The sequence below is a fragment of the Aurantimonas sp. Leaf443 genome (assembly GCF_001425575.1).
Taxonomy (GTDB): Bacteria; Pseudomonadota; Alphaproteobacteria; order Rhizobiales; family Rhizobiaceae; genus Leaf443.
The window spans coordinates 115,344-173,014 of record NZ_LMRD01000001.1 but is presented as its reverse complement, the minus strand read 5'-3'; the positions used below and the strand labels follow the sequence as shown (position 1 = coordinate 173,014).

The following is a 57,671-nucleotide window of genomic DNA, read 5'->3' as shown; positions in this document are numbered from 1 at the left end:
ACCGTCCGGAAACGCTCCGCCGTCGCCGAGCGGTAGCCGGTCGAGACGGTGCGGCGCCGGCGCGGGAAGCGCACCTCGTAGGCGGGCCAGCGATGGGCGACGAGCGGCTCGACAAGTGGGCCGTCGGCGGGGTCGAGATCGTGCTCGTGGAAGGACCAGGTGTGGTTTCCGCCGGGCGCCTCGCCCGCCTCGTAGAGGCGGATGTCGAGATCGGGCCGGCGCTCGGCGAGCCTCAGCGCGATCAGGCCGTTGGCAAGGCCGGCGCCGACGAGGGCGACGTCGCAGATGCGCGCTTTGCTCATGCGAAGGCCATGGCCCGCCTGTCGGCTCCCACCATGCTGCGCTCGATCAGGTCCGCCGCCACATCCGCTCCACCGCCGCTCGCGACCGCGCGTCCGATCCGGCGCGCCGCGTCGAGGAAGCTAGCCTCGTGGAGCAGGGACTCAAGGGCGCTCTCGATCCGGGCGCCGGACGAAAGGACGCGGGGCAGCCTGAGGCCGGCCCCGTGATGGACGAGACGGGCCGCGACGCCCGGCTGGTCGAAGGCGATGGGAATGGCGAGCATGGGCACACCCGCCTCCAGCGCATCGAGCGCCGTGTTCAACCCGGCATGGGTGACGCAGAGGCGCGATCGCGCCAGCATGGCGCGCTGCGGCACGAAGTCGGTGACGATGTCGGCTCCCACGCGGGCCGCCTCGTCCGGCGACAGCGCGCCGCAATGGGCGACGACGCTGAAGACGCCGAGTCGCCGGCAGGCTCTGGCGATTCGGGCGAACAGAGCCGAGCGGTGGCCCTGCAGCGTGCCGAGGGACACGAAGGCGACCGGCCGGTCGGCGGGAAGAGCGAAGGGCAAGGGCGCCTCGACGCCGCGCGCCCGGATGGGGCCGACGCCGACGAGGTTCGGCTCGGGCGCCGCGGGAAAGTCGAAGTCCTCGACGGTCTGCGCCAGGCGCAGCGTGCGCGACAGGCAGTCCTGCGGCCGTTCGCGGTGGGGCAGGCCGAATCGCGCCGCCCAGTCCGCGATCGTGCGGCGCTGCGCGGACAGGAGGATGCGGGCGACCGAGACGCCGCCGCGATTGCGCTTCAGCCCGGCCTCGCCGGCATCGTAGGGCCAGGACAGGAAGGGCAGCGGCACGGCCGGGTCGGTGCGCGCCGGCAGGGCGCAGGCGAGCGAGACGAGCGGCAGGCGCAGATGCTCGGCGAGAAGGCCGGCGGCCGGCTCCATCTCGTCGCCGACGATGCAGTCCGCGCCGATGCGCTTCAGGAGGGCGGGCCCGCCCGCGCAGAACTCGTCCGTCAGGGACGAGACGTCGGAGACGGTGCGCAGGATGCCGAGGACGCCGCTCGGGCGCGCGGCGCGCGCCACGATCGCGGCGAGCCCGCCCGCCGGGCGCATGCCCTCGACCTCGCGGACGGCGATCGACGGGCCGGCGCCCTCCCGGCCCGCACAGGCGCCGCCGCCTGCATTGAGCACGAGCGTGACGCGGTGGCCGCGCGCCTGCAGCGCCGCGCCGAGCGCCTCGAAGACGCGCAGATGACTGTAGAAGGGCGGAGAGATCAGGGCGAAATGGACCATGGACCCCCCGCCTATAGCACGCCCGCCCGCCGGCGCGTCATGGCTTGCGTCCTTGCCCGGCAAAGCTGCACCGGCCAAACGCCGCAGCGCTCGTCCGGACCCTTCGCCGCGGCCGCGCACCCGCCGCAACCCGGCGCGCCCCTCGCGCGTTCAACCGCCGCATGACCAGCCCGACCGCCCCCGCGCCGAACGACCGCTCCAGCCCCTTCGTGCGCGACACGGCCGGGCGGCTGGCGACGGCGCTCCTCATCGTCGCCGGCCTCGCCGCGACGCTCTATCTCATGGGCCACGACGTGGTGTGCCCCTGCGGGCGCGTTTCGCTGTTCCAGACGAGCCTTTCGCCGGAGGAGAACTCGCAGCAGTTCGCCGACTGGTACTCGCTCCTCCACGTCGTGTTCGGCATGGCGCTCTTCGCCTTCGTGGCGTGGATGCGGCCGCGCTGGTCGGTGGCGGCGGGCCTCATGGCGGTCCTCTTCGGCCACACGATCTGGGAGATCGCGGAGAACACGCCCTTCGTCATCCACCTCTTCACCTCGAACCCGGCGGCCCATTCCTATTCGGGCGACAGCATCCTGAACTCGATGGGCGACACGGTCTTCGCCATGGCCGGCGCCTTCGCCATGTCGCGCCTGTCGATGGGCATGGCCGTGGCGGTGACGCTGGCGGTGGAGGTGATCGTGACGATCGCGGTCGGCGACGGGTTCGTGGTCGGCACGCTGCGCGTCCTGGGCGTCTCGATCTGAGACCGCCGCGCGGTCGAAACGGCCCATCTTCGCCGATCCCGCGCGGCGTCCGGGCGCCTGCGGACAGCGCATGGCGGGGCCCGAAGCGTCAGTCCCGAAACAAGCCGGTCCGAAGCGTCAGCTGCGCGTCAGCCGCGCGGCGCGGCGGGCGCGCGCCTCGTCCAGCGGCTCCAGCTTCACCTGCGGCAGCGCGGTGCGCCACTCCGTGCCGGGGATGCGCACGATGCGGTTGCCGCGGAAATCCTGGTCGGCGAAGACGAGGCCGCGATCGGCCATGTAGCCGATGAGGAAACGCCCGCGGGACGGGGAATGGCTGCCATAGGCGCGCGCGAGCACCGCGTCCGAGGGACAGGGCGCGCCGTCGCGGGCGGCCCGCGCCAGGAGCAGGAACACGCCCTGCATCTCCTCGGGCAGGTCGCCGGCCCGGGCCGCGACGAGATCCCATTCCTCGTCCTCGCCCTCTCCCTTCACGCCGGCGCGCGCCAGGGAGAGGCGGCGGCGGAAGGCGGCCATGTCGGTCTCGGCGCCGCGCAGGCGCTTCAGCCGGCAATGGGTGAGGAAGTCCTGGTAGAGGACGGGCACGGGCCGGAAGGCGGCTTCGGGATCCTCCAGCATCTGCGCGAAGATGGCATCGACGGCCGCCGCCCGCTCCTCGGCCGAGCGCGGATCCTCCTCGGCGGGCTCGGCGCGGCGGGCCGCCTCGCCGACGCGCTCCAGGATCTCGCCGGTCGGCACGGCGGCGGGCGCGCGGGGCGCGCTCGGGCGGGCGAAGGCCTGCCGCTCGGCCTGACGCTCGGCCTCGCCGACGGTGAAGATCAGGTCCTCCATCGCCTCGCGCGGGGTCTCGGGCAGCGGCATGAGCGAGGGGCGGCCGGAGCGGCCGGCGGTCTCGACGGGGCCGATCTTCACCGCCATCGGCCGGTTGGAGAGGGCCGGCCCGAGGGCGACGAAATGGCCCGTCTTCAGGTCGCGGAACTGCTCGGCGGCGCGCCGGTCCATGCCGAGGAGATCGGCCGCGCGCGCCATGTCGATGTCGAGGAAGGTGCGGCCCATCAGGAAGTTCGAGGCCTCGGCCGCGACGTTCTTGGCGAGCTTGGCGAGCCGCTGCGTGGCGATGACGCCGGCCAGCCCGCGCTTGCGGCCGCGGCACATGAGGTTGGTCATGGCGCCGAGCGAGGCGCGGCGGGCGTCCTCGGAATGCTCGCCGGCCATGGCGGGGGCGAAGAGATGCGCCTCGTCGACCGCGATCAGCATCGGGAACCAGTGCGCGCGGTCGGCGTCGAAGAGCCCGTTCAGGAAGGCGGCGGCGCACATCATCTGCGCCTCGGCGTCGAGCCCCTCCAGGTCGAGGACGACGGAGGCGCGGTGCTGGCGGATGCGGTTGGCGATGCGCGTGAGCTCGGCCGGCGTGCGGTTGGCGTCCACCACGACATGGCCGTAGCGATCGGCGAGGGTCACGAAGTCGCCCTCGGGATCGACGATGGCCTGCTGCACGTGGCCGGCGCTGCGCTCCAGGAGGCGGCGCAGGAGATGCGACTTGCCCGAGCCCGAATTGCCCTGGACGAGAAGACGCGTCGAGATCAGCTCCTCGAGGTCGATCGTCGCCGGCGCGCCGGCCTGGTTCGTCCCGAGATCGACGGCGACCGTCATTTGCAACGCTCCTTGGGCCTCAAGCCCTCCTTGCTAGCACGGGCGGGGCCGCGGGAGTCGCGGGCGCCCCCGCGTTCTCCACAGCTTGTGCCGGACCGTGCCGCATGGGTGCGAGGTCAGGGCGTCTTCGGAGTCTCCTCGTCCGGCCAGCGCGAATCGACGAAGCGCAGCGCGTCGACGACCGAGCTGCGCCAGACGTCCCAGCTGTGGTCGCCGTCGGTGACGCGGAACTCCACGGCGCGCGCGTCGGCCTGCATGGTCTGGTAGAGCGCGATGGCGCCGCGCCACAGGTCGTGGCTGTCATCGTCGCCGACCGAGACGAAGGTGGAGGGAAGCGGCGTCGCCGCCGCGATGGCCGCGGCGAGATGGGTGAAGACGTTGGCGGCGTTGAAGCGCTTGGGGTCGAAGGGCGTGCCGAAGGCGCTCTCGAAATGCGTGCCCTCGGGCGGGCGGTTGATGCCGCCGGCGACCGTCGCCTCGTCGTAGCGGTGGAAGTAGCCGCTCTGGCGCACCGCGGCGAGTTCGGCCGCCGGCCAGTTGAACTCGCGCGCCGGCACGTTGTGCCAGACGGCCGGCGAGAGCGCGGCGATGGAGCGGAAGCGATCGGGGAACTGGAAGCCCATGGAGAGCGCGCCGTAGCCGCCCATGGACAGGCCGGCGATGGCCCGCCAGCGCCCGCTCGTGGCGGCGGGGAAGGCCTTCTCCACCGCGTCCGGCAGGTCGAAGAGGATGGAGGTGCGGTAGTTGCCGGGGCCGCCGACGGAGGCCGAATCGGTGTACCAGGAATTGCCCGCCGCCGGCATGACGACGAGGAGCGGCTCGATCTCGCCGGCCGCGATCATGCGGTCGAGCGTCGAGCCGACGCGCCCGAGCCCTTCCCAGTCCCGCTCGTTGCCGCCGAGGCCGTGCAGGAGATAGAGGACGGGCCAGCCGTCCTTCGGCGCCGGGCCGGAGGGCACGTAGACCCGCGCGACGCCGGCCTTGCCGAGCGCCGGCGAGGGATAGGCGAAGGAGCGGATCTCCCCGGCCCTCGCGGAGGCGCCGGCGCCGACGAGGGCGAGGAGAAGCGCCAGAAGGGCGGCGAGCGCGAGCGGGAGCCTCGAAAGCCCCCTCGCCCGGTCGATGGCGGAAACGGCCGCGCCTAGCGCAGCCACTTGTCGTAATCGGCGACGAGAAGGTGCCAGGGCTCTTCGTCCTCTTCGATCTCGGCGAAACGGCCGATGGGTTCACGGAAGATGTTGTCGGTCAGATCGTCGTTCACGGTCGAGACCTCGCCGATCAGGACGTCGCCGCCCTCGCCCCAGAAGGCGTGCCAGTTGCCGGGCAGGAGCGTGACGCTCTCGCCGGGCATAAGCTTCAGGATGCCGCCGGCGGCAAGGGTGCGCGTGACCCCGTCCACCTGCACGCGGACCGGCGCGCCCTCGTCGATCGAGCCGTCCGGCGCGCTCTCGAAGAGCTCGAGCGCCAGGGTGGCGCCGCCGCGATTGATGATGTCCTCGGCCTTCACGACATGGCGGTGCATCGGCGAGATCTGGTCGTGGCGCGAGATCATGATCTTCTCAGCGTAGAGCATGCCCGTGCCCTTCGAAAGATCGGAGGCGTCGCCATTACGAGTCGTGAAGAGGAAGAGGCCGAGCCGGTCGAAATCCTCCTTGCCGTAGTCGGTGACGTCCCAGCCCATGCGCCGTTCGACGACGAGCGAGAGCTCGTCGCGCCGGGCGCGCATCTCGGCGGGCGTCAGATAGGCGAAGGGCGGCATGACATAGCCGAAGGACCGGATGAACGCGTCGCCCGCCTTCAGGATCTCGTTGACGCGCGAGCGTTTCATGGACGTGGCCTTTCGTGCGTGGCGTTCATCCGACCAGGATGACGCGGCAGTCGTTGACATTGGTATGGGTGGGACCGGGCACGAAGAGGCCGCCGACGGATTCGAAGAAGCCGGTGGAATCGTTGTCGGCCAGACGGGCGGCGGGGTCGATGCCGGCCGCGCGCGCGCGTTCGAGCGTCGCCGGGGAGACGAAGGCGCCGGCGGGGTCGCTGGCCAGCCCGCCGCCGCCGTCCGTGCCGTCCGTGTCGGCGGAAAGGGCGGCGATGCCGGGCGCGCCGGCCAGGCCGATGGCGAGCGCCAGCGCGTATTCCTGGTTCGGGCCGCCGCGCCCCTCGCCGCGGATCGTGACGGTGAGTTCGCCGCCCGACAGGATCGCGACGCGCCGGCCCGCCCGCGCGGCGTCGAGCGCCATGCGCGCGTGCTCGGCGCCGACCTCGCGCGCCTCGCCTTCGAGGTCCGCGCCCAGGCTGAGCACCTCGTAGCCGAAGCCCTCGGCCGTCCGTGCCGCGGCCTCGAGGCTCGCCCGGGGCGTCGAGACGATGTGGAAGGGCCGGTCCGCGAAGGCGGGATCGCCGGGCTTGGGACTCTCGTTCGCCGGATCGTTCAGCGCGGCGACGCAGGAGGGCGGCAGCGCGATGGCGCGGCGCTCCACCACGGCGCGGGCCTCGGCGAGCGTCGTGGCGTCGGGCACGGTCGGCCCGGAGGCGATGACGCCCGGATCGTCGCCGGGAACGTCGGAAATGGCGAGCGTCAGGAGGGCGACGCCCTCTGCGACGGCGCGGGCGAGCCGGCCGCCCTTGATCTGCGACAGGTGCTTTCGCACGCAGTTGATCTCGCCGATCCCCGCGCCCGAGCGCAGGAGCGCCTTCGTCACGGCCTGCTTGTCGGCGAGCGAGACGCCTTGCGCGGGCATCAGCCAGTTCGCCGAGCCGCCGCCCGAGATCAGCGCCAGAACGAGATCGCCCGGGCGCGCCGAACGGGCCAGATCCACGATGCGGGCGCTCGCCTCGAGGCCCTGCGCGTTCGGCAGCGGATGGCCGCCCTCCACGACCGGCACGAGGCCGGCGTCCATGGCATAGCCGTCGCGCGTGACGGCAAGGCCCGACAGGCGCTCGGGGCCGAGCCCGCGCTCCCGGTAGAAGGCCTCGGCGACGGCGGCCATGGACGCGGCGGCCTTGCCGGCGGCGAGCACGATGACCCGGCCGGTTGGCGGCTCGGGCAGGTGCTGCGCCAGAACCTGCCGCGGATGCGCGGACGCGACGGCGCTCTCGAAGATCCTCCGCAGTTCCGCTTCTCTCGCCTGGCTTTCCACGATCCCTCCCATGGCTCGCCTGCAATCGGCGCCTCTATAGCAGGGGCGCGGGGTGCCACAACAGGCGGGGCGGCGAACGCGGGCGCGCCCGAGGCGCCGTGCCGCCACGGGCCGGCAAAATGGTCGCAACGGCCTGTCTTCACCGCGCCGGCGGGCTATCTCAAGGATGGACGAGAGCCCAGGAATCCTGCATTCCGCAAGGGAGCGCAGTCCGCGGCCCGATCGTTCCGCGGCGCAGTGCCTGCGCCCACCCGCATCCTGTCAGGGCATGGCCATGTTCGAAGGCTTCGATCCCGTGGTGCTGGCGCGACTCCAGTTCGCCTTCACCGTCTCGTTCCACATCATCTTTCCCGCCTTCTCCATCGGCCTCGCGTCCTATCTCGCGGTGCTGGAAGGGCTGTTCCTGGCGACGGGCAAGGCCGTCTACATGGACGTGTTCCGCTACTGGGTGAAGATCTTCGCCGTCGTCTTCGGCATGGGCGTCGTCTCCGGCATCGTGATGAGCTACCAGTTCGGCACGAACTGGTCGGTCTTCTCCGACAAGACCGGCCCCGTGCTCGGGCCGCTGATGGCCTACGAGGTGCTCTCGGCCTTCTTCCTGGAGGCGGGCTTCCTCGGCATCATGCTGTTCGGGCAGAAGAAGGTCGGCCTGGTGCTGCACTTCCTCGCCACCGCCATCGTGGCGCTCGGCACGTTCTTCTCGGCCTTCTGGATCCTCTCGGTCAATTCCTGGATGCACACGCCCGCGGGCTACGGCATCAACGAGGTCGGCCAGTTCATCCCGCTCGACTGGTGGGCCATCGTCTTCAACCCCTCCTTCCCCTACCGCCTCGTGCACATGGTGCTGGCGGCCTATCTCACCACGGCCTTCATCGTGGGCGCGGTCGGCGCCTTCCATCTCCTGCGCAACCGCCACAACGGTCAGGCGCGGATCATGTTCTCCATGGCGCTGTGGATGGCGACCGTGGTGGCGCCGCTGCAGATCGTGGCGGGCGACATGCACGGCGTGAACACGCTGGAGCACCAGCCCGCCAAGATCGCCGCGATGGAGGGCCATTTCGAGACGAACACCGAGGGGCCGATGCCGCTCACCCTCTTCGGCATTCCCAACATGGCGGAGGGGCGCACCGACTACGCGGTGGAGGTGCCCTATCTCGGCTCGCTCATCCTCACCCATTCGCTCGACGGGCAGGTGAAGGGCCTGAAGGACTTCCCGCGCGAGGACTGGCCGAACGCGACCATCGTCTTCTGGACCTTCCGCCTCATGGTCGGCATCGGCTTCGCCATGCTCGGCATCGGCGTCTGGTCGCTGGTCAAGCGGGTGCGCGGCACGCTCTACGAGAGCCCCTGGCTGAAGCGGGCGATGATCGCCATGGGCCCGATGGGCTTCGTGGCGGTGCTCGCCGGCTGGATCACGACCGAGATCGGGCGCCAGCCCTTCACGGTCTACGGGCTCCTGCGCACGGCCGAGAGCCATTCGCCGATCGCGGCGGCGGCCGTCGGAACGTCGCTCCTGGCCTTCATCGTGGTCTATTTCCTGCTCTTCGGCGCCGGCACGTTCTACATCCTGCGCCTGATGAGCCGCGAGCCGACGCCCTTCGAGGAGCACCGGCCGCCGCACCACCCGATCCGCAGCGCCGGCATCACGCCCGCGCCCGCGCTCAAGCTGTCCGGCCTGCCGGACCCGGCGGAATAGGAGAGACGCGATGGACCTGCCTCTCCTCTGGGCCTTCATCATCGCCTTCGCCGTCATGGCCTATGTGGTGCTCGACGGGTTCGACCTCGGCGTCGGCATCCTCTTCCCGTTCCTCGGCGCGCACGGCCATCGCGACACGGCGATGAACTCCGTCGCGCCGATCTGGGACGGCAACGAGACCTGGCTGATCCTGGGCGGCGGCGGGCTGTTCGCCGTCTTCCCCCTCGCCTACGCGGTCATCATGCCGGCGGTCTACGCGCCCATCATCGCCATGCTCCTGGCGCTGATCTTCCGGGGCGTCGCCTTCGAGTACCGGTTCAAGACGGTGCGCGGGCGCTGGCTGTGGGACGTGTCCTTCTCCTTCGGCTCGATCGTCGCGGCCTTCGCGCAGGGGCTCTGCCTCGGCACGCTGGTGCAGGGGATCGAGGTCTCGAACCGCGCCTATGCCGGCGGCTGGTTCGACTGGCTGACGCCCTTCTCCGCGATGACGGGCGCGGCCCTCGTCGTCGGCTACGCGCTGCTCGGGGCGACCTGGCTGGTGATGAAGACCGAAGGGCCCGTCCAGGAGATCGCGAGGCGGCACGCCTTCGTGGCGGGGGTCGGCACGCTTCTCCTGATGGCGGCGGTCTCGGCCTGGATGCCCTTCCTGCAGCCGGACTTCTACTGGCGCTGGCTGTCCTTCCCGCAGATCCTCCTCGTCGCGCCCGTGCCGCTCGTCACGCTGTTTGCGGCCTACGCGCTTTTCCGGGCGCTGGCGGCCGGACGGCACGTGCGGCCCTTCCTCTGCGCGCAGTCGCTCTTCCTCCTCGCCTATGTCGGGCTCGGCATCACCTTCTTTCCCAACATCATCCCGCCGAGCGTGACGATCTGGGACGCGGCCGCGCCCGACGAGAGCCTGCGCTTCCTGCTCGTGGGCGCCTCGGTGCTGATCCCGGCCATCCTCGTCTATACCGGCTTCGCCTACTGGGTGTTCCGGGGCAAGGTCGCGGACGAGGGCTATCACCATTGAGCCCTGAGGAGACGCCACGCGCGCAGGACCGGGCCGCGCGCGAGGCGCGGGCGAAATCGACGCTCGCCTCGCGGCTCCTGTGGTTCGTCGCCTTCTGGGTGCTCGGCGTCGCCGCGCTCGGCGCCGTCGCCTTCCTCATCCGCAGCGCCATCCTCTGAGGTCGGCGCCCGCGCGGGGCCGCCTCAGGCGGCCGCCTTCAGCTCGGGCAGGAAATCGAGGACGAGGCCCATATCGGCGTTGAAGGCCGCCGTCTCGCGCCGCTGCGCCTCGGGATCGGGCAAGCGCAGGATATAGGCGGGGTGCACGGTGACGAGGAGCTTGGTCGTCTCGTCGAGATCGATAAGCTTCGAGCGCGTGTCGCGGATCGTCACGCTCTTGCCGAGAATGGCGGCGGCGGCCGTGGCGCCCAGCGCCACGAGGAGCTTCGGGCGGATCAGGTCGCGCTCGATCTCGAGCCAGCCGTGACAGGCGCGCACCTCGCCGATATTAGGCTTCATGTGGATGCGCCGCTTGCCGCGCGGCGTGAACTTGAAGTGCTTGACCGAATTGGTGACGTAAGCCCGCTCGCGGTCGACGCCCGCCGCCGCCAGCGCCTGGTCGAAGACCTTGCCGGCCGGGCCGATGAAGGGCTCGCCGGCGATATCCTCCTGGTCGCCCGGCTGCTCGCCGACGAAGATCACCGGCGCGTCCGGCGGGCCCTTGCCGAAGACGGTCTGCGTCGCCGGCTCCCAGAGATCGCAGGCCTTGCAGTGCCGGGCCTGCTCGCGCGCCTCCTCGATCGTCTCGGGGCGCTTGTTGAAGCCGGCGAAGGCCTCGCTCGTTCCGGACCCTGCCCGCACCCGTTCCTCCCCGCGCTCGACCTGCCTCACATGGCGCAAACTCGGCAGGGTGGGCGCGGTTTCCAGCATGCGGCGCGAGGCCGCTTCGGCGCCCGCCACGAGCCCGCCGATGAGCGCGGTCTCGGGCATGTTGTGCCAGTATTTCTTCGGCATCTCCGCCTGCATCGCCTTCACCTTGAGGCGGGCGGGGTTGAAGATCGAGGCGTAGTAGGTGAGCCAGAGCGCCTCCATGTCGTCGTCCTTCGGGCGCATCTCCTTCGAGGCGCCGGGCAGGAAGGTGAGCTCCGCGCCATCCCAATGGGCGGTGCGCTCGGGCGTCATGATCGTCCAGACCATGCCGGGAAAGCGGCGCATGAAGAAGGGCGCGGTGCGCTCGACGATATGGTGGAAGGGCTCGAACCACGCGACGTAGTGCCGGGCGCCGTCCTCGGTCTCCACCTCGCGGAAGCGCACGAAGGCCTTCATCTTGTGGGCGTCGCGCCGCACCGCCTTCTCCATCTCGGCGGCGCGCAGGACATCCGTGTCGGAGGCAACCTGCAGCAGCGACTTCTGCCCCTGCAGGCGCCACAGGAGCTTGTAGGCGAAGGTGAAGCGATCCGCGTCGGCATGGCAGACGAGGCGGGCGGCCAGTTCCATGAAGCTCTTGGGCACGCTCGGCTGCGGCGCCTCGGAAGGGGGCTCCGGCAAGGGCTCGGCGAAGAGGCCGGGCGTCTCGTCGCCGACGGTGAAGGCCATGTCCTGCGGCCTGACGCCCGAGAGGAGCGCCCGCCGCGCGGCGGCGCGCCATCCGTCGAAATCGGCCGGGAAGGACAGGGCGGCGGTGAACATCGTGGCGGATCCCGGCAGTGGCGCGGCCCCTTGGAGGGGTCGGGAGAGAAACGGGCGACGGCCCGGGCGGGTTCGCCCCCGCGCGCGAAAAGGCCGGGATGCCGGGGCAAGGCGACGGGGAGATGCGCGCCGCCGCGCGATCGTGTAGGCTGCGGCCTGCCAGGGAGGCGCGCCATGTCACGGACCGGCGAGAGGACGATCACCGTCCCGGACCTCGAACGAAACGTCCCGGCCGCGCTTCTCAGCGTCTCGGCCGGGCCCCTTCTGGTGACGGAGCACGGCCGGCCGGCTTTCGTGCTCCTCAGCCACGCGGCCTATGTCGCGCTTTGCGGACCCGCCTTCGCCCCGCCCGGCGACGATCTGACGGACGACGCCCTCACCGACAACGGGCGGGCCGAACCCTTCACCCCCGCGCGGTGATGCAAGCCCGGCGGCGGATCAGAACAGCTCCATCTGCGCCGACGCGGCCCTGGTCTTCGGCAGGAAGCGCTGGCGCAGGGCCTCCTCGTCGGTCGTGCCGCCGGGAGACCAGTCGAGGGCGGTGACGAAGGGGCGGACCTTGTCAACCGACTGGCAGAGACGCGCCACGTCGTCGAGCCGAAGCGTGCGGTGGCGCCGCGTCGAGAGGATGCGGTTCACCGCCCGCGTGCCGAAGCCCGGCACGCGCAGGAGCGCCTCGCGGTCGGCGCGATTGACGTCCACGGGAAAGCGGTCGCGGTTCTTAAGCGCCCAGGCGAGCTTGGGATCGATCGCCAGATCCAGCATCCCGTCCGTCCCGCCCGAGACGATCTCGCCGCGCTCGAAACCGTAGAAGCGCATCAGCCAGTCGGCCTGGTAGAGCCGGTGCTCGCGCATCAGCGGGGGCTTTGCGAGGGGCAGGCGCGAGGAGCCGTCGGGGATCGGCGAGAAGGCCGAATAGTAGACCCGCTTCAAGTGGAAGTTGCCGTAGAGGTTCTCCGAGCGCATCAGCACCGCCGCGTCGTCGCTGTCGTCGGCGCCCACGATCATCTGCGTCGACTGGCCGCCCGGCGAGAAGCGGCGCGGCTTGCGGCGGTCCTTCGCCTCGCCCTTGTGCTCCTCGATCTTGGCGCGCAGGTGCCCCATGGAGCGGCGGATGTCGCGCGGGTTCTTCTCGGGGGCGAGCGCCTCCAGCGTCAGGTCGGTCGGCAGTTCGATGTTGATGGACAGGCGGTCGGCGAAGAGGCCGGCCTCCTCGATCAGGGCCGGCGAGGCATCGGGGATGGTCTTCAGATGGATGTAGCCGGCAAAGTTCTCCTCCAGCCGCAGCTTGCGGGCGATGCGCACCATCTCCTCCATCGTGTAGTCGGAGGAGCGGATGATGCCGGAGGAGAGGAACAGGCCCTCGATATAGTTGCGCTTGTAGAACTCCATCGTCAGCGTCACGACCTCCTCCACCGAGAAGCGCGCGCGGGGCACGTTCGAGGAGGAGCGGTTCACGCAGTAGACGCAGTCGTAGACGCAGAAATTCGTCATCAGGATCTTGAGAAGCGAGATGCATCGCCCGTCCGGCGCATAGGCGTGGCAGATGCCCGAACCCTCCGTCGAGCCGATGCCCTTCGTCGCCATGCTGTCGCGCCGCGTGGATCCGGAGGATGCGCAGGACGCGTCGTATTTCGCCGCGTCCGAGAGAATCGCGAGCTTGTCGATGAGCGTGGTCTTGGCCATACGGCCCTTATAGCGTTCACGCCTTGTTCCGGCCAGAGGCATGGTCCGTCGCGACAGCGCCCTGCCTGCGCCCGAGCGCCGCAGGCAGGGCGCCTCGAAGGGGCCGAACGGGAAACGCCGCGACCCTTTCGGGCCGCGGCGTCGATCACGCGGAGAGGATGCGGCCCGGCGGCTCAGTCCTCCTCGACGAAGACCTCGTTGCGCTTGGCGCGGATCGAGGGAAGCGCGGCGGCGACGACGGCGGCAAGGCCCAGCGCCAGGAGCGTGGCGGAGATCGGCCGCGAGACGAAGATCGTCGGATCGCCGCGCGAGATGATCATCGCCCGCCGCAGATGCTCCTCGAGGAGCGGGCCGAGCACGAAGCCGAGAAGCAGCGGCGCCGGCTCGCAGCCGAGGCGGATCAGCACGTAGCCGAGCACGCCGAAGACCGCGATCGCATAGACGTCGAAGGCGTTGTTGTTGATCGAGTAGCAGCCGATGGCGGCGAAGAGCACGATCGCGGGGAAGAGCACGCGGTAGGGGATCGTCAGCATCTTCACCCAGAGCCCGATGAGCGGCAGGTTGAGGATGACGAGGAGCACGTTGCCGATCCACATGGAGGCGATGATGCCCCAGAAGAGCGCCGGCTGCGTGTTGATGACGTTCGGCCCCGGCGTGATGCCCTGCAGGATGAAGGCGCCGACGATGAGCGCCATCACCGGATGGGCGGGGATGCCGAGGGTGAGGAGCGGGATGAAGGAGGTCTGCGCCGCCGCGTTGTTGGCGCTTTCGGGCCCCGCCACGCCCTCGATGGCGCCGTGGCCGAACTCCTTCGGGTTCTTGGAGAGGTTCTTCTCCATCGAATAGGAGGCGAAGGAGGAGAGGACGTGGCCGCCGCCCGGCAGGATGCCGAGCACGGAGCCGAGGCCCGTGCCGCGCAGGACCGGGCCGACGATGCGCTTGAAGTCCGCCTTGGTCAGCCAGAGATTGGTGACCTTCTTGACCATGACCTCGCGGGTCGATTCGTTCTCGAGATTGCGGAAGATCTCGGCCACGCCGAAGACGCCGACGGCGATCGAGACGAAGTTGACGCCCTGGTAGAGCTCGAGCTGGCCCATCGTGAAGCGCGGGGTGCCCGTGTAGATGTCCTGCCCGACGGTGCCCAGCAGCAGGCCGAGCACGATCATCGCCAGCGCCTTCACCACCGAGCCGTGGGCGAGCGAGATGGAGACGAGAAGGCCGAGGACGATCAGCGCGAAATATTCGGGCGCGCCGAACTGCAGCGCGACGCGCGAGAGCGGCGGGGCGGCGACGGCCAGGAGGAGCGTGGCGACGGAGCCGGCGAAGAACGAGCCGAGCGCGGCGGTGGCGAGGGCGGCGCCCGCCCTGCCCTTCTTGGCCATCTGGTAGCCGTCGATGGCCGTCACCGCCGAGGAGCTCTCGCCCGGCAGATTGATGAGGATGGCCGTCGTCGAGCCGCCGTATTGCGCGCCGTAATAGATGCCCGAGAGCATGATGAGCGCGGTGACGGGGGCGAAGGTGAAGGTGATCGGCAGGAGCATGGCGATCGTGGCCGTCGGCCCGATGCCGGGCAGGACGCCGACCAGCGTGCCGAGCAGCACGCCGACGAAGCACCAGAAGAGGTTGGTGACCGTGAAGGCCGTCTCGAAGCCGAGCGCGAGATTGGAGAGAAGGTCCATGACGCCCGCCTAGAAGGAGAAGAGGGGGCCGAAGCTCGGCAGCGTGATGCCGAGACCCAGCTTGAAGACGAGCCAGCACAGGACCGACATGGCGAGCGCGATCATCAGCGCGTCGACGATCCGGTTGTGGACCGAGGCGAGCGAGACGATGGCGGTGCACAGGAAGACGGTCGGCAGAAGGCCGAGGACGCGGCCGAACTCGCCGAAGATCAGGATGGCGAGGCAGACGAGGCCGATGCCCTTCCAGGGAATGGGGGTCGGCTCGATGCGCTCGTGGCTCTTCAGGCCCGAGAGAAGCACGAGGCCGCCGAACAGGGCCAGGAAGACCGCCAGGACCAGCGGCCAGAAGCCCGGCCCCATGCGGAAGGCCGTGCCGATCTGGTAGCGCGACGCCTCGAGCCCGAAGGCGAGCGCCACGAGAATGAAGATCGCGCCGGCGATCATGTCGCGCCGGCTTCGAACGCCGACTTCCGCCGTGCCGTTCGCTATGGGTCCGCTCATTGCACCCCTCCCCTGATGTCGAAAGTCCGGTTGCGGCAGGCGCAACGCCGGCCCGATGGGCCGGCGCTCTGCGTGTCCGCGACGATTCGCGACCGATCGCGATGGGCCCGGAGCGCCCCGTCGATCCCGCAAGGGGCGGCGGGCGCGCTCCGTCTCGTCCGGTGCCGGGGCACCGAAGCGACCGGGCGCAGCCGCCCGGTCGCCGGACGCCTCAGTCGGCGTAGGTGCCGGCGGCCTGGATGATCGGGCGCCAGAGCTCGATCTGCGAGGTCAGTTCGCTCGTGAGGGCTGCCGGGGTCACCTGGTCGGCGGCGACGGGCGTGGTGCCGAGTTCGGCGAAGCGCGCCTTCACGGTCTCGTCGGCAAGCGCCTTCTGCAGCGCGCCCTCGAGCTTGGAGACGACGGCCGCGTCCATGCCGGCCGGGCCGTAGAGGCCGTGCCAGACGCCGATGTCGAGCTTCTCGAGGCCGACTTCCTTGGTGGTCGGCAGATCGGGCAGCGCGGCGACGCGCTCGGGCGTGGTGACGGCATAGGCCTTCACTTCGCCGGCCTTGATCTGGTTCGTCGTGTTGGTCGTCTGGTCGCAGAGGAGATCGACCTGGCCGCCGACGACGTCGGTCATGGCGGGGGCGGCGCCCTGGTAGGGCACGGTGATCATCTGCACGCCGACCGCTTCCTGCAGGAGCATGCCGCACAGATGCGAGGCCGAGCCGATGCCGGCATTGGCGTAGGTGACCTCGGAGCCCTTGGTCTTCAGATACTCGACCAGCGACTTGGCGTCGGTCGGCTCGAAGTCCTTGCGGGCGACGATGGTCATCGGCACCGCGGTGATGAGGCCGATGGGCGAGAAGGCCTTGAGCGGGTCGAAGGCGAGGTTGCGGTAGAGGGTCGGCGCGGTGGACATGCCGATATGGTGCAGGAGCAGCGTGTAGCCGTCCGGATTGGCCTGCGCGACCTGACCGGCGCCCAGCGTGCCGCCGGCGCCGCCGACATTCTGCACGAGCACCTGCTGGCCGAGATCCTTCGACATGACCTGCGCGACGAGGCGGGCGACCGTGTCGGTCGGGCCGCCGGCCGAGAAGGGCACGATCATGGTGATGGGCTGGGTCGGGTAGTCCTGCGCGAGGGCTCCGCCCATCGACATGGCGATGCCGAGCGCTGCAAGGGTCATACGTTTGAGCATGGGTGGCCTCCTCCCGAGGAACGGCATAGCCGTCGATAAAGCGGTCGGCCGGTGGCAGGGCGCTGGAGGGGACAGGAGGAAAGGGGGAGCGGGTCCGTCATGCGGGGGCCGCCGGTCGTCCGGCATCTGCGCCCGCCTTCGCGGCCTCGAACCGAAGCCGCAGCGTCCCACTCGTCCTCCCGGACCGCTTGCAGCGCCTTACGGGTCTCCCAACCCACCGGCACTGCGGGCAGATTGCCCGTCTCGCGGCGGCTCGCGCAATGGGCGCCTTCAGGTCTCCTTCACATTTTCGGCCGACCGAGAGGCGGCTTGAGTGGAAACCGACCCATCCGCCCGTCGCGATGGGCATGTTTCCACCCATCGCTCACGCGTCGGGCGCCCCGCCCTCCTCGCCCGCCTCGTCCTCGCCGAAATCGCGCTTGTCGAGGCCGAACTTCTGCATCTTCTCGTAGAGCGTCTTGCGGGAGATGCCGAGCTGTTCGTAGACCGCCTTGAGGCTGCCGCCGGAGGTGGCGAGCGCGCCGGCGATGAGGGAGCGCTCGTAGTCGGCGACCCTCTCGGCGAGGCGCCGGCCGCTGGCGCCGGCCTCGCGCGTCTCGGCGAGGCCGGCGAAGCCGAGCCCGAGGACGTAGCGCTCGGCCGCGTTGCGCAGCTCGCGCACATTGCCGGGCCAGGGCCGGTTGGCGACGTCGACAAGGACGGACGGGGGCACCGCGACCTCCTCGCGTCCGAGCCGCGCGAAGGCTTCGGAGACGAGCTGCAGGAAGAGGAGCGGCACGTCCTCGCGGCGCTCGGCGAGCGTGGGCACGCGCAGCGTCACCACGTTCAGGCGGTAGAAGAGGTCGGCGCGCAGGCGCCCGGCCGCCACCTCCTGCTGCGGATCGCCCCGGCCCGTCGCCACGAAGCGCAGGTCGACGGGCACGGGACTGTGCGAGCCGACGCGGGTCACCGTGCGGTCCTCGATGACGCGGGCGAGCCGCGCCTGCAGCTCGGACGGCAGCTGCGCCACCTCGTCGAGGAGCACCGTGCCGCCATGGGCCTGCTCGAAGCGCCCGAAGCGGGCGCGCGCGGCGCCCGAGACCGCCCCCGCCTCGTGGCCGAAGAGCTCGCTCTCGGCAAGCCCGGTCGGCAGGGCGGCGCAGTCGACCACCACGAAGGGGCGTGCGGCGCGCGCGCCGATATCGTGGAGGGCGCGGGCCACAACCTCCTTGCCGGTGCCCGTCTCGCCGACGACGAAGACGTCGGCGTCGGCGTCGGCGAGCGCCCGGATGCGGTAGCGCAGATCGACCATGGCCGGGGTGCGCCCCTGCAGCCGCGCCTCGATACTGTCGCGCCGCCCGTCCGCCAGCGTGCGCAGGCGGCGGTTCTCCAGGACGAGCCGGCGCCGGTCGAGCGCGCGCGAGACGACCTCGGCCAGGAGCCGGGGCGGACACGGCTTTTCGATGAAGTCGTAGGCCCCCTCGCGCATGGCCGAGACGGCCAGCGGCGTGTCGGAATGGCCGGTGACGAGGACGACGGGAATGTCGGGATCGATGGCGCGCACGCGGCTCAGGAGCGTCATCCCGTCCATGCCGCCGAGGCGTATGTCGGAGACGACGACGCCGGGAAAGGCGTAGCCGACGAGATCGAGCACGCCCTCGGCGCCGGCGAAGGCGCGCACGGCGAAGCCGGCGAGATCGAGCGCCTGCGTGTAGGACAGGCGCACTTCCTTTTCGTCCTCCACGAGGAGGACCATCGCATCGCTCATTCGGCCGCGCTCCGCATCGGCTCGCGCGCGTTCGTCAGGATGACCGCGAATCGCGCGCCGCCGTCCGGCCCCTTCTCGCACAGGAGCGCGCCGCCGAAATCGCGCGCGATATTGTAGGAGATGGAGAGGCCGAGGCCGAGCCCCTTGCCGACGCCCTTGGTGGTGAAGAAGGGATCGAAGATGCGCGCCGCGATCGCGTCCGGCACGCCCGGGCCGCTGTCGGACACGCAAAGGCGCGTGCGCCCCTCGGCCTCGCGCGCGGCGGTGATGGCGATCGTGCGCCGCGGCGTGCCCTCCACCGCGTCGGCGGCGTTGGAGACGAGATTGACGAGGATCTGCTGCAGGCGCACCGAGACGGCCAGGACCGGCCCGACATCGGGGTCCACATCGACCGCGACCGCAGCGTCCGCCGCCTTCAGGCGCCAGTCGACGATCTCGAGGGCATCCGCGATGACCGTCTCCAGCCGCACCTCCACGAGCTGTTCGTCCGGCCGCCGCGCGAAGGTGCGCAGGTGACGCGAGATCGAGGAGAGGCGGTCGACGAGGCTGGCGATGCGAAGGACGTTCTCGCGCGCCTCGGCGACGCGGCCGCGGTCGAGCAGCACGGCGGCGCTGTCGGCATAGGCGCTGGCGGCGGCGAGCGGCTGGTTGAACTCGTGGCTGAGCGCGGCCGACATCTGCCCGAGCGCGGCGAGCTTGCCGGCCTCCACGAGGTCGGACTGGGTGCGGCGCAGCGTCTCCTCGGTCGCCCGGCGTTCGGCGACCTCCTCGCCGAGCCGGTGGTTGACGACGGCCAGATCCGCCGTGCGCTGGAGCACGCGCCGCTCCAGCTCCTCGTGCGCCTCCGCCCGGATCCGGTCGCGCTCGGCGAGCCGGCGCCTCCTCTGGTGCACGGAGGCGAAGGCGAGCGCGCCGATGCCCGACAGGAACAGCGCCGCCGAGCCGAAGGCGATACCCTGGAGCGCGGCGGGGCGCGTGTCGATGAGGACCTTCACCGTCCAGCCCGCCTCGGGCATGGCCTCGGAAAGGGCGACATAGTCGCGGCTCTCCCCGCTCGTCGGGATGCGCACCCGTTCCAGCCCGTCGCCGTCGCGGCCGAGGCGCATGTCGAGGGGCGCGATGGCGCGCTCGTCGTAGCGGCGCATCTCGCGCGTGCGGGCGAGCGCGGCGGGATGGAGCGGGCCGAAGCCGGAAAAGCGCCATTGCGGATTGCCCGCCATGAAGACGATCCCTTCGGGATCGACGACGAGGATCTCGAACTCGCCGCTCGCCCAGGAGGCCTCCAGCGGATCGAGATCGACCTTGACGACGACGATGCCCTCGATCGCGCCCGCGACGAGGACGGGGGCGGAGAAGTAGTAGCCGCGCTTTCCCGACGTCGTCCCCAGCCCGTAGAACCGCCCGCGTCGTCCTTGCGCCGCCGCCTCGAAATAGGGCCGGTAGCGGAAGTTCTGTCCGACGAAGCTCCAGGCCTCGCCGGCATTGCTGGCGGCCACCGTCTCGCCGGAGGGCAGCATCACGTAGACGTCGGAGGAGGAGAGGAGCGCGTTGACGCGCTTCAGATAGTCGTCGGCCCGCCCGCGCGCCGCCCTGTCGCCGGGATCTGCGAGAAGCGCGTGGACGACGGACTGTTCGGAGATCAGCGTCGGCAGCGAATGGTAGCGCGCGAGCTGGCCGTCGAGCGCGGCCACGGCGAGGCGCAAGGTGCCCTCGCCCGTCGCGACCGACTTCTCGAGCGAGCGCGAGGAGGCGTAGAGGCCGGCGAAGGCCGCCAGCCCGAGCGCCAGGCACAAGGCGAGCGCGGCCAGAAGCGGCAAGGACGGGCGGGCGATGCGGCGCATGCCGGTGCGGGGCCTTTCGAAGGCGTGGAACTCGCCTCCTCTTCTAGACCATGCGGCCACGAAAAAAGAGGGCCGCGCCCGCGCGCGACCCTCGATTTCGTCCGGTGCCCGGCGGGTGAGCCCGCCGCGTCGATGGTCTCAGTGCGACAGCGCCTTGCGCACGGCGCGCTGCGTGACGACGCGGACGAGATTGGCGCGATAGGCCGACGAGCCATGGAGGTCGGAGATCATGTCGCCCTCCCCGATCGACACGTCCTTCAGCGCGTCGGCGCTGAAGTTCGAGGACAAAGCCGCCTCGCCGTCGCTCCAGCGGAAGGCACCGTTGGAGCCGGCGCCGGTGACGCCGACCTTGGCGGTGCCGCCGTCGCGGGCGACGAAGACGCCGCACATGGCGTAGCGCGAGGCCGGATTGCGGAACTTCTCGTAGCCGCAGGCCTCCGGCGCCTCGAAGGACACGCCGGTGACGATCTCGCCCTCCTCCAGCGCGGTCTCGAAGAGGCCGAGGAAGAACTCGTCGGCCGGCACCTGCCGCTTGTCGGTGTGGATCGTGGCGCCGAGCGCAAGGAGCGCCGTCGGATAGTCGGCGGCGGGATCGAAATTGGCGACGGAGCCGCCGATCGTGCCGAGCGTGCGCACGGCCGGGTCGCCGATCACGCTGGCCAGATAATGGAAGCCGGGGCACACGGCGGCGATGCCCTCGTGCGCGGCGATCTCGCCATGGGTCGTGCCGCCCTTGATGGTGATGGAGCGGCCGTTCACCTCGATGCCCTTCATGCCCTCCACGTGGCGCAGGTCCACCAGCATGGTCGGGGCCGCGAGGCGCTGCTTCATGGTCGGGATCAGCGTCATGCCGCCCGCCAGATACTTGGCGTCGCCGTCGCCGCCGGCCACGAAGCCCGCCGCCTCCGAGAGGCTGGTCGGGCGCTTGTACTGGGTCTCGTACATGGGATCGTCCTTCTTGGCGTCTGCCGGGTCGCCCGGGGGGACCGCGCGGCAGGAGGAAGCGTCAGATTCGAAAGAGGCCGGCGCGCCGCGGGAGGCGGCGCGCCGGCGGTCGGACTCAGGCGACCGCGTTGAGCGCGCGCCAGACCTTCTCGGGCGTGGCGGGCATCGACAGGTCGTTGTTGCCGATCGCGTCCGTGATGGCGTTGATGACCGCCGGCGGCGAGCCGATGGCCCCCGCCTCGCCGCAACCCTTCATGCCCAGCGGGTTGGAGGGCGAGAGCGTCTCGGTCGTCGACACCGTGAACATCGGCAGGTTGCCGGCGCGCGGCATGGCGTAGTCCATGTAGGAGGCGGTGACGAGCTGGCCGCTCTCGTCGTAATGGGTGCCTTCCAGGAGCGCCTGGCCGATGCCCTGCGCGAGCCCGCCATGGACCTGGCCGTGCACGATCATCGGGTTGATGACGCGGCCGAAATCGTCCGCCGCCACGAACTGCACCACTTCCACCATGCCGTCGTTGGGGTCGACCTCGACCTCGCAGATGTAGCAGCCGGCCGGGAAGGTGAAGTTCTGCGGATCGTAGAAGGCGCCTTCCTTCAGGCCCGGCTCCATGCCGTCCGGCAGGTTGTGGCCGGTATAGGCGTTGAGGGCCACCTCGTGCCAGAGCAGCTTCTTGTCGGTGCCCGCGACCTTCACCTCGCCGTTCTCGATGACGATGTCGCCCTCGGCGGCCTCCAGGAGATGGGCGGCGATCTTCTTGGCCTTGGCCTCCACCTTGTCGAGCGCCTTGACGATGGCCGACATGCCGACCGCGCCCGAGCGCGAGCCGTAGGTGCCCATGCCGAACTGCACCTTGTCGGTGTCGCCGTGGATCACCTGGACGTTCTCGATCGGCAGACCGAAACGCTCGGCGATGAGCTGGGAGAAGGTCGTCTCGTGGCCCTGGCCGTGGCTGTGCGAGCCGGTGAGGATCTCGATCGTGCCGACCGGATTGACGCGCACCTCTGCCGATTCCCAGAGGCCGACGCCCGCGCCGAGCGAGCCGACCGCCTTGGAGGGCGCGATGCCGCAGGCCTCGATGTAGCAGCTCATGCCCAGACCGCGCAGCTTGCCGCGGCCCTTGGCCTCGGCGCGCCGCGCCTCGAAGCCCTCCACGTCGGCGGCCTTCATGCCGGCCTCGAGACAGGCGTCGAAGTCGCCGGCGTCGTAGCACATGATGACGGGCGTCTGGTGCGGGAAGGAGCGGATGAAGTTCTTGCGGCGCAGGTCGGCCGGCGAGACGCCGAGCTCGCGCGCCGCCGTCTCGATCGTGCGCTCCACGACATAGGTCGCCTCCGGGCGCCCGGCGCCGCGATAGGCGTCCACAGCGACCGTGTTGGTGTAGACGGCCTTCACGTTGGCGTGGATGGCCGGGATATCGTACTGGCCCGAGAGGAGCGTGGCGTAGAGATAGGTCGGGGTCGCCGAGGAGAAGAGCGACATATAGGCGCCGAGATTGGCGACGGTCGCGACCTTCAGGCCGAGGATCTTGTGGTCGGCGTCGAAGGCCATCTCCACCTCGGTCTCATGGTCGCGGCCATGGGCGTCGGTGAGGAAGGCCTCGGTGCGGTCGGACGTCCACTTCACCGGCACGCCGGTCTTCTTGGAGGCCCAGAGGCAGACGATCTCTTCGGGATAGATGTAGATCTTGGAGCCGAAGCCGCCGCCGACGTCGGGGGCGATGATGCGCAGCTTGTGCTCGGGCGCCACGTTGTAGAAGGCGCTCATCACGAGGCGGGCGACATGCGGGTTCTGCGACGTCGTCCAGCAGGTGTAGTGATCCTCGGCCGGATCGTAGTGGCCGAGCGCGGCGCGCGGCTCCATGGCGTTCGGCACGAGGCGGTTGTTGACGATCTTCATCTTCGTCACGTGCGCGGCGCCCTCGAAGGCGGCGTTCGTGGCGGCCTCGTCGCCGAGGTCCCAGTCGAAGATGAGATTGCCCGGCGCTTCCGGATGGAGTTGGGGCGCGCCCTCCTTGAGGGCGTCGACGCCGCGCACCACCGCCGGCAGGACGTCGTAGGAGACCTCGACCGCCTCGGCCGCGTCGCGCGCCTGCGCCTTGGTGTCGGCGACCACGACGGCGACCGCCTGCCCGACATGGCGCACGGTCTCGACCGCGAGCGCCGGCCAGGCGCCCATCTTCATGGGCGTGCCGTCCTTGGAGCTGACCGCCCAGCCGCAGATGAGGTTGCCGATGCCGTCGGCGCGAAGGGCCGCGCCCTCCAGCACGTCGATGACGCCCGGCATGGCCTTGGCCGCCGAGGCGTCGATCCCGGAGATCGTCGCATGGGCGTGCGGCGAGCGCACGAAGGCGGCGTATTTCATGCCCGGCACGGACATGTCGTCGACATAGCGGCCGCGGCCCGTGATGAACCGACGGTCCTCCTTGCGCAGGACGCTCGCCCCGATCCCTTCGACACCCATCTTCAATCCTCCCGAAATCTCGTGAAGCCGGCCGGCGCCCCTCTCCCGGGGGCAGCGCGGCGGCGCTGGAACGAACGCGCCGGACCCGGCGCTATTCGGCGGCGATCCGCTGCGGGGCGCTGGCCGCCGCCGCCGAGAGGATCGCCTTGACGATGTTGTGGTAGCCCGTGCAGCGGCAGATATTGCCGTCGAGCTCGTCGCGCACCGTGTGCTCGTCGAGCGAGGGGCCGTGGCGCTCGATCATCGCGACCGCCGTCATGATCATGCCGGGCGTGCAGTAGCCGCACTGCAGGCCGTGATGCTCGCGGAAGGCCGCCTGCACGGGATGCAGCTCCTGGCCGTTCGCGAGCCCCTCGATCGTCGTGACGCTGGAGCCCGAGGCCTGGACGGCGAGCATGGTGCAGGACTTCACCGGCTGGCCGTCGACATGGACCACGCAGGCGCCGCACTGCGAGGTGTCGCAGCCCACATGCGTGCCCGTCAGGCCGAGATTGTCGCGCAGGAACTGCACCAGAAGCGTGCGGTCCTCGACCGACCCCTTCATCTCGCGCCCGTTCACGGTGATGGTCACGTCGCTCATCAAAGTCCTCCCGACTTCATGCGCCCGTCGCGCCGGTCGGCGTCGCGGAGCGTCCTCGATTCTTGCAACCGCCGTCCCGGCCGGTCGTTGCGGCGGAGACTGCCCGTTGCGCCGCCGGGCTTCAAGGCCTTTCTGGAACGGTTCTCAACACCGCCGCGAAAGGCCCCGGCCGACGGCGCCCCGCCCCCGCGCGGCATCCGGCGGCATATTGGAAGCGTTCCAGGACGCACGGTATTCGACCTTCGGTCGCCCCGCGCGCGTCGATGCGCCGCGCCGGAGGGCGCCAAGCCTTAAGACCCCCGGGCGGCAATCGTTAAAATGTGTGTCCAGCCTGGCACAAGGTCGGCGAGAAGCGCAGCGCGGGCGCCCCGATCGCAGCGGTCGGCGGCATTGGGCGTTGCCAAGGCGGGGAGAAGCGGCAACCTTGCCTCTCCATCGCAGGACCTGAAGCCAAGTCCTTGCGATGGAGAGGCATTCCATGGACAGGCAAGGGCCGAGAAGGCCTTCTCGGTCCGGCCGTCGCCTCGCATCGCAACTGGTTGAGAGTGGCGCGTCTTGCACGATACCGACCGATCCGGAGCGAAGCTCCCGCTGGCTCTCTGCCTCGCCCTGGCGCTGTCGGGGCCGATCGGCGCGAGCCCCGCGGGCGCGTTCGAGATCTTCGGCTTCAAGATCTTCGAGAGCGCGGAGGAGGAGGGCGAGGACGTCGTCGATCCCCTCTCCTACCAGGTCTCCCTCACCGTGCAGCCCGGCCCCGGCGACGTCGCCGGGCTCCAGGAGGAGCTGAACAAGGCCTCGACGCTCGTCTCCGACGCCGACGCGCCCGTCTCCGGCTCGCTCGGGCTGCTGTCCAAGGCGCGCAACGACCGCAAGCGCCTCGTGGCGGCCCTCTTCGAGAACGCCCGCTACGACGGCATCGCGCGCATCTTCATCGAGGGGCGGGACATCGAGACGCTGGCGCCCGACGCCACGTTCGACCGCTCGCGCCCGGTGCCCGTCTCGATCCGCGTCGAGCCGGGCCCGGTCTACGCGCTCGGCCAGGTGCGCGTCTCGGCCGGCGGCCTGCCGGTCGATCCCGCGCAGTACGACCTCACGACCGGCGGCTCGGCCGCCTCGGTCGACGTGCTCGACGGCGAGGCCAAGATGCTGCGGGCGCTGCGCGACGACGGACGGCCCTTCGTGGCCGTGACGCGGCGCGACGTGATCGCGGACGCCGCGCGCGACCGTCTGGACTATACGATCGACCTCTCGCCCGGCCCGCGCGTGCCCTTCGGCGCGACCTATGTGGACGGGGCGGAGGCGGTGGATCCGGGCTTCGTCGCCTACATGGCGGGCGTGGAGGCGGGCAAGGTCTTCTCGCCCGAGGAACTCGACATCGCGCGCGACCGCCTCCTCAAGCTCGGCGTCTTCTCCTCCGTCACCGTCAAGGAGGCCAAGGCCCAGGAGGCCGACGGCACGCTGCCGGTGCAGGTGGAGGTGGGCGAGCGCAAGTTCGGCTTCTACGGCGCGGGCGCGACCTATTCGAACACGGAAGGCGCGGGCGCCTCCGGCTATATCGGCCATCGCAACCTCTTCGGACGCGCCGAATCGCTGCGCTTCGACGCCGCCGTCAGCCGCATCGGGGCGACGGCCGTGAGCGAGCAGGCGCGCGAGACGACCGAGCCGGACTTCTCCGCCTCGCTCGTGTTCAAGAAGCCCGGCGTGCTCGGGCCCGACTCCGTCTATATCGGCTCGCTCGAGCTGAAGCGCGAGCAGCCGCTGGCCTACGACCGTCTCTCCTACGCCGCCACGAGCGGCGTCGAGTACGAGATCGACAAGACGCAGAAGGCCTCGGCCATCGTGCGGGCCGAGTACGAGGAGATCACCGACTATACCGGCACCAAGGGCTACACGCTCCTCTCCGTGCCCCTGACCTACACGTTCGACAACCGCGACAACGCGCTGAACCCGACCGAGGGCTTCCTCGCCAAGGCCCTGTTCGAGCCGACGGCGACGCTCGACGGCGAAGCCTATTTCGCCAAGACCCGGCTCGACGGCTCGGCCTATCTCTCGCTCACCGACAGCGACCGGCTGATCCTGGCCGGCCGGCTCGGCTACGGCACGATCTTCGGCGCGGACCTCGAGGACATCCCCAACGACCGGCGCTTCTATGCCGGCGGCGGCGGCTCGGTGCGCGGCTACGAGTTCCAGTCGATCGGCCCCTACTTCCCGGACTTCGTGCCGGAAGGCTCGGGCTTCAACGAGGACTTCACCGACACGCCGACCGGCGGGCTCACCGTGTTCGAGGGCTCGGTGGAAGCGCGCATCGGCGTGACCGAGACGATCCAGATCGTGCCCTTCCTCGACTTCGGCACGGTGTCGGACGACTACGTGCCGAGCTTCTCGGACCTGAAGATGGGCGCGGGGCTCGGCGCCCGCTACCTCACGAGCTTCGGCCCCATCCGGCTCGACGTCGGCATCCCGCTCGATCCGGGTCCGCGCGACGCCTCCTACCAGATCTATGCCGGTATCGGGCAGGCCTTCTGATGATGCTGCGTTCCCTCGCCCTCGCTTTCCTCGCCCTCCTGTTCGCCGCAGCCGGGCCCGGTGCCCGGCCGGCCGCCGCGCAGGGCTTCGTCGCCGACCAGATCGAGAAGCTGCTCTCGTCCGACACGATGACGGTGGAGATCGAGGGCCTGTCGGGCGCCCTCACCGGCAACCTGCGCATCGAGAGCGTCACCGCCTCCGATCCGCAGGGCGTGTTCCTGACGGCGCGCGATCTCGCGATGGACTGGTCGCCGCTCGCCCTCGTGCGCTCGAACGTCTCGATCGAGAGCCTCACCGCCGGCCAGATCGTGCTGGAGCGGCTGCCGACCGGGCAGCCGGAGAGCCCGGACAGCGAGGGCTCGGGCTTCTCGCTGCCCTCGATCACCGCCGACATCCGCAAGCTGACGATCGGCGAGTTCGTGCTCGGCGAGGCCATCGCCGGCACGCGGGCGCGGCTGCGCGCCGACGCGGCCCTGCGTCTCGCCGCCGACCCGACGAACCTGACGCTGCGCGCCACGATCGACCGGCTGGACCAGCCCGGCCGCATCGCGCTGAACGTCGCCTTCGCGCCCGACGAGAACCAGCTGACGCTCGACATCGCCGCCAGCGAGCCGCAGGGCGGGCTCGTGGCGACGCTGCTCGACCTCGCGGACCGGCCGGCCGTCGACCTGTCGATCAAGGGCGCGGGCCCCCTGTCCGACTTCATGGCGAACGGCGCGCTCTCGGTGGGCGCGACCGAGGCCGCGACGCTGACGGCGCGCGCCACCCAGGGCGCCGAAGGGCGGCGCGTGTCTCTGTCCCTGAACGTGGCGGCCGAGCGCTTCGTGCCGCAGAGCGTGAAGCCCTATCTCGCCGGCTCCACCGCGCTCGATGCGACCGTCCTCCTCGCCGCCGACGGCACCTATCGCATCGAGACCGGCCGCCTTGCCTCCGACGCGCTCGCGCTCGACGCCGCCGGCACGCTCGACCTCTCGGGCGCCGGCAACGATCTGACGCTGGCGCTGGCGGCGCCGGGCGGCGGCGCCATCCCGCTCGCATTCGGCGCCGAGCCGAACCGCACGACGCTCTCGCTCGCCGGCATGGACGCGCGCCTCTCCGGCGCGCTCACCGCCGCCAACGTGGATCTCTCCGCCCGTCTTGGCGCCTTCGCCTCCGGCGAATACGGCGCGCAGACCGTGAACGCGCGCGCGACGAGCCGGAGCTTCGACCTGCGCGCGCTGCGCGGGCCCCTGTCGCTGACGGCGGAGGCGGCGACCTTCCGCGCGCCCGAAGGGCTCCAGCAGCGCTTCCTGACGGGCCCGGTGCGGATCGCGCTGAACGGCGCGCTGACGCCGGCCGGCCTGACGCTGGAGCCGAGCGAGGCCGTGACGGAGACGGCCCGGCTCGGCGTCAACGGCACGGCGGCGCTCGACTTCTCGGTCTTCGACCTGACGCTCGACAGCCGCTTCCAGACCTCCGCGCTCTCCGCCGCCCTCGTGCCCATCGCCGGCGACGAGACGAGCGTCGGCGGGCGCGTCGCGCGCGCAGCGGACGGCGCGCTTTCGGCGACGACGCTCTCCGTCGCGAGCGAAGGCCTGACCGTGACGGGACAGGCGCAGCTCGCACAGGACCAGGTGAGCGCCGATATCGCCGGCCGCATCGCCAACAGCGGCGCGGTGACCTCGGCGCTCTCGGGCGCGGCCGACTTCCGCCTCACCGCCAGCGGGCCGAGCGACCAGCCCGATGTCGATCTCGCGCTTTCGGGCAACGGCCTGTCGATCAACGGGCGCGAGCTCGCCGACCTCGAGGTCGAGGCGCGCGGCACGCTGGCGAGCGCCGCCCCGACCGGGTCTCTGCGCATCTCCGGCACGCTGGACGGCCAGCCGCTGACCGGCGAGGCCGATCTCGAGACGCTTGCGAACGGCGAGCGTCGGATTTCCGACATCGCCATCCGCCAGGGCCCGAACGCCATCACCGGGGCGCTGCAGCTGACGCAAGCCTTCGCGCCCGTCGGCACCCTGACCGTCGCGGTTGAGGACATCGGCCCGCTCGCGGCGCTCGGCGGCCTCGCCGCCTCCGGCGACGTCAACGGCACGGTGGACCTTCGCGTCGAGGCCGACGCGACGCCCGTCGCCGCCGTGGATCTGACGACGCGCGCCCTTTCGGTTTCCGGCGCCGATCTCGCCGATGCCCGTATCGATCTCGCCGTGTCGGACTATCTGGGCATCCCGACCGCCGACGGCACGGTGACGGCCGCCTCGCTCGCGGCCGGAACGGTGACGGCCGCCGATCTCGACCTGCGCCTCTCGACGACCGGCGCGGGCGAGACGAAGGCGAACGCCTTCGAGGCGGATGCCGCGCTGAACGGCATCCCCGTGGCGCTCGCCGGCACGGCGCGCGTCGCGCCGGGCGAGACGGTGCTCGACCTGTCGACGCTCAATGCCGCCATTCCCGACGCGCCGCTGCGCCTCGCCGCGCCCGCCAGCATCCGCATCGCGGACGGGACGACGACTCTGGGCACGATCCGCCTCGATGCAGGCGACGGCTCGGCGAGCGTCTCGGGCACGAGCGGCGAGACGCTGGATCTGGCGCTTGTCCTGGACCGCCTGCCCGCGGCCATCGCCGCCCCCTTCGTGGCCGGCATCGACGCCCGCGGCACGCTGACGGGCACGGCGAGCGTGACCGGTGCCGCCGACGCGCCGCAGGCGAGCTTCGCCCTCGAAGGCCGCGACCTCTCCACCGGCCAGACGCGCGGCGCCGGGCTTCCGGCCATCGCGCTCGACGCCAGGGGAAGTTACCGAGACGCCGTCCTCGCCCTGGACACCGCCCGCGCGACGATCGGCGAGGGGCGGCTGGAGGCGAGCGGCACGGTGGGCGAGACCTTCGACCTCGACATCCGCCTCGCGGACCTGCCCGCCGCCCTCGCCAACGACTTCGTGTCGGGTCTCGAGGCCTCCGGCACGCTGTCGGGCGAGGCCGACGTGACGGGGCCGCGCGCGGCGCCCGTCGCGACTTTCCGCCTCGCCGGCGACGCGATCACCGCCCGCGAGATCGCCGAGGCCGGCATCGCTCCCCTGACACTGCGCGTCGCCGGCGGCTACGACGCCGGCACCGTGCGGCTCGACGAGGGCCGGGTAAATGTCGGCGACGGCTCGCTGACGGCGACCGGCACGATCGGCGACACGCTCGATCTCGACCTCGCCATGACCGACCTGCCGATGGGTCTTGCCAACGGCTTCGTGCCGGGGCTCGACGCCTCCGGCACCCTTTCGGGCACGGCGAGGGCCACAGGCCCGCGCACCGCGCCGGACGGGGCGTTCGACATCACCGGCACGCGCATCACGACGGCGGCGATCGAGCGTTCGGGCACGCCGCCCCTGTCGCTGCGCCTCACCGGCACCGCGACCGACGGCACGGCGAGCCTCCAGACGGCCGTCGTCAATGTCGGCGAGGGCTCGCTCCAGGCGAGCGGCACGGTCGGACGCACGCTCGATCTCGATCTCGCGCTGAACGCCTTCCCCGTCGCGCTCGCCAACGGCTTCGTGCCCGACCTGAACGCTCGCGGCACGCTCTCGGGCACAGCCGACCTACAAGGCACGCTCGCCGCGCCCGCCGGGCGGTTCCAGCTCGGCGGCAGCGGCATCACCGCGCGCGACATCGCAGAGAAGGGCGTGCCGCCGCTCGACCTCACGGCGTCCGGCACGCTCGCCGACGGCACGCTGACGCTCGGCGACACGCGCGTGAGCGTCGGCGACGGCTCGCTGACGGCGCAAGGCACGGTCGGGCGCCGGCTCGACCTTTCGCTTGCCCTCGAACGCCTGCCCGTGGCGCTCGCCAACGGCTTCGTCGAAGGGCTCGGCGCGGAAGGCACGCTGACCGGCACGGGCACCGCGACGGGCTCGCTGTCCGACCCCTCCGCCGTCTTCGCCCTGCAGGGCGCCGGGCTGACGACGGCCGACATCAAGCGCTCGGGCATAGCGCCGCTGACGCTCGACGTCGCCGGCCGCTACGGCGCGGCGAGCGCCACGATCGAGCGGGCCAATGTCACGGTCGGCGAAGGCTCGCTGAGCGCCACCGGCACGATCGGCGACAGGCTCGACCTCGACCTCACGGTCGACCGCCTCCCCGTCGGCCTCGCCAACGGTTTCGTGGAGGGGCTCGAGGCGCGCGGCGCGCTCACCGGCAGCGCCAGGGCGAGCGGAACGCTCGGCGCCCCGGTGGCACGGTTCGACGTCTCGGGCAGCGGCATCACCACGCGCAAGATCGCCGAGTCCGGCGTCGCGCCGCTGAGCCTCAACGTCGCCGGCACCTACGAGAACGGCAGCGCGGACCTGTCGAACGCGCGCGTCGACATCGGCCGCGGGTCCATCGTCGCGACGGGCCGCGTCGGGCGCACGCTCGACATCGCCGTGACGCTCGACACGGTGCCGGTCGGCCTCGCCAACGGTTTCGTGGACGGGCTCGGCGCGCAGGGGACGGTCTCGGGCACGGCCGCGGCGACCGGGCAGCTGTCCAACCCCGATGCCCGCTTCGACCTTCGCGCCGACGCCATCTCGGTGGCGCAGGGACGGGCCGCCGGCGCGCCGGCGGTCAACGCCAATGCGGCCGGCACCTATCGCGCCGGCACGGTCCAGCTGTCGGCCGCGCAGGTTCGCGTCGGCGGCGGCACGATCAGCGCCACGGGCTCGGCCGGGGCGCAGGCGCTCGACCTCGACATCGCCATCGCCGACCTTCCCGCCTCCATCGCCGGCTCCTTCGCCCCGGGCATCGCCCCGCAGGGCACGATCTCGGGCACGGCGAACGTGTCGGGCTCGCCTTCCAACCCGGTCGCCGCCTACGACATCCGCGCGAGCGGCGTCTCGATCCAGCAGACGCGGGACGCGGGCGTCGGCGCGCTCGCCATCACCACGACCGGGCGCTTCGCCGACCGCCGGCTCACGACCGACACGCGCCTTTCGGGCAGCGGGCTGGCGCTCACGGCCGCGGGCTCTGTGACCCTGGCCGGCGCCCCGCAGCTCGATCTGGCGGTGAACGGCACGGCGCCGCTCGCCCTCGCCAACCGGATCCTTGCGGAAGGCGGCCGCTCCATCGAGGGCACGGTGCGCATCGACGCGCGGATCGCGGGACCGGCGACGCAGCCGAACGTCACCGGCACCGTCTCCACGGCGGGCGCCCGCTTCGTGGACACCGGCACCAATCTCGCCATCAACAACATTTCCACGACCATCTCGCTGAACGGCGACCGCGCGACGATCGGGGCCTTCTCGGCCAATCTCGCCTCGGGCGGGCGCATCGCCGTCGGCGGCTCGGTGGCGCTGCGCCCGCCCTTCGAGGCGGACATCCGGGTCCAGATCGTCGACGGGCGCTATGCGGACGGCGATCTCCTGTCGATCCAGCTCTCGGCCGATCTGGCGCTGACGGGCCCCCTCACCGGCACGCCGCGCCTGTCGGGCACGCTGAACGCGCGCGAGATCGACGTGATCGTGCCCGAGCGCCTGCCGACCTCGCTGGCGCGCATCGACGTGACGCATCGCAACGCCCGGCCCGCCGTCTATCGCCAGCAGGAGGAGCTCTTCCCCAAGGGTCGCTCCGGCGGCGGCGGCGGCGGCATCGATCTCGACCTCACCTTCAACGCGCCGTCCCGCGTCTTCGTGCGCGGTCGTGGCCTCGACATCGAGCTCGGCGGGTCCATCCGCATCACCGGCTCGGCGGCCTCGCCCTCCATCGTCGGCGGGTTCGAGCTGCAGCGCGGGCGCTTCCGCGTCCTGTCGCGCCGGCTCGACTTCGAGCGCGGCATCCTCACCTTCACCGGCGGGCTCGTGCCGACGCTCGATCTCCTGGCGACCTCCGACACGGGCGACGTGACCGTCTCGATCTCGGTGACGGGACCTGCCAACGATCCGAGCTTCACCTTCTCGTCCGAACCGGCGCTGCCGCAGGACGAGGTCCTGGCGCGCCTGATCTTCGGCCAGGGCACGGCCGATCTCTCGCCGCTGCAGATCGCCCAGCTCGCGGAGGCGGCGGCCACGCTGGCAGGGGTCGGCGGCTCGACGGGGCTTCTGGAGAACCTGCGGGCCCAGCTCGGCGTCGACGATCTCGATATCAAGACGACCGCCGACGGGCAGACCGCGGTCGGCGTCGGCAAATATCTCAACGACAACACCTATCTCGGCGTCGATTCCACCGGCCAGGTCTCCATCGACCTGAAGCTCGGCGGCGGGCTGAAGGCGCGCGGCGCCGTGTCGGCCACCGGCGGCGGCCAGGTCGGCGTGTTCTACGAGGGCGAGTTCTAGAAACGCGGCAAACGGCGCGCCCGCGCCGTTCGTCGTTTCTTCGCAACTCGCGTCGTAAGGATTGTCCCAGGGGAAGGCGAAGGGCGCGAGGCCCGCGCCGCCCCGTCGATTGAGCCACGGATTTCCCCGTCCGGTCGTCTCCGCGATGGACGGGAGGACGGAAACGAGGCAGTCTCCCGTTCTGCCTAGACAGCGCGCACCCGACCGGCGCCGCGTTTGCCAAGCGTATGTCGGATGCGTAAGAGGCTGGCCGGATCGAGCGATGCAGGCACGGAACGGGACGGGATGAACGCAACTTTCTCAGCCTCCGACGAAACGGCCGCGGACCGGCTGCCCGAGCTTGGCCGACAGGCCGGCGAGCGCGGCATCAAGGCGCTGTTCGCCGCCGACCCCGAGCGCTTCCGGCGCTTCTCGGCGCGGCTCGGCGACCTCCTCCTCGACTATTCCAAGACGAGCCTCGACGCGGCGGCGCTCGACGCGCTCGTCGCCCTGTCCGAGCGCTGCGAACTTTCGCAGAAGCGGGCCGCGATGTTCTCCGGCGCCCCGATCAACGCAACCGAGCACCGTTCGGTGCTGCATGTGGCGCTGCGCGGGCGCCCCGAGGACGGCTACGAGGCCGAGGGCAAGCCCGTCGGCGGGGACGTCGAGGCAGTGCTCGCGGCGATGGGCCGCTTCGCCGAGGGCCTTCGGGCCGGCACCGTCACCGGCGCGACCGGCGAGAGGATCACCGACGTCGTCAATATCGGCATCGGCGGCTCCGATCTCGGGCCGGTGATGGCGGTGCTGGCGCTCGCCCCCTATCACGACGGTCCGCGCTGCCACTTCGTCTCGAATGTCGACGGCGCCCATATCGCCGACACGCTCGAAGGCCTCGATCCCGCGCGCACACTCGTCGTCGTCGCCTCCAAGACCTTCACCACGATCGAGACCATGACCAACGCCGCCACCGCGCGGGCGTGGCTCGTCGCCTCGCTCGGCGAGGCGGCGGTCGGCAGCCATTTCGCCGCCGTCTCCACCGCGCTCGACAAGGTGGGCGCCTTCGGCATCGACGCGGCGCGCATCTTCGGCTTCTGGGACTGGGTCGGCGGGCGCTATTCGCTCTGGTCGGCCATCGGCCTGCCGCTGATGATCGCCGTCGGCGAAGGGAATTTCCGAGCCTTCCTCTCCGGCGCGCGCGAGATGGACCTGCATTTCCGCGACGCGCCGCCGCGTGAGAACCTGCCGGTCCTGCTCGGCCTCGTCGGCTACTGGCACCACGCCGTCCTCGGCCATGCGAGCCGCGCCGTCATTCCCTACGACCAGCGCCTCTCGCGCTTTCCCGCCTATCTCCAGCAGCTCGACATGGAATCGAACGGCAAGCGCGTCGGGCTCGACGGCGAGCCGGTCAGCGTCAGCGGCCCCGTCGTCTGGGGCGAGCCGGGCACCAACGGGCAGCATGCCTTCTTCCAGCTCCTGCACCAGGGCACGGCCGTCGTGCCCGTGGAGTTCATGGTCGGGGCGAACGCCCACGAGGGCCCGAAGATGAACGTCCATCAGGACCTTCTCCTTGCCAACTGCCTCGCCCAGAGCGAGGCGCTGATGCGCGGCCGCTCGATGGAGGAGGCGCGACGCCAGTTGCTGGCGGCCGGCCGCTCGCAGGGCGATGCCGAGCGCCTCGCCCCGCACCGCACCTTTCCCGGCGACCGGCCCTCGGTCACCCTTCTCTACGACCGCCTCGACCCCGCGACGCTCGGGCGCCTCATCGCGCTCTACGAGCACCGCGTCTTCGTCGAGGCGGCGCTCTACGGCATCAACGCCTTCGACCAGTGGGGCGTGGAGCTCGGCAAGGAACTTGCCAACGCCCTCGTTCCGGTGGTCACGGGCAAGGCGACACCAGAGGGCCGCGACGCCTCCACGGCGGGGCTGGTCGAGGCGATCCGAAGGATGAGACAGGCATGAGTTCCGCGACCGTGAAGATCGAAGACGAGATCGAGACGCCGACCTCGGTGGCGCGCCCGGCCCTGCGCGTCAACGACGCCGACACGCTGGCCTCGGAGATCGTCGAGCGGCTGACCTACTCGATCGGCAAGACGCCCGCCGAGGCGCGCCGCTACGACTGGCTGCACGCCACGACGCTCGCCGTGCGCGACCGCATCATCGACCGCTGGATGCATTCGGCGCAGGAGACCAAGGAAGCCGGCGCCAAGCGCGTCTGCTACCTGTCGATGGAATTCCTGATCGGGCGCCTCCTGCGCGACGCGATCGACAATCTCGGCCTCACGCAGACCGTCGGCGAGGCGCTCGACCGGTTCGGCGTCAAGCTCGACATGGTGGAACTCCTGGAGCCGGACGCCGCGCTCGGCAATGGCGGTCTCGGGCGTCTGGCGGCCTGCTTCATGGAATCCATGGCGACGACCGGCGTGCCCGGCTTCGGCTACGGCATCCGCTACGTTCACGGCTTCTTCCGCCAGGAGATCGCCGACGGCGCGCAGGTGGAACTGCCCGAGACCTGGCTCGTCCACGGCAACCCCTGGGAGTTCGAGCGCCGCGAGCTCGCCTACGAGATCGGCTTCGGCGGCAAGGTCAGTGCCTTCCAGGAGCCCGGCCGCCCCGTGCGCCAGGTCTGGCGCCCGTCCGAGCGGGTGCTCGCCGTCGCCTTCGACACGCCGATGGTCGGCTGGCGCGGCAACCGCGTGAACACGCTGCGCCTGTGGAGCGCGCAGGCGCTCGACCCGATCCTGCTCGACGCCTTCAATTCCGGCGACCATATCGGCGCGCTGGTGGAGTCCAACAAGGCCGAGGCGATCACCCGCGTCCTCTATCCCGCCGATTCGCATCAGGCGGGCCAGGAACTGCGCCTGCGCCAGGAATACTTCTTCTCCTCCGCCTCGCTGCAGGACATCCTGCGCCGGCACCTCTCGGAGAACGACGACCTGTCGAACCTTGCCGACAAGGTCTCCATCCAGCTGAACGACACGCATCCGGCCGTCTCCGTCGCCGAGCTGATGCGCCTTCTCGTCGACGTGCACGGGTTCGAATGGGCGAAAGCCTGGGAGATCACCCAGGCGACCTTCTCCTACACCAACCACACGCTCCTGCCCGAGGCGCTGGAGCACTGGCCGGTGCATCTCTTCGAGCGCCTCCTGCCGCGCCAGATGCAGATCATCTACGCCATCAACGCCGCGGTCATCCGCGAGGCCTCGCAGGAGCGCGGCTTCGACGGCGGGCGCGTTTCGGCCATCTCGCTGATCGACGAGGGCAACGGCAAGCGCGTGCGCATGGGCCAGCTCGCCTTCGTGGGCTCGCATGCCGTGAACGGCGTCTCCGCGCTCCACACCGACCTCATGAAGGACACGGTGTTCCGCGCGCTGCACGAGCTCTATCCCGACCGCATCCAGAACAAGACCAACGGCGTCACGCCGCGCCGCTGGCTGATGCAGTCCAATCCGGGCCTGACGAGCCTCGTGACCGAGGCGATCGGCCCGGCCTTCAAGGACGACATCGCGCGCCTCGCCGATCTCGACAGGATGGCCGGCGACGCCGCGTTCCGCGAGAAGTTCGCCGCGGTGAAGCGCGCCAACAAGCAGCGGCTCGCCGACGTCGTCTCCGAGCGCCTCGCCATCACGCTCGACCCGGAGGCGATCTTCGACATCCAGGTCAAGCGCATCCACGAATACAAGCGCCAGTTCCTCAACATCATCGAGGCGATCGCGCTCTACGAGCAGATCCGCTCGCGGCCCGACCTCGACTGGACGCCGCGGGTGAAGATCTTCGCCGGCAAGGCGGCGCCGAGCTACGCGCAGGCCAAGGAGATCATCCATCTGGCCAACGACGTGGCGCGGATCATCAATTCCGATCCGTCGGTGCGCGATCTCCTGAAGGTCGTGTTCATCCCGAACTACAATGTCTCGCTCGCCGAGATCATCATGCCGGCGGCCGACATCTCCGAGCAGATCTCGACGGCCGGCCTCGAGGCGTCGGGCACCGGCAACATGAAGTTCGCCCTGAACGGCGCGCTGACCATCGGCACGCTCGACGGGGCCAATGTCGAGATGCTGGAGCATGTGGGCGAGGAGAACATCTTCATCTTCGGCCTGACGGCGCCCGAAGTCGCCAAGCGCCGCGCGGAGGCCCATTCCGGCCGCTCGATCATCGAGAGCTCGCCGCTCCTGCGCGAAGCGCTGCACGCCATCTCCTCGGGCGTCTTCAGCCCGGACGAGCCGTCGCGCTACCACGGGCTCGTGGGCAATCTCTTCAACAACGACTGGTGGATGATCTGCGCCGACTTCCAGGCCTACTGGGAGACCCAGCGCAAGCTCGACGCGCTCTATCGCGACCAGTCGGACTGGCACACCAAGGCCGTCCACAACACGGCCCGCATGCACTGGTTCTCCTCCGACCGCTCGATTCGCGAGTATGCGGCCGACATCTGGAAGGCCGGTCCCGGCGCCTGAAAACGGCGGCGCGGCGGGCCCTGGACCGAGCCCGCCGCGCCCTCCGGCGCTTCCGCCCGCGGTTTTCCCGCGGGAGTTTCACGCCCGCCGCGGCCTCGGCGCCCGCGCCGGCTTGACAGCCCCCCCGTTCGCACCCCCAATCCCCCCAAGGGCCGGAAGAGAACCGAGCCGCGGGCGCCATCGGCGCACCGCGCCCTTCGGCGACCGGCCGGGTAAAAGAGTCTCGGGAGGACTGGACATGGCGGACCGCCGAAGAATCGCATCGCTCTCGCGCGAGTCCATGGCCTATGTGCTCGCCGGCGGGCGCGGCTCGCGCCTCATGGAGATGACGGACGTGCGCGCCAAGCCCGCCGTCTATTTCGGCGGCAAGACCCGCATCATCGACTTCGCCCTCTCCAACGCCATCAACTCGGGCATCCGCCGCATCGGCGTCGCGACGCAGTACAAGGCGCACAGCCTCATCCGGCACCTGCAGAACGGCTGGAACTTCCTGCGGCCGGGCCGCAACGAGAGCTTCGACATCCTGCCGGCCAGCCAGCGCGTGTCGGAGGACCAGTGGTATGCGGGCACGGCCGACGCGGTCTACCAGAACATCGACATCATCGAGGACTACGCGCCGCGCTACATCGTGATCCTGGCGGGCGACCACATCTACAAGATGGACTACGAGCTGATGCTCCAGCAGCACGTGGACACGGGAGCCGACGTCACCGTCGGCTGCCTGGAGGTCCCGCGCATGGAGGCGGTCGGCTTCGGCGTGATGCATGTCGACACCGAGTACCGGATCACCGACTTCGTCGAGAAGCCCAAGGACCCGCCGGCCGTTCCCGGACGACCGGACACGGCGCTCGCCTCGATGGGCATCTACGTCTTCGACACGACCTTCCTGATGGACCAGCTGCGCCGCGACGCGGCCGACCCGACCTCGGACCGCGACTTCGGCAAGGACATCATCCCGCATATCGTGCGCCACGGCAAAGCCTATGCGCACCGCTTCAACCGCTCCGTCGTGCGCTCGGCCGACGAGCCGGTGGGCGAGGCCTACTGGCGCGACGTCGGCACGATCGACGCCTACTGGCAGGCCAATATCGACCTCACCGACGTGGTGCCCCCGCTCGACATCTACGACCGCGACTGGCCGATCTGGACCTATGCCGAGACCGTGCCGCCGGCGAAGTTCGTGCATGACGAGGACGGCCGGCGCGGCTACGCGGTCTCCTCCCTCGTCTCGGGCGACTGCATCATCTCGGGCGGCTCGCTCAACCGCTCGCTCCTCTTCACCGGCGTGCGCCAGCGCTCCTTCAGCCATGTCGAGAACTCCGTCATCCTGCCGCATTGCCAGATCGGCCGGCACGCGCGGGTGAAGAACGCCGTCGTCGACCGCGGCGTCATCATCCCCGACGGGCTCGTCATCGGCGAGGATCCCGAACTCGACGGCCAGCGCTTCCGGCGCACCGAGTCCGGCATCTGCCTCGTCACCAAGCCGATGATCGACCGGCTCCTGCATCGATGACCCTCAAGGTCCTCGCCGTCGCCTCGGAACTCTACCCGCTGGTCAAGACCGGCGGGCTCGCCGACGTCGCGGGCGCGCTGCCGCTCGCGCTCTCGGCGCATGGCGTGGCGGTGCGGACCCTGATGCCGGCCTATCCGGCGGTGCGCGCGGCCGTGAAGCCGGGCGCGCGCGCGCTCCTGAAGATCGCCGACCTCTTCGGCGGACCGGCGCGCCTCCTGCCCCTGAAGCTCGGCGAGCTCGAGCTCATCGTCCTCGACGCGCCCCATCTCTTCGACCGGCCGGGCGGCCCCTATTCCGGCCCGACCGGCGAGGACCATCCCGACAACTGGCGCCGCTTCGCCGCGCTCGCGGAGGTCGCCGCGCGGATCGGCCTCGGGGCGCTGAAGGGCTGGCGGCCCGACATCGTGCACGCGCATGACTGGCAGGCCGCCCTCGCCCCCGTCTATCTCGCCTTTTCCGGCGAGCGGCGGCCGAAGACGGTGCTGACCATCCACAATCTCGCCTTCCAGGGCGCCTTCGCCCGCGCCGTCTTCCCCGGGCTCGGCCTGCCGGACACGGCCTGGTCCCTCGAGGGCGTCGAATATTACGACGCCGTCGGCTTCCTGAAGGGCGGCCTGCACGCGGCGGACGCGCTGACGACCGTCAGCCCCACCTATGCCAAGGAGATCCTCACGCCGCGGGACGGGATGGGGCTCGACGGGCTCCTGAACGGGCGCCGCGAGGCGCTGCACGGCATCGTCAACGGCATCGACACCGACGTCTGGAACCCCGCGAGCGACCCGGCCATCGCCGAGCGCTACGACGGCGCCTCGCTCGATCGGCGCGTTTCCAACAAGCGGGCGCTCGAGGCCGAGTTCAACCTCGCGCCCGGCGACGGGCCGATCCTGGGCATCGTCAGCCGGCTGACCTGGCAGAAGGGGCTCGATCTCGTGGCGCAGGCCTGCGAGGCGCTCGTCGCCAAGGGGCTGCGCCTCGTCGTCGTCGGCTCGGGCGAGCGCTCCATCGAGGGCGCGTTCCACGCCGCCCATGCCCGCCACCCCCGCGCGATCGGCGTGCGGATCGGCTACGAGGAGATGCTCTCGCACCGCCTGCAGGCGGGGGCGGACGCGATCCTCGTGCCATCGCGCTTCGAGCCCTGCGGCCTCACCCAGCTCTGCGCGCTGCGCTACGGCTGCGTGCCCGTCGTCTCGCGCGTCGGGGGACTGGCCGACACGGTGATCGACGCCAATTTCGCCGCGACGCGCGCCCGCGTCGCCACCGGCATCATCTTCGAACCGGGCGAGGCGGGCCTGTCCGACGCGCTCGACCGGCTCGTCGCCCTCTACCGCGAGCCCGAGGCCTGGCAGGCCATGCAGGCGCGCGGCCTTGCCACCGACGTGTCCTGGACGGCCAGCGCCGGCCAATACGCCGCCCTCTATCGCGACCTCCTGCAGAAGTAGATCCCAGAGCCATGATCGAGACCGTCGCGACCACGCCCTTCGACGACCAGAAGCCCGGCACGTCCGGCCTGCGCAAGAAGGTGACGCGGTTCCAGGTGCCGCATTACGCCGCGAATTTCATCCAGGCGATCTTCGACGCGGCCAAGCCGGACGGCGGCGAGACGCTGGTGATCGGCGGCGACGGGCGGTTTTTCAACCGCGAGGTCATCCTGACCGCCATCCGCATGGCCGCAGCCAACGGCTACGGGCGCGTCGTGGTGGGGCGCAGCGGCCTCCTGTCGACGCCCGCCGCCTCCAACCTCATCCGCAAGCGCCGGGCGGCCGGCGGCATCATCCTCTCGGCCAGCCACAATCCCGGCGGCCCGGACGGCGATTTCGGCATCAAGTACAACATCGCCAATGGCGGCCCCGCCCCGGAGAAGATCACCGAGGCGATCTACCGCCACTCGCTGGCGATGACCGAGTTCCGCATCATCGCCCAGACCGCGCCCGACATCTCCAAGCTCGGCGAGACGCGCCTCGGCGACATGGTGGTGGAGGTCGTCGATCCCGTCGCCGACTATGCCTCGCTGATGGAGACGCTCTTCGACTTCGGCGCGATCCGCGAGCTGCTGGCCTCCGGCTTCCGCATCCGCTTCGACGCCATGCATGCCGTCACCGGCCCCTATGCGAAGGACATCCTGGAGAACCGCCTCGGCGCGCCCGCGGGCACGGTGATCAACGGCGAGCCGCTGGAGGATTTCGGCGGCGGCCATCCCGATCCGAACGCGGTCCATGCCAAGGCGCTGATCGACGAGCTGATGGTCAAGGGCGGGCCGGATTTCGGCGCGGCCTCCGACGGCGACGGCGACCGCAACCTGATCGTGGGCCGGGGCGTCGTCGTCTCGCCCTCCGATTCGCTCGCCGTTCTGGCGGCCAACGCGCATCTGGCGCCGGGCTATGCGGGCGGGATCGCCGGCATCGCGCGCTCCATGCCCACGAGCCAGGCGGCCGACCGCGTGGCGCAGAAGCGGGGCCTCGGCATGTTCGAGACGCCGACCGGCTGGAAGTTCTTCGGCAATCTCCTCGACGCCGGAAAGGTGACGATCTGCGGCGAGGAAAGCGCGGGCACGGGCTCGGACCACGTGCGCGAGAAGGACGGGCTCTGGGCCGTTCTCCTGTGGCTGAACATCCTCGCCGTGCGGCGCGAGAGCGTCGCCGACATCCTGTCCGCCCACTGGGCCGAGTTCGGGCGCAACTACTACCAGCGCCACGACTACGAGGAGATCGACAAGGAGGCGGCCGAGGGGCTGATGGAATCGCTGCGCGACCGCCTCGCCTCGATGGCCGGCCAGCGCTTCGGCACGCTCGTGGTCTCGGAGGCCGACGACTTCTCCTATCGCGACCCGGTCGACAACTCGATCTCCACCGGCCAGGGCGTGCGCATCGTCTTCTCCGGCGGCTCTCGCATCGTCTTCCGCCTGTCGGGCACGGGCACGCACGGGGCGACGCTGCGCGTCTATATCGAGCGCTACGAGCCCGACGCCGCGCGCCATGGCGAGGCGCCGCAGCGCGCGCTGGCCGAACTCATCCAGACGGCGGACGCAATCGGCGAGATCACCAAGCGCACGGGGCGCACCGCGCCGGACGTCGTGACCTGAGCGAGCGGCGCATGGCGATGGACGGACCGGTGCGGCTGACCGCCGAGCGCGGGCGCCCGAAAAAGCTCGGCGCGAGCGTGGAGGCCGATGGCATCGCCTTCGCCGTCCATTCGCAGAATGCCGACGAGGTCATGCTCTGCCTCTTCGATGACTACGGCACGCGCGAGACCTCGCGCCTGCGCCTGCCCGGTCGCGAGGGCCACGTGCGCTACGGCTTCGCGCCCGGCCTGCCGGAGGGCACGCGCTACGCCTTTCGCGCGCGCGGGCCCTTCGAGCCGGCGCAGGGGCACCGGTTCGACGTCTCCAAGCTCCTCGTCGACCCTTACGCGACGCGGCTCGACCGGCCCTTCGTCTACAGGCCGGAACTTGCCGCCCCGCCCCATCGCGACATCGACAGCGGCCCCTTCGTGCCGCGCGCCATCGCGGTGGCGCTGGCGCGCGACGCCGAGCCCCTGCCCTTCGCCGCGCCCGGCTTCACCTACGAGGTGCTGGTGCGCGGGCTCTCGCAGCGCCATCCCGACATTCCCCAGCGCCTGCGCGGCACGGTCTCGGCGCTCGGCGAGGCGCCGCTCCTCGACCATCTGGCGACGCTCGGCGTCGAGACGGTGGAGCTGATGCCGCTCGCCGCCGCGCTCGACGAGCGGCACCTGACGCGGCTCGGGCTGACCAATGCCTGGGGCTACAACCCGATCACCCACATGGCGCCCTGCCCGCGCCTCGCGCCCGGCGGGCTCGGCGACGTGCGCCGCGTGGTCGACGCCCTGCATGCGCGCGGCATCCGCGTCCTCCTCGACGTCGTCCTCAACCATTCGGGCGAGAGCGACGAGCACGGGCCGACCGTGTGCTACCGCGGCCTCGACAACGCGCTCTACTACCGCCATGCCGGCGAGGACGCCGGCCGGCTCGTCAACGACACCGGCACGGGCAACACGTTCGCGCTCGACCGGCCGGCCGTGGCCGACCTGATGGAAGAGAGCCTGAGAACCTGGGTGGAGGCCTGCGGCATCGACGGGTTCCGCTACGATCTGGCGCCCGTCCTCGGCCGCCTGCCCTCGGGCTTCAGCCGCGACGCGCCCTTCTTCGCCCGTCTTCTCGCCGACCCCGTGCTCAAGGACCGGATCCACGTGGCCGAGCCCTGGGACATCGGGCCGGGCGGCTATCAGGTCGGCAACTTCCCCGCCCCCTTCCTCGAATGGCAGGACCGGTTCCGCGACGACCTGCGCCGCTTCTGGCGCGGCGACGACGGGCTGGTGGGCGCGCTCGCCACGCGCCTTGCCGGCTCGGCCGATCTCTTCGGCAAGGAGGCCGCCAGACCCTCGCGCGGGGTGAACTTCCTCGCCGCCCATGACGGGTTCAGCCTCGCCGACCTCGTCTCCTATGCGTTCAAGCACAATCAGGCCAATGGCGAGGACAATCGCGACGGCCACGGCGACAACCATTCCTGGAACAACGGCGCGGAGGGGCCGACGGCCGATCCCGCGATCCGCGAGGCGCGCGGGCGCGACGTGCGGGCGCTTCTGGCCTCGCTCTTCGTCGCGCGCGGCAACATCCTCCTGACGGCCGGCGACGAACTCGGCCGCAGCCAGGGCGGCAACAACAACGCCTATGCGCAGGACAACGAGACGAGCTGGATCGACTGGCGCCACGCCGATCTCGAACTCGCCGCCTTCGTCGGGCGCCTGTCCCGCCTTCGCCGCGAGCATCCCGCGCTCAGCGCCGACGCCTTCCTCACCGGCAGGCCGAAGGGCCGCCAGACGCTGCCCGACGTGCAATGGCTGCGCGAGGACGGCGCACCGCTCGGCGAGGCCGACTGGAGCGATCCCGGCCGCCGGCTTCTGGGCATGAGCCTCTATGCGCCGGCGGAGAAGAGCACCCACCGCGCCAGCGAGCACGCGCTCGTCTATCTCAATGCGGGGCGTGCCGACGCGAGCGTCACGCCGCTGCCCTGCCGGCGCGGCCACCGCTTCGTGCTGCATCTTCGCTCCGACCGCCCGGAGGCCGAACCCGCGGCGCTGGAGGAAGGGCGCCCGCTGGTGGTGCCGGCCCGCTCCGTCCTGATCCTCTTCGAGGAGAAGGGCTGACGGCCCGCCTCGAACCGGAGCGCGATTGCGCCGCCCCGCGCCCGCGCCTAAAGCTTCGCCCATGACCATCCGCCAGCTTCCCGACCATCTCGTCGACCAGATCGCCGCCGGCGAGGTGGTGGAACGGCCGGCGAGCGTGGTGAAGGAGCTCGTGGAGAACGCCGTCGACGCCGGCTCGACGCGCATCGAGATCGCGACGGCCGGCGGCGGGCGCAGCCTCGTGCGCGTCACCGACGACGGCTGCGGCATCGCGGCCGACGACCTGCCGCTGGCGGTGCGGCGCCACTGCACCTCCAAGCTCGGCCACGGGCTCGACCGGATCGAGACGCTCGGCTTTCGCGGCGAGGCGCTACCCTCGATCGGCTCGGTGGCCCGGCTGACGGTGCGCTCGCGCGCGGTCGGCTCGGCGGCGGCCGCGGAAGTGGCGCTCGCCAACGGCGCCTGCGAGGGACCGCGCCCGGCAGCGCTCTCGCGCGGCACGGTGGTGGAGATGCGCGACCTCTTCCACGCCGTTCCCGCGCGGCTGAAGTTCCTGAAGAGCGAGCGGGCCGAGAGCGCGGCGATCACCGAGATCGTGCGGCGCATCGCCGTCGCCTTCCCGCAGATCCGCTTCGAACTGTCGGGCGCCGACCGCTCGACCCTCGTCTTCGAGATGACGGACGCGCCGCTGGAGCGGCTCGCCGCGGTGATCGGCGCCGAGTTCGCCGAGAACGCGCTGGAGGTCGAGGCGAGCCGCGAGGGCGTGCGCCTCTTCGGCTATGCCGGCCTTCCCGCCTATTCGCGCGGCACGAGCGCGTCGCAGTATCTCTATGTCAACGGGCGGCCGGTGCGCGACAAGATGCTGCTCTCGGCCCTGCGCGGCGCCTATGCGGACGCGATGGCCAAGGACCGCCATCCCGTCGTCGCGCTGTTCCTGGAGATCGATCCCGAGCTCGTCGACGTCAACGTCCATCCGGCCAAGGCGGACGTGCGCTTCCGCGATCCCGGCCTCGTGCGCGGCCTCATCGTCGGCGCGCTGCGCCAGCGCTTCGCGCAAGACGGCCTTCGCTCCTCCACCGCCAATGCCGGCGGGCTGATGGCGCGCTTTGCCGGCGGCGCCCCGCGCGCCGAGGGCCGCGCCGACGCGCCGGTGACGGCCGCGCCCCGCCGGCCGGACATGGCGCGCTTCGAGGGCTTCGCGCCCGGCAGCTTCTCCCCCGGCACGCCCTATTCCGCCGACGCCTCGCCCTTTCGGCCGCTCGACGGGGTCCGCGCCCCGCCAGCGCGCGAGGCCTTCGGCTTCGACGAGGCACCCACCCCCTACCAGCCGGAACCGGATTCGCCGGAGCCGGCCGAGCGCCATCCGCTCGGCGCGGCGCGGGCGCAGATCCACGGCAACTTCATCGTCGCGGAGACGCAGGACGGGATCGTCATCGTCGACCAGCATGCCGCGCACGAGCGGCTCGTCTACGAGGCGCTGAAGGGCGCGCTCTACGGCGGCGGGGCGCTGGCCTCGCAATTCCTGCTCATCCCGGAGATCGTGGCCGTCTCGGAGGAGGATGCCGACCGGCTGGCGGAGGCGGCGGAAACGCTGGCCCGCCTCGGCCTGTCGATCGAGCGCTTCGGGCCGGGCGCCGTCGCGGTGCGCGAGACGCCCTCGATCCTGGGCGCCGTCGATTGCGGGCGCCTCGTGCGCGACATCGCCGACGAGCTCGCCGAGGCCGGCACGCCGGACGCGCTGCGCGCGCGCATCGACCATGTTGCGGCGACGGTGGCCTGCCACGGCTCGGTGCGCTCGGGCCGCATCCTGAAGGCGGATGAGATGAACGCGCTGTTGCGGAGTATGGAGGCCGTGCCGGGCTCGGGCACCTGCAACCACGGGCGCCCGACCTTCATCGCGCTGAAGCTCGCCGACATCGAGCGCATGTTCGGGCGGCGCTGAGCGCTCCGATTGGCCAGCCGGCCCCGGCATTTGACGGGGCGGGCGCGATCTCCTAACCCGTTCGCTTTGCGGACGCGAGGACGAGCGATGATGAACCGGGCGGAAGGTGGCGGGGAAGCCAAGCTGAAATACGGGACGCCCGACTTCCAGGTCGTGCGGCCCGGCGCCTTCGTGCGCTGCGCCGTCACCGGCGAGGAGATCCCGCTCGATCTCCTGAAATACTGGAGCGTGGAGCGCCAGGAAGCCTATCGCGACGCCGAGGCCTCCTATCGCCGCGAAGCGGAGGCGCGCGCCGGCAAGCGCTGAGCGCCCGATCTCAGGCGAGGCGCCGATGCCGGAAGGCCTCGAGCGTCTCGGCCAGGATGCGCTGCGCCTGAAGGGGCGAGGAAAAGCGCAGCTCGACGTCCAGCACCTCGCATTCGGCGAGGAAGAACTGGCCCGCCTGACCGCCGGAGCGCAGGCGCGCGGCGTCCTTGGCGGTCGTCACGAGCTGCAGCCCCTCCCGCCAGGCCCGGGCCGAGAGCGCGTCCATCTCCGCCCTCGTGAAGGCATGGTGATCTGGAAAGGCGCGCGCCTCTGCGATCTCGGCGCCGACAGCCTTCAGGCTCGCGAAGAACTTCGTCGGATCGGCGATGCCCGCAAACGCGAGGCAGCGAAGGCCCGCCAGCCGCTCGCCCGCCAAGGGCAGGATCGCGGCCTCGAAGACCGGCCGGTTGGCGCGCGCGGCCAGCCGCACGGTCGGCTCGGCCCCCGGCCCCTCCCCCACGACGAGAAAGGCCTGCAGGCGCTGCACCTGCTCGGGCAGCGGCGCGCGCAGGGGCCCCGCGGGCAGGACGCGGCCGTTGCCGAGCCCGCGCCGCGCGTCGACGACGACGAGCGCGTAGTCGATGGCAAGACGCGCGCTCTGAAAGCCGTCGTCCATGATGAGGAGATCGCAGCCGCGCTCCTGCGTCAGGAGGCGGGCGGCCTGCTTGCGGTCCACGGCGACGGCCGTTGGGGCGAGAGATGCGAGAAGCAGGGGTTCGTCGCCGACATCCGCGGCCGTATGTCGGGCGGGATCGACCATCGTCGCCCCGCGCCCCTTGCGCCCGTAGCCGCGCGAGACGAAGCCCGGCGTGAGGCCGAGGCCAAGCGCGGCGCGCCCGAGCGCCAGCGCGGTCGGCGTCTTGCCGCCGCCGCCGACCGTGAGATTGCCGACGCAGAGCACCGGCACGCCCGTCTCGGCCCGCTCGCCGCGCGCCATGTTGCGCAGCGCGGCGCGCCCGTAGAGGGCGGCGAAGGGCGCGAGCAGGATCGAGGCCGGCGAGCCCGTTCCACGCCACCAGAAGGACGGCGCCTGAAGACCCGTCAACGCAGGAGGGCGGAGCGGCCCCGCTGCTCGAGGCTGAGCGAGAGGCGCAACGGGTGCAGGAACGGGTGCAGCGCCTGCAGCGTGCGCGCCAGCGCGCCGCGCATCTCCCCCACCGTGACATTGGCCGCCGCCGCCATGCGGGCGCGCAGTTCCGGCTCCGTGAGGAGCTGGTCGACATAGTCGACGAGCCCCTCGCCGTCGGCCACGAGCCGCGCCCCGCCGTTCTTCAGGAGGCGCTGGTAGACGTCGCGGAAATTCTGCACGTAGCGCCCGGACAGGATGGCGCTGCCGAGCATGGCCGCCTCCAGCGGGTTCTGCCCGCCTTGGCCCACCAGCGACTTGCCCATGAAGACGATGTCGATGAGACGCAGATAGAGGCCCATCTCGCCCATCGTGTCGCCGAGGAGGATGTCGGTCGTCTCGTCCGGCATCTCGCCGAGGCTGCGCCGGCGCACGGAGAGGCCGAGCTTCTCGAGATCGCGCGCGATGGTCTCGCCGCGGTCGGCATGGCGCGGCACGAGAACGGTGACGATGCGCTCGTGACGCTCCTTCAGCGTCAGATGCGTCTCGGCGACGATCGCCTCCTCGCCGGCATGGGTGGAGACGGCGGCCCAGCGCGGGCGGTCGCCGAGGACATGGCGCAGCGCCGCGACCTCGTCCGCCTGGTCCGGCGGCGGCTGCACGTCGGCCTTCAGATTGCCGGCGACGGTGACGGTGCGCGCGCCGAGCACGTGGAAGCGCTCGCCGTCGATGTCGGACTGCGCCACGACATGAGCGAGCCCCTCGAACAGCGCCTCGGCAAGCCAGGGCGCCGACTTCCACCGCTTGAAGGACCGGTCCGAGAGGCGGGCATTGACGAGGACCTGCGGCACGCGCCGCCGCGCCAGTTCCGTCATGGTCAGCGGCCAGATCTCGCTCTCGGCGACGATCGCCAGATCCGGACGCCAATGGTCGAGGAAGCGGCAGACCGGCCCCTTCATGTCGATCGGTACGTATTGGTGGATGGCGCAGTCGCCGAGCCGGTCCTCCACGAGGGCGGCCGAGGTCACCGTGCCCGTGGTCATCACCACGGCGATGCCGCTCTCGGCGATGAGGCGCACGAGCGGGGCGACGGCCATGCTCTCGCCGACGCTCGCCGCATGGACCCAGACCAGCGGCCCGGCCGGGCGCTCGGTGCCGGCGACGCCGTAGCGCTCGCGCCGGCGGGCGGCCTCCTCCTTGCCGCGCGAGACGCGCAGCCCGACATAGGGGCCGAGCATGGGATAGGCGAGCGAACCGGCGAGGCGATAGGCCGAGAGGGCGGCCTTGGCGAAAGCGTCGCTCATGGGCGGATATCCGCGAGGCGTTCGGCCTCGACATTGGCCGCTTCGAGGGCGGCGGTGAGCGCGAGGCGCTTTTCTTCGAGAAGGGCCGCGTCCGCATCCTCCGGCACGAGGATGGGCGCGCCGACGACGACCGCCAGACGTCCGAAGGGCAGCGGCAGGGTCGTGCGGTCCCAGGTGGAGGCGAGCACGAGGCGGCGCGAGGTGACGGCGGCCGACGGCAGGATCGGCCGGCCGGAAATGCGCGCCAGCGTGACGATGCCGAGCCCCGCGTCGCGCGGCGTGCCCTTCGGCACGTCGGCGATCATGCAGACGCCGAAGCCGCGCGAGAGGGCGCGGCGCAGCGCGATGAGGGCCGCGACGCCGCCCTTGCGCGAGGCCGCCTCGCGCACCCGCCCGCCCGAGCCGCGCACGGTCTCGATGCCGAAGCGCGCGACCACGTCGGCGTTCACGGCGGCGTCGGCATTGCGCGAGAGGAGCGCGACATAGGGCAGCTCGCGCGGGCGCAGGAGCGGCGCCAGGAGATGCTGCCCGTGCCAGAGCGCGACGATGGCGGGATGCTGCGAGGAGAGATGCGCGCGCGCGTCGCTCGATCCGGGCGCGACCCTCTGCGTCGCCTCCACGAGGCGCAGGGCGCCGTAGATCGCGCGTCCGAACACGCGCGTCGCCGCCGGCGAGCGCAGGACGCCGCGCCGCCAGCGGCGCAGCCGGGCCGAGACGCGCTTCGCCCAGCCCTTGCGGGCGGCCTTGTCCTGCGGGCGCGATGGCGAGGCGGCGGCGTGCGATCGGTCGGGCGTCATCGTCTCTGCGAAGGACATCGGCTCCCGCTCGTCGTCTGGCTCCCTCACTGCGCCTCGGGCTCGAGGAGCCGGTGCATGTGCACGATGAAGTAGCGCATCATCGCGTTGTCGACGGTCTGCTGGGCCTTGGCCCGCCAGGCCATCTGGGCACTGGCGTAGTCCGGGAAGATTCCGACGATATCAAGGCCTGAGAGATCCCTGAAATCGACGCCGTCGAGCGTCTTCAGCTCGCCGCCGAAGACGAGATGCAGGCGCTGCTTGGGCTCGGTTTCCTCGACCATGGTCTTTCCTTCCTTCTCGTGGATCGGCGGCGGGACCTGAAAGCCCGCCGCGCAGGGATCGTCCCGGCCCGCCGTCTTCCCGACCGAACGCCGCGTGCCGCGGCTGCGGGCGGGCCTCAGTCGGCGAGGTAGGCGCCGAGTTCGTCGAGGCGGCCCCGCGCCCAGGGCGGCCCCGCCATCAGGAGCCCGTGGCGGCGCCCGGCGATCTCGTAGACCGGCGCGCCGCCGCCATGGGCGGTGAGATGGCCGCCGGCGCGCTCCAGGATGAGGTCGCCGGCGGCGATGTCCCAGTCGCAGGCGCGCGGGCGGATGAGCGTGGCGTCGATGCGCCCGCTGGCGACGAGCGCGAGACGGTAGGCGAGCGAGGGCACGTTGCGCTGCGCCTCGACGCCGCGCCCGGCCGGCGCGCCCTCCAGCCGGCGGCGCATGGGGTCGGGCATGGCGAGCCGCAGCCGGTCGTCCCGGCCGGGCTCGGCGACGCGGATCGTCTCGCCGTTGAGGCTGGCCTCGCTCTCGGCGGTGGCGAGATAGACTTCCTCGCGCGAGGGCGCGTCGATCACGCCGGCGACGGGCCGCCCGCCCGAGACGACGGCCAGCGACACGCACCAGTCGTCGTCGCCGCGCAGGAAGGCGCGCGTGCCGTCGATCGGGTCGACCACGAAGAAGCGGCCCTCGCGCGAGGCGGCGCTGTCGAGCGGCGCGGTCTCCTCCGAGAGCCAGCCGTAGTCGGGGCGCGCATGCAGCAGCGTCTCGCGCAGGAAGCCGTCCACCGCGAGGTCCGCCTCGCTGACGGGCGAGTTGCCCTCCTTCCACCAGACCTGCGCGTCCTTGCGGAAGAAGCGCATGGCGATGCGGCCGGCCTCGCGGGCCGCCTCCTTCAGGAGGGCGAGATCGTCGGCGACTGCGGGCGTGTCGCTCATGCGCCCGCCACCGTCATGGAGGGCACGAGCAGGGTGGGCGCGACGGTGGAGAAGCGCTCGTCGCGGTCGTTGGCCGGCACCAGCGAGAGGAGCATGTCGCGCAGGTTGCCGGCAATGGTGATCTCGGAGATCGGATGGGTCAGCTCGCCCTTCTCGATGAGATAGCCGGACGCCCCGCGGCTGTAGTCGCCGGTGACGAGATTGACGCCCTGGCCGATCAGTTCATCCACGTAGAGCCCGCAATCGATCGAGGCGATCAGCTCCTGCGGGCTGCGCTCGCCCGCCGACATGGTGACGTTGGTCGAGGACGGCGACACGCCCCCGCCCCCGCGCGAGGCGCGCCCGTTGGTGGCGAGCCCGAGCTCGCGGCCGGTCGCCGTGTCGAGGATCCAGCTCTTCAGGACGCCGTCCTCCACGAGCTTCAGCGCGCCGGTCCGCACGCCCTCGCCGTCGAAGGGGCGCGAGCCGGGCCGGCGCGCCAGGAGCGGGTCGTCGACGAGGTCGATGCCTGGGGGAAGGATCGCCTCGCCCATGCGGTCCTTCAGGAAACTCGTGCCGCGGGCGATGGCCGCGCCGTTGATGGCCGAGAGGATCGAGCCGACGAGGCCGCGCGACAGGCGCGGGTCGAAGACGACCGGATAGCGCCCGGTCGGAACCTTGCGCGGGTTCACGCGCCGGGCCGCGCGCTCGCCGGCGCGCCGGCCGATGCCCGCGGGATCGTCGAGATCGGCATAGTGGATGCGCGAATCGAACTCGTAATCGCGCTGCATGGCGGTGCCCTCGCCGGCGATGACGCTCACCGAGCGCGAGAAGCCCGAGCGCATGCGATGGCCGAGGAAGCCGGTGGAGGTGGCGAGGACGAGGCCGCTGGAGCCGGCCGAGACCGAGGCGCCGCCCGAATTCGTGACGCCGGACACGGCGAGCGCGGCGGCCTCCATCTCCAGCGCCTCCTCGACGAGCCGCGCGGCCGGCAGTTCGGTCGCGTCGTGGAGGTCGAGATCGAGCGGGCCGGTGGCGAGGAGCGAGGGGTCGGCGAGGCCTGCGAAGCGATCCTCGGGCGAGACGCGGGCCATGGCGACGGCGCGTTCCGCGAGACGCTCCAGATCGGCATGGATGTCCGCCGAGACGGTGGCGACGCGCTGGCCGACGAAGACGCGCAGTGACAGATCCTCGCTCTCGGCGCTCTCGGTGTCCTCCACCTTGCCGAGGCGCACGGTGGCGGAGCGGCCGAAGGAGCGCACCACCGCCGCGTCGCTCGCGTCGGCTCCGGCCCTGCCTGCGATCTCGATGAGGCGCTCGGCAAGCGTCAGGAGGCGCGCGGTGTCGTCTTGCATGGGGAGCCTTCTGGCTTATGGTTTCAAACCATCTATTGTGCGGCGCGGCCGCCATCAAGCGCTCATCGTCTCGGCATGCGGCTTCGGTGGCCCGTACATAGGAACCGTCTCTCGCCTTGGAAGCAACCAGCCCGCTCTTCCTGACCGTCGTGCTGCTGCTGGCGGGCGGCACCTTCGCCGGAACGCTGTTCAAGCGCATGGGGCTCGGCACGGTGCTCGGCTATCTCGTGGCGGGCATCGTCCTCGGGCCCGTGCTGCGGCTGATCGATGCGCATGACGGCGAGATCCTGCATATCGGCGAACTCGGCGTCGTCTTCCTCCTGTTCCTCATCGGCCTCGAACTGCAGGCCTCGCGCCTGTGGGCGCTGCGCCGGCAGATCTTCGGCCTCGGGCTCGCGCAGGTCGTGGTCTCGGGTCTGGCGCTGACGGGCGCCGCCAGCCTCGCCCTGCCGACCTGGCAGGGGGCGGTGATCGTCGGCTTCGGCCTCGCCCTCTCCTCCACCGCCATCGGCCTGCAGCTCCTGGACGATGCGGGCGAGACCAACGACCGGCACGGGCAGACGGCCTTCTCGATCCTCCTCTTCCAGGACCTCGCGGTCGTGCCGCTCCTGGCCCTCCTGCCCTTCCTGGCGCCGTTCGCCACCGGCGAAAGCCCAGGCCTCGCCGACGTCGCCGTCTCCGTCGGCTCGCTCGTCGCGCTGGTGCTTGCCGGGCGCTTCCTCCTCAATCCCGTGTTCCGGCTGATCGCGACGGCCGGCGCGCGCGAGGTGATGCTGGGCGCCGCGCTCCTCGTCGTGCTCGGATCGGCCATGGCGATGGCCCTGGCCGGCTTCTCGATGGCGATGGGCGCCTTCCTCGCCGGCGTGCTCCTGGCCGAATCCTCCTACCGGCACGAGCTGGAGGCCAATATCGAGCCCTTCCGCGGGCTCCTCCTCGGCCTCTTCTTCATCGCCGTCGGCCTGTCGCTCGACCTGCAGGTGCTGCAGGAGCACTGGCTGGCGATCGTGGTGGCGATCCCCGTTCTCTTCGCCGTGAAGGGGCTCGTGCTCTACGGGCTCTGCCGCCTGTTCGGGCAGGGGCGGCGCGACGCGTTCAAGGTGGCGACGCTCCTGCCGCAGGGCGGCGAGTTCGGCTTCGTCCTCTTCACCGCCGCCGCCTCCAGCCTCATCGTGTCGCGCGAGAGCGCCTCGGTGCTCATCGCCATCGTCACCGCCTCCATGGCGCTGACGCCGCTCGTGGCCGCGCTTGCCCGGCGCCTGCCCCAGACGAGCGAGCCCGGCGAGGAGATGGAGGAGACGTTCGAGGGAGCGGGGTCGGACGTCCTCCTCATCGGCTTCTCGCGCTTCGGGCAGATCGTCGCGCAGGTGCTCCTGTCGAGCGGCACGGAGGTGACGATCCTCGATTCCTCGGCCGAGCGCATCCGCAACGCGACCGAGTTCGGCTTCCGCATCTTCTTCGGCTCGGGCATGCGCCTCGACGTGCTCGAGGCCGCCGGCATCAGGCGGGCCAAGCTCGTCTGCGTGTGCACCAATTCGCGCGAGGTCACGGACCGGATCGTCGACCTCATCCGGGTCGAATACCCGAACGTGCGCCTCTTCGTGCGCTCCTACGACCGCTCCCATTCGCTGTCGCTGATGGCGCGCGGGGTCGATTTCGAGATCCGCGAGACGGTGGAATCCGCCCTCGTCTTCGGCGGCGCGACGCTGGACGGCCTCGGCATCGAGGACGCGCTGGCGGAGCGCATCGTGGAGGACGTGCGCCGGCGCGATCGCGACCGGCTCCTGGTGCAGCAGGCCGAGGGCATCTATGCCGGCCGCGACATGGTGACGACGCGCGTCGTGCGGCCCGAACCGCTGGTGCGGCCCAAGCCCCCGAAGGTGCGCGAGCCGGCCTGAGACCGGCCCGCCGGCCCTTGGCTCAGCCCTTGGGCTTGGAGAGTTCGGATTCCGACTTCAGCGCCCTGGACCCGTCCTCCTGCTCCACGAGATAGGCCGGATTGTCGTTGTCGGCGTTTCGGGTGATCTCCTCGCCCTTGATCGTTCGCGTCACCTTCTCGGTGAAGCGTTCGGCGATCTTGCCGGTCGCGGTGCCGTTGCCCCACTTCCATTCCACATGCTCGCCCTTGCGAAATTTTGACATGGCCTCGTTCTCCGTCGGGTGGTCGATCGGCGAGTCGAACCCGGCCGCGCCGCCTTCGTTCCCGCCCGCCCGGCGGCCGTTTCGTCGCAGCACCGGCGGGGAACCGGGCGTTCGGGGCGCCCGTTTGTCTCCACGCGCCGGGACCTGAGAGGTCCCGGCGGGGATGGAGGAGCCCCTTTCGGTCGATGGACAAGCGCCTTGCCTTTCACGCCGAGCAGTTCGGCCTGTCGATGGTCGATCCCGAGAGCTTCACCGCCGAGCGGCGCCGCCACGGGCGCGGCTTCAAGGTCTGCTTCCGCACCGGCGAGCCGATCCACGACAAGCGGCTGAAGGCGCGGGTCAAGGCGCTGGTTCTGCCGCCCGCTTGGCGGGACGTGCGCATCTGCGTGGAGGAGAACGGCCATATCCAGGCGACGGGCCGCGACGAGAAGGGCCGCGTGCAATATCGCTACCACGACCGCTGGGTGGAGGTGCGCAACGCGGTGAAGACCGAGCGGCTCCTGCGCTTCGGCAAGGCGCTGCCGAAGCTGCGCCGGCGCATTGAGGCCGACATGCGGCGGCGCAAGCTGGACCGGACGGTGACCTCCGCGGTCGCCACGCGCCTCATCGACGTCGCGTCCATGCGGCCGGGCCACGAGAAATACGCCGAGGACGGCGGACGGGGCGTCGCCTCCCTGCGCAAGCAGAACCTGCGCATCGTCAAAAAGACGGCGGTGCTGAAATTCGTCGGCAAGTCGGCGCAGCCGAACCGCGTCGAGATCGCCGACCGCACGCTCGTCTCCTCGCTCGCGCGCGTGCGCCAGGGCGCGGGCCAGCGCCTCTTCCGCTACAGCGACGAGAAGCACGGCCAGCGCGACCTGACGGCGACGCTTCTCAACGACTACATCCAGGACGCGGCCGGCGCCCGCGTCTCGGCCAAGGACTTCCGCACCTTCCACGGCTCGGCCGAGGCTTTGCGCTTTCTTCTGGAGGAGGCCGGCGAGGCGCCGAGCGAGGCCAAGCGCCGCCGCGCCGTCGCCGCCGCCATGCGCTCGGTGTCGCAGACCCTGCGCAACACGCCGGCCGTGGCGCGCACGAGCTACGTGCATCCGGGCATTGTCGAGGCCTACGAGGCGCAGACCCTCTCTCCCGACCTCCTGAAGGGGCGCCCGCGCGAGGGGCTGACGCGCGTCGAGACCGGGCTGATGCGCTTCCTCGAGGCCGCCGCTTCCGGCTAGATCACCGCGACCGCCGTCTCCCTCGCCGCGGCGCCCGAGCGACCGGCCTCTGCCCCGGGCCGGTCGAGAAGCCTCGCCAGCGCGCGCTTGGCGTCCTCCTTCAGGCCCGACGTCGCCGACAGGATCTCGGGCGTGCGCAGGAAGTCGAAGACGCGGAAGGCCGAGACGTCCGGGCGGAAGACGAGGTCGGGCGGATCGACGCGCAGCTTGGTCTCGATGATCGACATCATCATCAGCTGCGAGGCGCCGACCATGGCTTCCATCGGCGTCGGCAGGAGGCCGCCGCGGGCCTGCGGCGCGCCGTTGACATCGACGGCCACGACCGCCCGCCCCTGGCCGGAGAGGCGGTCGAAAGGCAGCGGGTTGAAGATGCCGCCGTCGATGAGGACGCGATCCTCGCGCCGCACGGGACGGAAGACGGCGGGCAGCGCGATGGAGCCGGCGAGCGCGGAGACGAGATCGCCGCTGTCGATCTCGCATTCCACATGGGCGAAGAAGTCCGTCGCCATGACGCCGAGCGGGATCGAGAGATCCTCGAACCGCTCGGGGATGGCCGAGGGCAGGAAGACCTTGAGAAGGCGCACGGCGTTCAGCTGCCCGAAGCGCACGCCGCCATCGGCGAAGAAGTCGCGCAGGCTCGTGGGCCGCGCCTGCCAGACGCGCGCGGCGACGGCGCGCCGGTGCACGAAGGTCTCCAGCGTATGGGCGCGGATGTCGGCGCCCGTCAGGCCCGCCGCGTAGCCGGCGCCCATCATCGCCCCGATCGAGGAGCCGGCGATGCGCGCCGGGCGCACGCCGAGCTCGTCCATCGCCTCCAGGACGTGGATATGCGCGATGCCCCGCGCGCCGCCCCCGCCGAGCGCGAGCGCGAAGGGCGGGTGCGAGGCGGCCCCCATCGTCAGGCCCCCGAAGGACCGACGGTCACGATGGTCGGCTCGGCCGAGAGCAGCGCCCGGGCGACGCGCTTGACGTCGTCGAGCGAGACCTTGTCGATGAGGGCCTGTCGCTCGTCGATATAGGCGATGCCGAGATCGTCGAGCTGAATGCCGACCAGCGTCGAGGCGATGGCGAGCGAGCTGTCGAGGTTCTGGATGGCGTAGGAGCCCTTCACATAGGCCTTGGCCTTGGCGAGTTCCTCCGGCGTCGGCCCGTTCTCGGCCATGCGCTTCAGCTCGGCCCTGATGATGGCGACGCTCTCGCCCGCCTTGTCGGCGCGCGTGGCGGTGGAGCCGCCGATCAGCGCGGCATGGTCGTAGGTCGCCAGATACGAGCCCGCGCCGTAGGCGAGGCCCCGCTTCTCGCGGATCTCCTCGTAGAGGCGCGAGGTGAAGGACCCGCCGCCGAGCACGTGGTTCATGAGATAGGCGGCGAAGAAGTCCTTGTCGGCGCGCTTCACGCCCGGCAGGGCGAAGCGGATCGTGGTCTGGGGCACGGCCAGTTCCACGTCGATCCGCTTGCCGAGCACGGGCGCCACGTCCGGCACGGGCTTGAGGTCGGCCTTTTCCGGCAGGGCGCCGAAGACGCGGTCGAGAACCTGGCCGAGGGTCTTGGGATCGATCGCCCCGACGACGCCGACGACGAGGTTGTCGCGCGCCATCACGCGGCGGCGGAAGGCGTCGAGCTCGGGCTTGCCGACGCCCGCCAGCGTCTCGGCCGTGCCCTCGGTGCGGCGCGAATAGGGGTGGCCGGGAAACAGCGTCTCGCGGAAGGCGTCGCCCGCGAGCGTGCCCGGATCGTTTTCCGACGCGCGGATGCCGGTGACGATCTGCCCGCGGATGCGCGCGACCGGCTCCTCGTCGAAGCGCGGCTCGTTCAGCGCGAGGCGCAGGAGGTCGAAGGCCTCGTCCTTGTCCTCGACGATGGTCTGGAAGGAGCCGGTGAAATTGTCGGAGCTGGCATCGAAGCCCATGGAGACGCCGAGCTCGTCGAGCTTCTCCTGGAAGGCCTGGCTCGCGATGTCGCCGGCGCCCTCGTCGAGAAGGCCAGTGAGAAGGTTGGCGGTGCCCTCGCGGCCGGGCTCGTCCTGCGTGGAGCCGGCGCCCTCGAAGGCGAATTTCATCGCGATCAGCGGGTTGGCATAGTCCTCGACGAGCAGCGCCTTGATGCCGCCGGGGCTGGTGACCGCCTCGATCTCGACGGCCGATGCCGGACCGGCGAGGAGAAGGGCGAGAAGCGGCGCGAAGAGGACGGGGGAGCGGAAGTTCATCATGGCGGTCCTTGGGGCCTTCACGTGCGCGGAGCGGCGGGGGCGGCGGCCGGCGCAGGCGCCGGGGCGGCCTCGGCCGCCGTCCGGTCGGCCGGCAGAAGGTAGCCGCTCACCGAGCGCTCGGGCTTCAGGTATTTGCGGGCGACGGCGTTCACCTGATCCACCGTCACGG

General features: G+C 71.2%; 43 protein-coding genes (2 of these 43 cut by a window edge). 17 read left to right on the top strand and 26 right to left on the bottom strand.

Annotated elements, in window-relative coordinates:
- Nucleotides 1-302: the start of a lycopene beta-cyclase CrtY gene (gene crtY / locus ASG48_RS00680; RefSeq protein ID WP_055843855.1), read on the bottom strand. The gene continues 871 nt to the left of window position 1, outside the view; the window shows 302 of its 1,173 coding nt (coding positions 1-302); its start codon is at nucleotides 300-302; its stop codon lies beyond the left edge, outside the window.
- A complete protein-coding gene (locus tag ASG48_RS00675; RefSeq protein WP_055843854.1) occupies nucleotides 299-1,576 on the bottom strand; it encodes a glycosyltransferase in 1,278 nt (425 codons plus the stop codon). Before ASG48_RS00675 ends, crtY begins: the two co-directional genes overlap by 4 nt.
- 161 nt (nucleotides 1,577-1,737) lie before the next feature.
- Between ASG48_RS00675 and ASG48_RS00670 the strand changes: the two genes are divergently transcribed.
- On the top strand, nucleotides 1,738-2,319 hold the full coding sequence (locus ASG48_RS00670) for a DUF2585 family protein (RefSeq protein WP_082529146.1): 582 nt from the start codon (nucleotides 1,738-1,740) through the stop codon (nucleotides 2,317-2,319).
- A 117-nt stretch (nucleotides 2,320-2,436) separates the two neighbouring features.
- Here ASG48_RS00670 and ASG48_RS00665 read toward each other — a convergent pair whose 3' ends face one another.
- The 4 genes from ASG48_RS00665 to ASG48_RS00650 all read right to left on the bottom strand — a co-directional run bounded on the left by ASG48_RS00665 (nucleotide 2,437) and on the right by ASG48_RS00650 (nucleotide 7,121).
- Nucleotides 2,437-3,969 carry an ATP-binding protein gene (locus tag ASG48_RS00665; RefSeq protein WP_055843850.1) on the bottom strand — a complete coding sequence of 511 codons (1,533 nt, stop codon included), beginning with the start codon at nucleotides 3,967-3,969 and terminating at the stop codon, nucleotides 2,437-2,439.
- Between the two features lie 116 nt (nucleotides 3,970-4,085).
- A complete protein-coding gene (locus ASG48_RS00660; RefSeq protein WP_244486667.1) occupies nucleotides 4,086-5,123 on the bottom strand; it encodes an alpha/beta hydrolase family protein in 1,038 nt (345 codons plus the stop codon).
- On the bottom strand, nucleotides 5,111-5,797 hold the full coding sequence (locus ASG48_RS00655) for a D-lyxose/D-mannose family sugar isomerase (RefSeq protein ID WP_055843848.1): 687 nt from the start codon (nucleotides 5,795-5,797) through the stop codon (nucleotides 5,111-5,113). Before ASG48_RS00655 ends, ASG48_RS00660 begins: the two co-directional genes overlap by 13 nt.
- A gap of 25 nt (nucleotides 5,798-5,822) precedes the next feature.
- Nucleotides 5,823-7,121, bottom strand: coding sequence for a glycerate kinase (locus tag ASG48_RS00650; protein WP_055843846.1), 1,299 nt, complete (start codon nucleotides 7,119-7,121; stop codon nucleotides 5,823-5,825).
- 262 nt (nucleotides 7,122-7,383) lie between these two features.
- On the opposite strand from ASG48_RS00650, the gene ASG48_RS00645 reads away from it, so the two are divergent.
- From ASG48_RS00645 to ASG48_RS18490, 3 genes are read left to right on the top strand one after another with little or no spacing between them, the layout of a single operon-like run.
- Nucleotides 7,384-8,805 carry a cytochrome ubiquinol oxidase subunit I gene (locus ASG48_RS00645; protein WP_055843844.1) on the top strand — a complete coding sequence of 474 codons (1,422 nt, stop codon included), beginning with the start codon at nucleotides 7,384-7,386 and terminating at the stop codon, nucleotides 8,803-8,805.
- 10 nt (nucleotides 8,806-8,815) lie between these two features.
- Nucleotides 8,816-9,814 carry a cytochrome d ubiquinol oxidase subunit II gene (cydB, locus tag ASG48_RS00640; protein WP_055843842.1) on the top strand — a complete coding sequence of 333 codons (999 nt, stop codon included), beginning with the start codon at nucleotides 8,816-8,818 and terminating at the stop codon, nucleotides 9,812-9,814.
- Nucleotides 9,811-9,972: a hypothetical protein gene (locus tag ASG48_RS18490; protein ID WP_200939562.1), complete on the top strand. Its 162-nt coding sequence runs from the start codon at nucleotides 9,811-9,813 to the stop codon at nucleotides 9,970-9,972. The genes cydB and ASG48_RS18490 overlap by 4 nt, the downstream gene beginning before the upstream one ends.
- Nucleotides 9,973-9,996: 24 nt before the next feature.
- On the opposite strand, the gene ASG48_RS00635 is transcribed toward ASG48_RS18490, so the two are convergent.
- Nucleotides 9,997-11,481 carry a UdgX family uracil-DNA binding protein gene (locus tag ASG48_RS00635; protein ID WP_055843840.1) on the bottom strand — a complete coding sequence of 495 codons (1,485 nt, stop codon included), beginning with the start codon at nucleotides 11,479-11,481 and terminating at the stop codon, nucleotides 9,997-9,999.
- Nucleotides 11,482-11,655: 174 nt separating this feature from the next.
- Here ASG48_RS00635 and ASG48_RS00630 point away from each other — a divergent pair, with 174 nt between their 5' ends.
- Entirely contained in the window at nucleotides 11,656-11,901 is a 246-nt protein-coding gene (locus ASG48_RS00630) for a hypothetical protein (RefSeq protein ID WP_055843838.1), read from the top strand.
- A gap of 18 nt (nucleotides 11,902-11,919) precedes the next feature.
- On the opposite strand, the gene ASG48_RS00625 is transcribed toward ASG48_RS00630, so the two are convergent.
- From ASG48_RS00625 to ASG48_RS00585, 9 genes are all read right to left on the bottom strand, one after another.
- The gene (locus tag ASG48_RS00625; RefSeq protein WP_055843836.1) at nucleotides 11,920-13,167 is read right to left on the bottom strand and encodes a putative DNA modification/repair radical SAM protein; all 1,248 of its coding nucleotides are present in this window, start codon (nucleotides 13,165-13,167) and stop codon (nucleotides 11,920-11,922) included.
- Nucleotides 13,168-13,340: 173 nt separating this feature from the next.
- Nucleotides 13,341-14,846: a tripartite tricarboxylate transporter permease gene (locus ASG48_RS00620; RefSeq protein ID WP_055843834.1), complete on the bottom strand. Its 1,506-nt coding sequence runs from the start codon at nucleotides 14,844-14,846 to the stop codon at nucleotides 13,341-13,343.
- Between the two features lie 9 nt (nucleotides 14,847-14,855).
- Nucleotides 14,856-15,347 (bottom strand): tripartite tricarboxylate transporter TctB family protein, encoded by a 492-nt coding sequence (locus ASG48_RS00615; RefSeq protein ID WP_055843832.1) that lies wholly within the window; start codon nucleotides 15,345-15,347, stop codon nucleotides 14,856-14,858.
- A gap of 211 nt (nucleotides 15,348-15,558) precedes the next feature.
- On the bottom strand, nucleotides 15,559-16,530 hold the full coding sequence (locus tag ASG48_RS00610) for a tripartite tricarboxylate transporter substrate-binding protein (RefSeq protein ID WP_055843830.1): 972 nt from the start codon (nucleotides 16,528-16,530) through the stop codon (nucleotides 15,559-15,561).
- A gap of 364 nt (nucleotides 16,531-16,894) precedes the next feature.
- Complete coding sequence (locus ASG48_RS00605; RefSeq protein WP_055843828.1) at nucleotides 16,895-18,277, bottom strand: sigma-54 dependent transcriptional regulator; 1,383 nt, start codon at nucleotides 18,275-18,277, stop codon at nucleotides 16,895-16,897.
- The gene (locus ASG48_RS00600) at nucleotides 18,274-20,118 is read right to left on the bottom strand and encodes an ATP-binding protein (RefSeq protein ID WP_055843826.1); all 1,845 of its coding nucleotides are present in this window, start codon (nucleotides 20,116-20,118) and stop codon (nucleotides 18,274-18,276) included. The genes ASG48_RS00605 and ASG48_RS00600 overlap by 4 nt, the downstream gene beginning before the upstream one ends.
- A 138-nt stretch (nucleotides 20,119-20,256) precedes the next feature.
- A complete protein-coding gene (locus ASG48_RS00595; RefSeq protein ID WP_055843825.1) occupies nucleotides 20,257-21,063 on the bottom strand; it encodes a xanthine dehydrogenase family protein subunit M in 807 nt (268 codons plus the stop codon).
- Nucleotides 21,064-21,178: 115 nt separating this feature from the next.
- A complete protein-coding gene (locus ASG48_RS00590) occupies nucleotides 21,179-23,524 on the bottom strand; it encodes a xanthine dehydrogenase family protein molybdopterin-binding subunit (protein WP_055843822.1) in 2,346 nt (781 codons plus the stop codon).
- 91 nt (nucleotides 23,525-23,615) lie between these two features.
- Nucleotides 23,616-24,104 carry a (2Fe-2S)-binding protein gene (locus tag ASG48_RS00585; RefSeq protein ID WP_055843820.1) on the bottom strand — a complete coding sequence of 163 codons (489 nt, stop codon included), beginning with the start codon at nucleotides 24,102-24,104 and terminating at the stop codon, nucleotides 23,616-23,618.
- Between the two features lie 555 nt (nucleotides 24,105-24,659).
- On the opposite strand from ASG48_RS00585, the gene ASG48_RS00580 reads away from it, so the two are divergent.
- From ASG48_RS00580 to ASG48_RS00535, 10 genes are all read left to right on the top strand, one after another.
- Nucleotides 24,660-26,630 carry an autotransporter assembly complex family protein gene (locus ASG48_RS00580; RefSeq protein ID WP_244486660.1) on the top strand — a complete coding sequence of 657 codons (1,971 nt, stop codon included), beginning with the start codon at nucleotides 24,660-24,662 and terminating at the stop codon, nucleotides 26,628-26,630.
- Nucleotides 26,630-32,902, top strand: coding sequence for a translocation/assembly module TamB domain-containing protein (locus tag ASG48_RS00575; protein WP_055843818.1), 6,273 nt, complete (start codon nucleotides 26,630-26,632; stop codon nucleotides 32,900-32,902). Before ASG48_RS00580 ends, ASG48_RS00575 begins: the two co-directional genes overlap by 1 nt.
- A gap of 285 nt (nucleotides 32,903-33,187) precedes the next feature.
- On the top strand, nucleotides 33,188-34,840 hold the full coding sequence (gene pgi / locus ASG48_RS00570; RefSeq protein WP_082529145.1) for a glucose-6-phosphate isomerase: 1,653 nt from the start codon (nucleotides 33,188-33,190) through the stop codon (nucleotides 34,838-34,840).
- Nucleotides 34,837-37,335: a glycogen/starch/alpha-glucan phosphorylase gene (locus ASG48_RS00565; RefSeq protein ID WP_055843815.1), complete on the top strand. Its 2,499-nt coding sequence runs from the start codon at nucleotides 34,837-34,839 to the stop codon at nucleotides 37,333-37,335. Before pgi ends, ASG48_RS00565 begins: the two co-directional genes overlap by 4 nt.
- A 238-nt stretch (nucleotides 37,336-37,573) precedes the next feature.
- Nucleotides 37,574-38,848, top strand: coding sequence for a glucose-1-phosphate adenylyltransferase (gene glgC, locus ASG48_RS00560; RefSeq protein ID WP_055843813.1), 1,275 nt, complete (start codon nucleotides 37,574-37,576; stop codon nucleotides 38,846-38,848).
- Nucleotides 38,845-40,287: a glycogen synthase GlgA gene (glgA, locus tag ASG48_RS00555; protein ID WP_055843811.1), complete on the top strand. Its 1,443-nt coding sequence runs from the start codon at nucleotides 38,845-38,847 to the stop codon at nucleotides 40,285-40,287. Before glgC ends, glgA begins: the two co-directional genes overlap by 4 nt.
- 11 nt (nucleotides 40,288-40,298) lie before the next feature.
- Nucleotides 40,299-41,927, top strand: a complete 1,629-nt coding sequence (locus tag ASG48_RS00550; protein WP_055843810.1) for an alpha-D-glucose phosphate-specific phosphoglucomutase — start codon at nucleotides 40,299-40,301, stop codon at nucleotides 41,925-41,927.
- Nucleotides 41,928-41,938: 11 nt separating this feature from the next.
- Nucleotides 41,939-44,008, top strand: a complete 2,070-nt coding sequence (gene glgX / locus ASG48_RS00545; protein ID WP_244486659.1) for a glycogen debranching protein GlgX — start codon at nucleotides 41,939-41,941, stop codon at nucleotides 44,006-44,008.
- Nucleotides 44,009-44,069: 61 nt separating this feature from the next.
- Nucleotides 44,070-45,929, top strand: coding sequence for a DNA mismatch repair endonuclease MutL (gene mutL / locus ASG48_RS00540; protein WP_055843808.1), 1,860 nt, complete (start codon nucleotides 44,070-44,072; stop codon nucleotides 45,927-45,929).
- A gap of 87 nt (nucleotides 45,930-46,016) precedes the next feature.
- Complete coding sequence (locus tag ASG48_RS00535) at nucleotides 46,017-46,235, top strand: DUF2093 domain-containing protein (protein ID WP_055843806.1); 219 nt, start codon at nucleotides 46,017-46,019, stop codon at nucleotides 46,233-46,235.
- Nucleotides 46,236-46,245: 10 nt separating this feature from the next.
- Here ASG48_RS00535 and lpxK read toward each other — a convergent pair whose 3' ends face one another.
- The 6 genes from lpxK to ASG48_RS00505 all read right to left on the bottom strand — a co-directional run bounded on the left by lpxK (nucleotide 46,246) and on the right by ASG48_RS00505 (nucleotide 51,937).
- Nucleotides 46,246-47,280, bottom strand: a complete 1,035-nt coding sequence (lpxK, locus tag ASG48_RS00530; protein WP_055843804.1) for a tetraacyldisaccharide 4'-kinase — start codon at nucleotides 47,278-47,280, stop codon at nucleotides 46,246-46,248.
- On the bottom strand, nucleotides 47,277-48,605 hold the full coding sequence (waaA, locus tag ASG48_RS00525; protein ID WP_055843801.1) for a lipid IV(A) 3-deoxy-D-manno-octulosonic acid transferase: 1,329 nt from the start codon (nucleotides 48,603-48,605) through the stop codon (nucleotides 47,277-47,279). The genes lpxK and waaA overlap by 4 nt, the downstream gene beginning before the upstream one ends.
- Nucleotides 48,602-49,420, bottom strand: coding sequence for a lysophospholipid acyltransferase family protein (locus ASG48_RS00520; protein ID WP_244486658.1), 819 nt, complete (start codon nucleotides 49,418-49,420; stop codon nucleotides 48,602-48,604). The genes waaA and ASG48_RS00520 overlap by 4 nt, the downstream gene beginning before the upstream one ends.
- A gap of 26 nt (nucleotides 49,421-49,446) precedes the next feature.
- Nucleotides 49,447-49,683, bottom strand: a complete 237-nt coding sequence (locus ASG48_RS00515) for a DUF4170 domain-containing protein (protein ID WP_055843799.1) — start codon at nucleotides 49,681-49,683, stop codon at nucleotides 49,447-49,449.
- Between the two features lie 116 nt (nucleotides 49,684-49,799).
- Nucleotides 49,800-50,603, bottom strand: coding sequence for a 3'(2'),5'-bisphosphate nucleotidase CysQ (locus ASG48_RS00510; protein WP_055843797.1), 804 nt, complete (start codon nucleotides 50,601-50,603; stop codon nucleotides 49,800-49,802).
- On the bottom strand, nucleotides 50,600-51,937 hold the full coding sequence (locus ASG48_RS00505; protein WP_055843795.1) for a TldD/PmbA family protein: 1,338 nt from the start codon (nucleotides 51,935-51,937) through the stop codon (nucleotides 50,600-50,602). Before ASG48_RS00505 ends, ASG48_RS00510 begins: the two co-directional genes overlap by 4 nt.
- A 116-nt stretch (nucleotides 51,938-52,053) precedes the next feature.
- Here ASG48_RS00505 and ASG48_RS00500 point away from each other — a divergent pair, with 116 nt between their 5' ends.
- On the top strand, nucleotides 52,054-53,832 hold the full coding sequence (locus ASG48_RS00500) for a monovalent cation:proton antiporter-2 (CPA2) family protein (protein WP_055843793.1): 1,779 nt from the start codon (nucleotides 52,054-52,056) through the stop codon (nucleotides 53,830-53,832).
- Nucleotides 53,833-53,854: 22 nt separating this feature from the next.
- On the opposite strand, the gene ASG48_RS00495 is transcribed toward ASG48_RS00500, so the two are convergent.
- Nucleotides 53,855-54,076, bottom strand: coding sequence for a DUF2945 domain-containing protein (locus ASG48_RS00495; RefSeq protein WP_055845265.1), 222 nt, complete (start codon nucleotides 54,074-54,076; stop codon nucleotides 53,855-53,857).
- A gap of 185 nt (nucleotides 54,077-54,261) precedes the next feature.
- On the opposite strand from ASG48_RS00495, the gene ASG48_RS00490 reads away from it, so the two are divergent.
- A complete protein-coding gene (locus ASG48_RS00490) occupies nucleotides 54,262-55,293 on the top strand; it encodes a DNA topoisomerase IB (protein WP_055843791.1) in 1,032 nt (343 codons plus the stop codon).
- On the opposite strand, the gene ASG48_RS00485 is transcribed toward ASG48_RS00490, so the two are convergent.
- The 3 genes in view from ASG48_RS00485 to ASG48_RS00475 are tightly spaced (at most 17 nt apart) and all read right to left on the bottom strand, a layout consistent with a single transcriptional unit that may run on beyond the window.
- On the bottom strand, nucleotides 55,290-56,189 hold the full coding sequence (locus ASG48_RS00485) for a patatin-like phospholipase family protein (protein ID WP_055843789.1): 900 nt from the start codon (nucleotides 56,187-56,189) through the stop codon (nucleotides 55,290-55,292). The two genes, ASG48_RS00490 and ASG48_RS00485, sit on opposite strands and share 4 nt — an antisense overlap.
- A gap of 2 nt (nucleotides 56,190-56,191) precedes the next feature.
- Nucleotides 56,192-57,502, bottom strand: a complete 1,311-nt coding sequence (locus ASG48_RS00480; protein ID WP_055843788.1) for a pitrilysin family protein — start codon at nucleotides 57,500-57,502, stop codon at nucleotides 56,192-56,194.
- A 17-nt stretch (nucleotides 57,503-57,519) separates the two neighbouring features.
- On the bottom strand, nucleotides 57,520-57,671 hold the 3' end of the coding sequence (locus ASG48_RS00475) for a pitrilysin family protein (protein WP_055845262.1). Its footprint extends 1,336 nt past the window's final position; only the last 152 of its 1,488 coding nucleotides appear in the window; the start codon falls outside the window, past its right edge — the gene reads right to left on this strand; the stop codon is at nucleotides 57,520-57,522.

Excerpts from the sequence above, each read along its gene's own strand:
- ASG48_RS00675 (WP_055843854.1), bottom strand. The coding sequence starts at position 1,576 with ATGGTCCATTTCGCCCTGATCTCTCCGCCCTTCTACAGTCATCTGCGC.
- ASG48_RS00510 (WP_055843797.1), bottom strand. The coding sequence starts at position 50,603 with ATGAGCGACACGCCCGCAGTCGCCGACGATCTCGCCCTCCTGAAGGAG.
- ASG48_RS00520 (WP_244486658.1), bottom strand. The coding sequence starts at position 49,420 with ATGTCCTTCGCAGAGACGATGACGCCCGACCGATCGCACGCCGCCGCC.
- ASG48_RS00490 (WP_055843791.1), top strand. The coding sequence starts at position 54,262 with ATGGACAAGCGCCTTGCCTTTCACGCCGAGCAGTTCGGCCTGTCGATG.
- ASG48_RS00630 (WP_055843838.1), top strand. The coding sequence starts at position 11,656 with ATGTCACGGACCGGCGAGAGGACGATCACCGTCCCGGACCTCGAACGA.
- ASG48_RS00485 (WP_055843789.1), bottom strand. The coding sequence starts at position 56,189 with ATGGGGGCCGCCTCGCACCCGCCCTTCGCGCTCGCGCTCGGCGGGGGC.
- ASG48_RS00550 (WP_055843810.1), top strand. The coding sequence starts at position 40,299 with ATGATCGAGACCGTCGCGACCACGCCCTTCGACGACCAGAAGCCCGGC.
- ASG48_RS00575 (WP_055843818.1), top strand. The coding sequence starts at position 26,630 with ATGATGCTGCGTTCCCTCGCCCTCGCTTTCCTCGCCCTCCTGTTCGCC.
- ASG48_RS00585 (WP_055843820.1), bottom strand. The coding sequence starts at position 24,104 with ATGAGCGACGTGACCATCACCGTGAACGGGCGCGAGATGAAGGGGTCG.
- ASG48_RS00495 (WP_055845265.1), bottom strand. The coding sequence starts at position 54,076 with ATGTCAAAATTTCGCAAGGGCGAGCATGTGGAATGGAAGTGGGGCAAC.
- ASG48_RS00505 (WP_055843795.1), bottom strand. The coding sequence starts at position 51,937 with ATGCAAGACGACACCGCGCGCCTCCTGACGCTTGCCGAGCGCCTCATC.
- mutL (WP_055843808.1), top strand. The coding sequence starts at position 44,070 with ATGACCATCCGCCAGCTTCCCGACCATCTCGTCGACCAGATCGCCGCC.
- ASG48_RS00480 (WP_055843788.1), bottom strand. The coding sequence starts at position 57,502 with ATGATGAACTTCCGCTCCCCCGTCCTCTTCGCGCCGCTTCTCGCCCTT.
- ASG48_RS00595 (WP_055843825.1), bottom strand. The coding sequence starts at position 21,063 with ATGTACGAGACCCAGTACAAGCGCCCGACCAGCCTCTCGGAGGCGGCG.
- pgi (WP_082529145.1), top strand. The coding sequence starts at position 33,188 with ATGAACGCAACTTTCTCAGCCTCCGACGAAACGGCCGCGGACCGGCTG.
- ASG48_RS00590 (WP_055843822.1), bottom strand. The coding sequence starts at position 23,524 with ATGGGTGTCGAAGGGATCGGGGCGAGCGTCCTGCGCAAGGAGGACCGT.
- ASG48_RS00610 (WP_055843830.1), bottom strand. The coding sequence starts at position 16,530 with ATGCTCAAACGTATGACCCTTGCAGCGCTCGGCATCGCCATGTCGATG.
- ASG48_RS00655 (WP_055843848.1), bottom strand. The coding sequence starts at position 5,797 with ATGAAACGCTCGCGCGTCAACGAGATCCTGAAGGCGGGCGACGCGTTC.
- ASG48_RS00670 (WP_082529146.1), top strand. The coding sequence starts at position 1,738 with ATGACCAGCCCGACCGCCCCCGCGCCGAACGACCGCTCCAGCCCCTTC.
- waaA (WP_055843801.1), bottom strand. The coding sequence starts at position 48,605 with ATGAGCGACGCTTTCGCCAAGGCCGCCCTCTCGGCCTATCGCCTCGCC.
- ASG48_RS00645 (WP_055843844.1), top strand. The coding sequence starts at position 7,384 with ATGTTCGAAGGCTTCGATCCCGTGGTGCTGGCGCGACTCCAGTTCGCC.
- ASG48_RS00625 (WP_055843836.1), bottom strand. The coding sequence starts at position 13,167 with ATGGCCAAGACCACGCTCATCGACAAGCTCGCGATTCTCTCGGACGCG.
- ASG48_RS00665 (WP_055843850.1), bottom strand. The coding sequence starts at position 3,969 with ATGACGGTCGCCGTCGATCTCGGGACGAACCAGGCCGGCGCGCCGGCG.
- ASG48_RS00565 (WP_055843815.1), top strand. The coding sequence starts at position 34,837 with ATGAGTTCCGCGACCGTGAAGATCGAAGACGAGATCGAGACGCCGACC.
- ASG48_RS00615 (WP_055843832.1), bottom strand. The coding sequence starts at position 15,347 with ATGAGCGGACCCATAGCGAACGGCACGGCGGAAGTCGGCGTTCGAAGC.
- cydB (WP_055843842.1), top strand. The coding sequence starts at position 8,816 with ATGGACCTGCCTCTCCTCTGGGCCTTCATCATCGCCTTCGCCGTCATG.
- ASG48_RS00600 (WP_055843826.1), bottom strand. The coding sequence starts at position 20,118 with ATGCGCCGCATCGCCCGCCCGTCCTTGCCGCTTCTGGCCGCGCTCGCC.
- glgC (WP_055843813.1), top strand. The coding sequence starts at position 37,574 with ATGGCGGACCGCCGAAGAATCGCATCGCTCTCGCGCGAGTCCATGGCC.
- ASG48_RS00650 (WP_055843846.1), bottom strand. The coding sequence starts at position 7,121 with ATGGGAGGGATCGTGGAAAGCCAGGCGAGAGAAGCGGAACTGCGGAGG.
- ASG48_RS00515 (WP_055843799.1), bottom strand. The coding sequence starts at position 49,683 with ATGGTCGAGGAAACCGAGCCCAAGCAGCGCCTGCATCTCGTCTTCGGC.
- ASG48_RS00620 (WP_055843834.1), bottom strand. The coding sequence starts at position 14,846 with ATGGACCTTCTCTCCAATCTCGCGCTCGGCTTCGAGACGGCCTTCACG.
- ASG48_RS00635 (WP_055843840.1), bottom strand. The coding sequence starts at position 11,481 with ATGTTCACCGCCGCCCTGTCCTTCCCGGCCGATTTCGACGGATGGCGC.
- ASG48_RS00535 (WP_055843806.1), top strand. The coding sequence starts at position 46,017 with ATGATGAACCGGGCGGAAGGTGGCGGGGAAGCCAAGCTGAAATACGGG.
- ASG48_RS00605 (WP_055843828.1), bottom strand. The coding sequence starts at position 18,277 with ATGAGCGATGCGATGGTCCTCCTCGTGGAGGACGAAAAGGAAGTGCGC.
- glgA (WP_055843811.1), top strand. The coding sequence starts at position 38,845 with ATGACCCTCAAGGTCCTCGCCGTCGCCTCGGAACTCTACCCGCTGGTC.
- glgX (WP_244486659.1), top strand. The coding sequence starts at position 41,939 with ATGGCGATGGACGGACCGGTGCGGCTGACCGCCGAGCGCGGGCGCCCG.